The following is a 57,671-nucleotide window of genomic DNA, read 5'->3' as shown; positions in this document are numbered from 1 at the left end:
ACTAATAAATACTTAGTTGAAATCCTAGGGGGAGTAATAATTATTTTTTTAGGGATATTTTATATGGGATATCTTAAAATACCATTTTTGTATAGAGAAAAAAGATTTAATATAAACCATAAAACTATGAATTTCTATACTGCTTTTCTGCTAGGATTCTTTTTTAGTTTTGGATGGACACCATGTATAGGTCCAATGCTTGCATCGGTGTTATTTTTAACTGCGCAATCAGATAGTGCCTTATTTAGTGGTATTGTAATATTAATATACTCTTTAGGATTTACTTTACCATTTTTATTAATAGCTATTTTCTATAATAAGTTATTTGTATATATTGATAAAGTAAAACTAAGAATAAATGATATAAAAAAGCTTGGAGGGGTAATACTTTTAATAGTCGGATTTATCATGTTCTTTAGAGGTAGTAACAGTTTGCTTGAAGAACAGAAGGGTAAGATTAATAACTCTACAAGTATCAATGAGAACATCACCAAAGATACGGAAGATGAAGAAGTTCAAGCTCCTAATTTTACTTTGATTGATCAATATGGAAAGATTCATGATTTGAAATCTTATAAGGGAAAAACAGTTTTCTTGAATTTTTGGGCCACTTGGTGTCCACCTTGTAGAGAAGAGATGCCGAATATAGAATCTATATATAAAGAATATGGAGAAAACAAAAATGAAGTAGTAATATTAGGGGTAGCTGCGCCTAGTTTAGGAAATGAGGGTTCTACAGAAGATATTATAAAGTTTTTAAAGGATAATGGTTATAGTTTCCCAGTGCTTTTTGATAATGGAGGAAAGGTAATGAATAGCTATAATATTAGTGCCCTACCTACAACCTTCATTATAGATAAGGATGGAAATATAAAAGGGTATGTTCCTGGTGCAATGGATAAAGAAACAATGAAAAAGATAATAGGGCTTGAATAAAAGTTTAGGTTTGAAATTAGCATTTATTTTGATAATATATAAATAGGGTTTACCTAAATTCCGCAGAAAGATAACTAACTTTAACAAAAGTAATATATCAAAGAATTTAATTTGTATTCAAATGTTTATAAGTTAAGTTTAAGATAGCTCAAGAAGATTAAGGAGTGATTTTATGGCAAACAATAGAACAGAATTAATACAAAGCGCCCTAGGTTCAGTTTTTACAGTTTTTAGTGAAGATCAGTTAAAAGAATTAAGAGGAAAAAATAGAAAGATAGCTATCTGTGGAAAAATAAATAACCCAGGAATTATAGATATTCCAGAAGGAGCTACTCTTCAAGATATAATAGAATTATGTGGTGGAATAATAAACAAAAGCAATTTTAAAGCTGCCCAAATTGGACTTCCTTTTGGAGGATTTTTAACAGAATCAAGTTTAGATAAAGAATTTGATTTTGATTTATTTTATGAGAATATTGATAAGACTATAATAGTTTTATCAGAAGAAGATTGTATAATTCAATATCAAATGTTCTATATTGAATATTTGTTAGCTAAGGTGAAAGAAGGATCCTATAAAAACTATGAGATAGTAGTAGATGAAATAACTAATATGCTTAAGACTTTAGATAGAATAAGTAAAGGCGTATCTAATATGAGAGACGTTTATCATCTAAGAAACTTAGCACAAATAGTAAAAGGCAAAATGAAACAAAAACATAATTCAATGGAAGATATAATTACTACTTTCTACCATGAAATAGAAGAGCATATAGAAGAAAACAAATGTTATACAGCTCAATGTAACCATTTAATAAAACTAACAATAACTTCAAAATGTATTGGGTGTGGAGCATGTAAAAGAGCATGTCCAGTTGATTGTATAAATGGAGAGGTAAGAAAGCAACATTACATAGACTATAATAGATGTACACACTGTGGAGCTTGTGTATCAGCTTGCCCTGTAGATGCTATAAAAACAGGAGACAACACATTAAAGTTTATAAGAGATTTAGCTACACCAAATAAGGTAGTGATTACACAAATGGCTCCAGCTATTAGAGTTGCGATAGGAGAAGCATTTGATTTTGAGTCAGGAGAAAATGTTGAAAAGAAACTAGCAGCAGGTTTAAGAAAACTTGGTGTTGATTATGTATTTGATACAACTTGGGGAGCTGACTTAACAATAATGGAAGAAGCTGCTGAGTTCCAAGAAAGATTAGAAGGACATTTAGCTGGGGATACTAATGTCAAACTTCCTATACTTACTTCATGTTGCCCTTCATGGATTAAATTTATAGAGGAAAACTATGCAGATATGCTTGAAGTACCATCATCGGCTAAATCTCCAATGCAGATGTTTGCTACAATTGCAAAAGAGGTTTGGGCAAAAGAAAAGGGTCTTTCAAGAGAAGAAGTAACATCGGTTGCAATTATGCCATGTATTGCAAAAAAATATGAAGCATCAAGAGCAGAATTTTCTGTAGATGGTAATTATGACGTTGATTATGTTATAACTACTAGAGAGCTTATAAGAATATTTGAGAACTCAGGAATAAACTTAAAGGAACTTGAGGATGAAGAAATAGACTCAGTTATGGGAGAATATACAGGTGGTGGAATAATCTTCGGTAGAACAGGTGGAGTTATTGAGTCAACTGTAAGAACTGCTGTTGAGAATATAACTGGAAATAAACTTGAGAATGTAGAGTTTGAAAAGCTTAGAGGCTGGGATGGATTTAGAATATGTGAGTTAGATGTTGAGGGTATAAAACTAAGAATTGGTGTTGCCCATGGACTTAGAGAAGCCGCTAAGATGTTAGATAAGATAAGATCAGGTGAAGAATTCTTCCATGCCATAGAAATAATGGCTTGTATAGGTGGATGCGTAGGTGGAGGCGGTCAGCCTAAGATAAAGAAAAATAGACAACAAGGCTTAGAGTTAAGAGCTGAAGGATTAAATAATATAGATAGACAAAAAACTCTAAGAGTATCAAAAGAGAATCCAGAAGTAAAAGCACTTTATGAAAAATATCTAGATCACCCATTAAGTGCAAAAGCTCATGAATTACTTCACACTACTTATTTCCCAAAAATAAAAAGATAAAATGACTAATCATTAAAATTTAAGCTATTATTTCAAGTGTTAATTTGAAATAATAGCTTCTTTTATTTTTCTAAAGTTACTACCACTAATTCAGGAGAATTATTAATTCTAAAGGGGAAAATACTATTTCCAAGCCCTCTACTCACAATCATAGAAGTATTATCCTCTTTATAAATACCACTTGTATATTTAGGGAAAAATCCTTGGCTTGGAGCAAGTAATCCACCTACAAAAGGAATTCTAAACTGTCCACCATGAGCATGACCGGAGAAAACTAAATCCACTTTTGCATCTTTATAATCTACTATTTTTTCTGGACGATGAGATAACAGCATCTTAAAATCTGAATCTATATCCTTTGATAAGTCAACTAATAATTTTTTAAATAATTCATCTTGATTTGATGTTTGAATAAATGCGGGATCATCAAGTCCAATCAGACCAATAGAAGAACTATCTTTTTGAATAAAAACATTTTTGTTATTTAATATGTTAACTCCAGATGAAGTAAGTCTATCACACAACTCATTGTAAGACTCAATACGGCTCTCATGGTTACCTGAAATAAAATATATTGGAGCTATGTCTGTTATGCCATCAATGTATTTCATTGAAATATCTATGTTAGTATTATAGGAATCTATTAAATCACCTGTAATAAATATTATATCAGGATCAATTTCTTTTGTTTTTTCTATTAAAGTTTTTTGATTCTTACCAAACTCTGCGTTGTGTAAATCAGAGATTTGAAGTATTTTATACCCATCAAAGGATGCAGGAATTTTACTGTTTTTATAAGTAATATTAGATATAACAATTTTTTTACTGTAAACAATAACTAGAAGTACTATTAAAACTAAAATTATTATAGAAAAGAGTAATTTATTTTGTGCAAATTTCACCGATTACCTCCTAAGTATTATTAAATTTGAACTTCATTATAGAAGTAAGTATTAAGAAATAATACTTTTATAGATATATTTTATACTAAAGCTGTTGATTTTAGAAACTATAAAATTTATATTTTATAGGTGAATTGAAAATGAGAACTATTTTCTCTATAATATATTAGAGGTAATGGAGGTAGATTTAATGGATTTTAAAAAACTAGTTGAAAGATTTACTGAGGTGTCTTTTTCTATAACCGATGTTCATTGGTTTGTAAGGGAACCAGGAAGTTGCGCTAGAGGCATATATACAGATTGGTGTTCTTTTGTATTTCCAATAACAGGCAAGGCTAATTTTGCTATAGGAGGAGTGGAATATGAATTAAAAGCAGGAAAAGTGATGCATTGTGGATCAAATGAAGTTTTAGATAAATGTGTTCTTGGGAATTTGCCCTGGGGGTATTATGAGATATATTATAAACTTAATAATCCAACTCAAGAAGATTCGAAAACAATAGATAAAACTTATATTCTTGATATAGGGGATATTTCACAAATAAAAGAGCTATTACATGAGATGCTAAAAACTTATAGAACTCCGGGAATAATACCAGAATTTAAGGTGAAAAAACTTTTTTATTCTATTATATATGAAGTTCTAGTAAGTAACAGGGATGTCCTTAATTCAGAAAATCAATGGGTAGTAGAGGATGCTGTTGATTATATACATAATAACTATATTCATAGTATTACTTTAGAGGACCTGTCTAACAGATATAAGTTAAAGGAAGATAAATTTTCATATATTTTTAATAAATATACAGGTATTAGACCGATTAATTATTTGATTGAACACAGAATGAAAATTGCAGAAAAATTATTAGCTACAAACAAATATAGTGTTAATGCTGTTTCTGAGAAAGTTGGATATTCAGATCCATATTATTTTAGCCGATTATTTAAAAAACATAAGAATATTTCTCCAAGTGAATTAAAGAAGAGATTTAAGAATAATCCATTATAATTTTAATATTTATCTATTTTTTATATTCTGGCCTGCTGATATAATTTACACAGAATGATAATTATTATCAATTACAGAGGGGAGAAATAAAATGAAAAAGAAATTACTAGCATTAACTTTAGCAACATTAACAGTTTTGGGGGTGACAGGTTGTAGTAACAAGGGAGCAGCTCAAGAAACTCCCAAAGAATCTGAAAATAAAGAGATAAAGTTAACATATAAAGACAAGGAATATACAGTTCCAGGATCTGATGCGAAATTAGTTATAACAGGAAGTTTAGAATCTCTTGAAGATGCACTTTTACTTGGGGTTAAGCCTATGGGGGCAATGACTGTAGGAGGAAGTTTCCCAGATATGTTTAAAACAATCACTGGAGATTCCAAAGCTATAGGAGAGAAAACTCAACCTAATGTTGAAACTATATTATCATTAAAACCTGATTTAATATTAGGTTCAAGTAAGTTCCCAGAAGAAACATTAGAAAAACTTAATAAAATTGCTCCAACTGTACCAGTATCACATATAGCGACTGATTGGGAAGCAAATCTTATTTTAATGGGACAACTAAGTGGAAAAGAAGATAAGGCGAAGGAAATTATAGCTAACTATAAAAAAGATGCAAGCGAATCAAAGGAAAAGTTGGCTAATAGTTTAAAAGGAAAAAAGGTATTAGCAGCTAGAATAAGAGCAGGCAACATAGCTATTTATCCAGCAAACATATTCTTTAATACAGTACTTTATAGTGATTTAGGATTAGAAGTACCAGAACCAGTTGCAGCAGCAAAAGCTCAAGAAAATATTTCTTTAGAAAAGCTTTCAGAACTTAACCCAGATTATATTTTCCTTCAATTTTCTGAAGATGAAAATGCGGACAAACCTAAAGCTTTAGAAGAATTAGAAAGTAATCCTATTTGGAAAAATCTTAACGCTGTAAAAAATGGTAAGGTATTTGTAAATGTAGTTGATCCTTTAGCACAAGGAGGAACTGCTTGGAGTAAAACTGAGTTCCTAAAGGCAGCAGTTTCAAAGTTATCTAAATAAACAGGAGTGAGAGCACATTATGGCAAAAAATAGGCCGATTCCAATTATAATTTTGTTATTATCACCAATAGTAATAATATTGGCTATAGTATTATCAGTTATTTATGGAGCAAAAGATATTAATATAAATGTAATAAGAGATGCTTTTTTAAACTTTGATGGGGAGAATGTAAATCATCAAATCATAATGTACTCTCGAATACCTAGGGTTATAGGTGCACTACTAATTGGAGCTTTTTTAGCTATATCAGGTGCAATAATGCAGGGGATGACAAGGAATTATCTTGCATCCCCTTCTATTATGGGAGTATCAGATGGGTCAGTTTTTGCAATTACAATATGTATGATATTTTTTCCAGATACATCATCTCTTAATATGATTTTTTACTCTTTTGTAGGATCTGCAATAGGAGCAGGTTTAGTATTTGGACTAGCATCTTTAACACCAAATGGAATGTCTCCTGTTAGGCTAGCTATAATAGGAACAATAACAGGAAGTTTTTTAAGTAGTATTTCTGCTGCTTTATCTACATACTTTCAGGTATCACAAAACATAAGCTTTTGGTATAATGCTAAGCTTCATCAAATAACCCCAGATAAAATAAAAATAATAATTCCCTTTGCTATTATAGGAATAATAACCTCATTAATTATTTCAAAATCAATAACTATTTTATCTTTAGGAGAAGAAATATCTATAAGTCTTGGACAAAATACAAAATTGATCAAAATAGTAGCAATGGGGACAGTAGTTATATTAACTGGAATATCTGTAGCATTAGCTGGTAAGATTGCTTTTGTGGGGCTTATTATTCCTCATATCGTAAGATTTTTTGTTGGCAGTGATTATAGATGGATAGTACCTTGTTCAGGTGTAATGGGATCTATATTATTAGCTTTTTCAGACATAATAAGTAGATTTATAAATTATCCTTTTGAAACGCCAATAGGCGTTGTTACATCATTTATAGGAGTGCCTTTCTTTTTATATTTGGCTAGGACAAAAGGAGGCAAAAAATGAACAAGGATTCGTTAAGAAGATATAGTACAGTTTTAATAGTAAGTATTATTTTAATTTTATTAGCAGTATATGTAAGTCTTACTAATGGAACGTATGATATTTCTGTGAGAGATATATTAGAAACTTTATTTAGGATAAATCCAACTCCAGATAAAGATTTAGTAATATTTGAATTTAGGTTACCAAGAATAATAGTTGCGGCTCTAGTGGGATTTGGGCTAGGTATTGCAGGAACTGTAATTCAAGGAATTACTAAAAATGGACTTGCTGATCCTGGAATATTAGGTATTAACTCAGGAGCCAGTTTAACAATAGTATTATTTATATTCTTATTTAATGGAAAACTTAAGGGAGCAGGATTGATTTCTATATTATCTATGCCCTTATTTGGACTTATAGGTGGATTAGGCTCTGCACTATTAATTTATCTTTTTGCATGGAAAAATGGAAGGTTAGATACTCAAAGATTGATTTTAGTAGGGATAGCAATAAGTTCAGGCTTGGGAGCATTATCGTTGTTTATATCTTTAAAAATGGATGCAGCAGATTTTGAAATGGCCGCAGTGTGGATTAACGGAAGTATATGGGGAGCTAACTGGAAATACATAGTATCCATAATTCCTTGGCTTTTAGTTCTTGTACCTATTATTATAAGTAAATCTTTTGTATTAGATCTTTTTCAATTAGAAGAGGACTCTGTTAAAAGTTTAGGAGTTTCAACTGAAAAAGAAAAAGGGGTTCTTCTATTAGCAGCTATAGGTATAGTAAGTGCTTGCGTATCTGTATCTGGAAGCATTGGATTTGTTGGGCTTTTGGCACCTCATATAGCTAAAACCTTAGTTGGAATTCATCATAATAGAGTAATTTTTGTATCGGGATTGGTAGGAATGCTTTTACTTATTGTTTCAGACTTTATAGGTAAAACAATATTTTCTCCAGTTGAATTACCTGTAGGGATTGTCATTTCCATAATAGGGATTCCTTATTTTGTATATCTATTAATAAAGTCAAAAGCTTAATGGAGGGTGTTATATGAGTATATTGAAAGTTAAAGATCTAGAATCTTGCTATGAGAATTTTAGGGTATTTAAAGATATTGATTTAGAAATAGAGGAAGGTAAGATAACTACTATAATAGGTCCTAATGGTTGTGGAAAATCAACGTTACTGAAAACAATGGGACGTATCATAAAACCAAGTTCAGGGAATGTATATTTAAAGAATGAAAATATATCTAAAATGCACACAAAGCAGATTGCAAAAAGTTTAGCACTTCTTCCACAAAATCCTATAGCACCATCAGAACTAAAAGTTGAGGAATTAGTTTCTTATGGGAGATTTCCTCATTGTAAAAAGATGAGTAAGTTAACGAATAAAGATAGGGAAGTTATTGATTGGGCAATTAATATAACTAAAATTAGTGAGTTTAAGGAACGTGAAATAGGAGCATTATCAGGTGGTCAAAGACAGAAGGTGTGGCTTGCAATGGCTCTAGCTCAAGAAACAGAAATTTTATTGTTAGATGAACCTACAACTTATTTAGACATGTCCCATCAACTTGAAGTACTAAAAATCGTAGAAGAGTTAAATAGAGAAAAGAAATGCACTATAGTTATGGTTTTACATGATATTAACCATGCATCTAGATTTTCTCATAATATTGTTGCTATGAAAAAAGGGGAGATTATTGCTACAGGTGAACCTAAAGAAATAATAACCAAGCATATTCTAAAAAATGTATTTAATATTGATGCTAGGGTTATGATAGATGAGGAAATAAATTCCCCAGTTTGCTTTGGGTATGATAGTATAGATTTAGAAGGAGCATAGATATGAATGGAGAAATAATTGAAGAATTTTTTAAAGAAAGAAAATTATTTATATACCTACCACCATCTTATTCTAATGGAGAGCAGAGGTTTCCAGTAGTTTACATTCAAGATGGAGATTATTTATTTGGCCCTAAAAAAGCAATAAAAGAGCTTGAAGTCATGTTTAAAAATGGAGAACTTAAAGAGATTATACTTGTTGGAGTTACTAGCAATAAAAGAAATGACGAGTATACACCATGGTATGGTAAGCCACTTGCTGAAAAATTTGATGATTTTGGTGGGAAAGGAAAAGAGTATTTAGATTTTCTTGTTAATGAATTGAAGGTTTATATTGATAATAAGTATAGTACTTTAATAGAAAATACAGCAATAGCAGGAGCTTCTTTAGGAGCATTAATTTCTCTATATGGGGCGTATATATATCCAGAAGTTTTTAATAAATTTGGATGTATATCTCCATCTTTATGGTATGAGGGGTTTTTGGAATTTATGAGTAGAGAAAACTTAGAAGTTTCCACTCAAAGAATATATATGGATGTGGGAAGTAAAGAAGGAAGCGGTAAAAAAAGTATACAATTATTTATGCCAGAAAATGTTGAGGAAGGATATAGACTGATATCCTCCAAGGCTTTAAATCCTCAAAATGTAAAGTTTATAAAAGAAGAAGGTGCAAGTCATACCGAAGAAGCTTTTGTTAGGAGATTTCCTAACGCAATAAAATGGCTTTTTTCTTAAATGAAATGCAACTTTAAACTTTCAGATTAATAATAAAAATTAAAACCATGAATTTAGCCTTAAGTTAAATTCATGGTCTTTTGCTATTGGGGAGGTTTATTTTTGAAGTTGAGCATTATATATGATATTGGATAGGGTAGCTATTTTTTCAGTTGCGTTAGTTAATTCATTTGTATAAATTACTAATATGTAGGGTTTATCTGTAAAAATAATTCCAACATCGTTTATATAAGAATCATAGCTGCCAATTTTATGAGCTACTAAGTTGTAGGGTAAATATTTATCAATCCTATCATGAAATTCTGTGGTTTTCATAACTTCAATTAAGTGAGCATAGTATTCATCAAATCTATTTGAATATAAGTTTTTTAGTAATCTAAATTCTGTTTCTGGAGTTATTACGTTGCCTGAGACAGTAGGTTCACTAACTCCAGTAAAGTAGCTTACTGCCTGTCTAACTGAATTGAATCCACCAAGCTTTTCATTAACCATATTTGTAGCGATATTATCTGAATATATTATGGCGTAGTCTAATAACTTTTGAATTGAAATGGGAAAGTTAAGAGTAGTATCTATTTGACTTTGAAGTATGCCAGTTCCTTCCTCATAGTATCCACTAGAATATTTTATACTATCATTTAATGATAAAGATCCTTCTTTAACCATGTTATAAGCAACAATATTCATTCCAACCTTATATGTACTTGCAGCAGTAAAAAGTTCATCTCCATTTATAGATATTTTTTTGTTAGTAGTTAAATCATAGTATATAAGTCCAACATTATTAAGTTCATTTCCTAGATAGTCTTTAATTTTGTTCTCTAAATTTTCTAATGACGAAGTTTCTTCTTGTACACTTACTTTTTTTATGTAAGACATTTCTTCTTGTATATTAATATTGTTCTCATTTTTTCTAGAAGATAGTAAATTTTCTTCATTTTCTTCAGATATTTGTAGGGATTCAATGGCTTGTACATTTTCATCAAAATAACTATAGGAATTAAAAATTCCCAGTGAGATAAAAATGATTGCAGTTAATGAAAACCCAATAAAAGCTCTTCTTTCCATCCATAAAACTCCTTAAAATACTATTTTAAATAGATTATAATAAATAGTATTTTATTTGAGTATAATTATGGGTAAAGTCACATTATTATGTGAGAAATCACATAATTACAAAATTACCTAGGTCTTAAATACCATAAGAGTATTGAATAGAATAGGGAAAAACTCTATTATACTTTAAGAGGAGGGGATAAAATGAAAGATAAAAGTTTAAAAGCACATAGTGATTGGGGTGGGAAAATAGAAGTTATAAGTAGATGTACTATTAATAATAATGAAGATTTAGCCTTAGCGTATACTCCAGGGGTATCCTATCCATGCTTAGAGATAGAAAAAGATGAAAATAACTCTTATAAATATACACGAAGAGGAAATTTAGTGGGAGTAATTACTGATGGAAGCGCTGTATTAGGTTTGGGAGATATAGGCTCTTTGGCAGCTATGCCTGTTATGGAGGGAAAATGTATTTTATTTAAAGAATTTGCTGGTGTAGATGCCTTCCCAATATGTATACAAAATAAAGATGTTGATGTTTTGGTAAATACAATAAAATTAATAGAAGGAAGCTTTGGTGCTATTAACTTGGAAGATATTAGTGCACCAAGATGTTTTGAAATAGAAGAGAGACTAAATGATATATGTGACATTCCAGTTTTTCATGATGATCAGCATGGAACAGCAATTGCAGTTTTAGCTGCACTTCTAAATGCTATGAAAGTTGTCAAAAAAGATTTTAGTATGAAAATTGTTATAAATGGAGCTGGTGCAGCAGGAATAGCCATTGCAAATCTAATATGGGAGTCTGGTTTTCATAACATTGTAATTTGTGATAAATATGGTATAATCACTAGTGATAATGCAACTAATAAGTATCAAAAGAGGTGTGCAATCAAATTTAATGATAATAAAAAAGGTTTTCTAAAAGAAGCTTTAATTAAGGGGGATGTATTTATAGGAGTTAGTGCTGGTAATATATTAACAGAGGAAATGATTTTCTCGATGAGAAATGACCCTATAATATTTGCTTTAGCAAATCCTACTCCAGAAATAATGCCTGAAATAGCTAAAAAGCTTAATGTTAAAGTTATGGCAACGGGTAGAAGTGATTATCCTAACCAGATAAATAACTTACTAGTTTTTCCTGGCATAATTAAAGGAGCCTTAAAAGCACGAATAAATAAGATTAATACAGAAATTCAAATAGCTGTTGCTAAAGGAATTTCTAATTGTATAGATGAGAGCAGTTTAAATAATGAAAATATAATTCCAAGCGTATTTGACAAACAAATTGTAGATTTAGTTTGCGATATAGTTTGTAGTTTTAAAAAGTAAGGAGTTTTTATGGAGAGTTTGGCCAAGTTATTTAATAAATTAACTAATAGTGAACAAAAAGTGTTTACATATATTTATGCAAATCAACAAAGGGTTATGAAAATGAAAATAAGTGATTTGGCTAAGGAAACCTTTACCTCTAAAACAGTAATAATTAATTTATCTCAAAAGTTAGGATTTGATGGTTTTTCAGATTTAAAATATTTTCTTAAATCCTCAATGAATTTAGAAGAGGATAACAAGGTTTTAGAAGATTTACAATATAACTTAAAGCAGAACATAGAAAAAACTTTTGTAGTCATAGAGCCAGAACTATACAGAAAGATTACGAAAGAAATAATAAATGCAAAGACAATATATGTTTTTGCACGAGGAACAAGTAAATCAGCAGGATATTATTTAAATCATCTTCTCCTTACTTTAGGAATTAAATGTATATTTGTTAAGGATTATAATCTTTTGACTTTAGTGGGAAATACTTTAGAGCCAGATGAGTTAGTAATATTAATTTCTTTATCTGGTAATACCCAAAAGATATTAGAAGTTGCTAATATTGCAAAAGTCAAAGGATGTAGAACAATTGGTATAACCTCATTTGGGACAAATGAGTTATCTAAAATTAGTGATTATACGCTACACTGTGTATCAAGTGATACAGAAACTAAATTTAATGACAGTATATCTAGAATAGGAATGTTTATAGTAATTGAAATGCTGGTAAATTCAATTAAAGAATTCAATAAAAAATAGTACCTTTAATCAAGGGTACTATTTTTTTATGACCTAGTTCATTTTTAGTGACCTAAGATTTTATAAAGGAAAAGAGTATCATCAGGAAACATTGTAATGGATTTTAAAACCGTATACAATGAGGATAAAGAAGAGCGCTCTTTTATTTAAAAGTATTTATTAATATGTTTTAAAATAATTAATGGGGGAAGACGAAATGTTTAAAAATTTTAGCCAAAAGATACAACAATTTGGTAGAACCTTATTATTACCAATTGCAGTTATGGCTCCTGTTGGAATGATATTAGGTATAACAGGAGCACTTGTACAATCATACATGATAGCAAGATTTCCTTTCTTAGGAAATCCTGTAGTTAACACGATTTTAGTAAATTTAAGGACAATAGCAGGAGCTGTTTTCGATAATATACCATTAATGTTTGCAATGGGTGTTGCATATGGAATGTCTAAAAAGGATAAAGGAATATCTGTATTTGCATCAGTTATAGGATATATTATTTTAATAATTTCTATGAATGTGTGGTTAGTAGTAAGCGGAAAGTTAGCGGCGCCAGAAGTTATGAGTCAATTTGGACAAATAAAGGTGTTAGGAATACAAACAATGAATGTAAACGCTTTGGGAGGTATTATAACAGGATTAATTGCAGCTTGGGCAACCGATAGATTCTATAAACTAGAACTACCAATTGCATTTGCATTCTTCTCTGGTAAAAAATCAGTACCTATTATAACTATGGGAATAATGATGATAATTGGTTTAACAATACCATTTATATGGGAAGTATTTGTAGCTATATTAACTAAATTATCTTTAGTTTTCTTAAGCCCAGTAGGACCATTTTTTACAGCAGCAGGTGAAAGGTTGTTTATTCCGTTTGGATTACACCATGTTTGGAATGCATTGTTTAGATTTACAGAAGCTGGAGGATCCTATGTTATAAATGGAGAAACTTATGTTGGAGTAGTACCAACATTAAATGAGATATTATTTAATCAAGGACCTAATAGTGAATATTGGAGTATGATGCCTAAACTTACTAGATTTATGGCTCAACAACAAATGTTATGTACATTATTTGCTTTTCCTGCTATAGGACTTGCAATGTATAACACAGCTTATAAAGAAAATAAAAAATTAGTTAAATCTTTGATGGTTACTTGTATATTAACGGCACTTTTAGGTAATGTAACTGAGCCACTTGAATTTTCGTTTGTATTTATTGCACCTCTATTATATGTGATTTATGCATGCATCATAGGAGTAGGAGCAGTAGCACTATCATTTGCAAGCGTAGGAATAGGCTATATAAGAGGAACTATTTTTGATTTCGCAATCTTTGGTTTGCTTTATGAAAATACTAATTGGATAAGCTTTGTGATTATAGGTTTAATATTATCTGTAGTAACCTACTTTGTATTTAAGTGGACAATATTAAAGTTTAATCTTAAAACCCCAGGTAGAGAAGATTCCCCATCTGTAGATAACGTTCTTATAAGAGAAAAAAGATATGATGAAATAGCAAAAATAGTAATACAAGCATTAGGGGGGAAATCCAATATTAAATCTGTAGATAATTGTATAACTCGTTTAAGAATAGATTTGGGAGAAGTTAATCTAGTCGATCATAAGCTTTTAGAGACATCAGGTTGTACAGGAATATTTATACCAGCAGCTAAACATATTCATATAGTTTATGGGCCTTTAGTAGAGTTTGTTAGAAATGCAGTGGACGAACAGTTAGAAAATATGTAGATAAAATTAATGGAGGACAGATATGAGAAGTAGTAATATAATAACAATAACAGGAGCAGGAAGTGCTAGAACTCCAGCATTAGTAGGAAGTTTAGTTAAATTAAGAGATAGATTTCCACTTAAGAAGATAATTTTCTATGATATAGATAATGAAAGAACATCAAAAATGGAAGATTATATAAGACTAGTACTTAAGAGCTATTCTAGCAACACAGAGGTAGTCTTTACTACAGATTCAGATACAGCTTATGAAGACACTGATTTTGTATTTTGTCAAATGCGTGCAGGAAAAAATGAAATGAGAAGCCTAGATGAAAAAATTCCTTTAAAATATGGTTTGGTGGGACAAGAAACTTGTGGTCCTGGAGGGTTTGCCTATGGTATGAGATCTATTGATGCCATGATAGAAATGGTTAATCAAGTGCGTAAACATTCAAAGGAGACTTGGATACTTAATTATACAAATCCAGCGGCAATAGTTGCCCTTGCTTTGGATAAAGTATTCCCAAACGACAAAAGAATATTGAATCTATGTGATCAACCTTATTCACTTATGAGATCTTATGCTAAGATACTAGGAGTTAAACAGAAAAATTTAAGAGCAACTTATTTTGGACTAAATCATTTTGGGTGGTTTACAGAACTTAAAGATGTAGATGGAAAAGACTATTTTGACTATCTGAGAAGTTATTTAAGAGACTATGATTTTAAACCATATAATGCAGAACAACGTTCTAAGTCTTGGTTAGATACCTATCTTAGGGTAAATAAATATATGAATTTTTTTGATGAGTATATTCCAACTACTTATTTACAATATTACTTTTTCCCAGAAGAAATAGTTAAAGAAAGCGATCCAAATTATACAAGGGCAGATGAAGCAAAAGATTCTAGAGAAAAGGAAGTATGGGAAATATGTTCTAAAGCAATTGGAGCAGAATCAATAGAAGAGGTAGAAATTATAACTAACAGTGTTTTTGGGGACTTAATGGTTGAATTAGCAGAATCAATAGCTTATGATTTGCACAATGAGTTTATACTTATGAGCAGAAACCATGATATTATTACAAATTTCAGTAAAGACGCCATAGTGGAAGTTGCTGGAACTGTTGGAAAAGAGGGAGCGAATCCTTATAAGTATGGAGAAATAAAGCCATTTTATAAGGGCCTAATGGAAGGACAACATGCCTACGAACTTTTGACAGTAGAGTCATGTTTAGAAAAAAATTATACCAAAGCTCTTCAAGCTTTAACTTTAAATAGAACTGTTGTAGATCCTCAAAAAGCAAAATCTGTTTTAGATGATTTAATGGAACACAATAGAGAATATTGGTATTTAGGTTAGATTAAAAAAAGCATTCTAAAAATTAAGTTTTTAGAATGCTTTTTATATATCTATAAAAGCAATAATTTAAATTATATTTAAGTTATTTATTTTTTCAAGAACAACCTCTTCTCCAGATTCAAATTCTATCAGATTATAAATTTTTAGAGCATTTTCATAGTATTTGCTGGCTTCTAAACAATTAGATTTATTATAAAGAAGATCTCCTATACTTATAAGAATATTGGCCTTTAACTTTTGGCTTCCAGTACTTTCTTGAAGATTAAGTGCTTCATTATAATAATTTAAAGCTGTATCTAAATAATTTGTGCTTTGATATAGTTGTCCTATGTTATAAAGAGTATCTGCTTCAACTTGTTTATAGTCACTATCTCTACAAACATATAGAGCTTCGTTATAATAGTTTAATGCTTCACTTACATTATTTTGATTCTTAAATACAGATGCAATATTATTAAGTTGAACAGCTATACCACGTTTATATTCTGTTTCTTTGTATATTTCAAGTGCATCGTTGTAATATTTTAAAGCATCGCTAAAATTATTATATGAACATAGTATGTTTCCTATATTTCCAAGAGCATTAGCTTGACCTTGTTTATAAGAAATTTGTATATGTATTTTTAAAGATTCATTTGAAAATTTAAGTGCTTTTTCTAAATCTCCTTTTAGCTTATAAGTTGCTCCTAAGTTTAGAAGCTGATTAGCTTCCCCCTGCCTACTACCAATTTCATTATTAAGCTGAACAGCTTGAGTAAAGTAATTGATAGCTTCATCATAGTTTTCTTTTGAGCTATATATATAGCCTATATTAGCTAAAGTGTTAGCTTCTCCTTGACTATTGCCATTTTCACGATTCATTTGAAGGGTATCCATCTGATATTTTAGTTCTTCATTTTGTTTAACATTTAAATAACTTTCATACAAACTAGGGTTAAGTTCTCTAATTCTGTCCATAATCTGATCAACGATTGAGCGAGTTTTGGTATTTGAATTAATTCCAACAAGAAACTCTTTTAGATATTCTGGTTTGTTAAAATTAGAAGATTTTAAACAATTAAATAATAAATCTACACGTCCTAAAACAATTTCTCTTTGAGTTTCTTCGCTGACAGATCCTAATTGGTTGTAGAGAAACATAGCAAGTTCATAATGATTATTAAATTCCTTCCCAGCTTCACTTACTCTTGTTCTTACTGCTTTTTGAAGACGTTCAAGAGCAATTTCACCAGCTAGAACAAGGCCATTAAGTTCATCTAGAATTTGATATTCTTCATAAGATAATTTCCCGCTAAAAGGCTTATAGATTAAATCATGTTCAACTTCAGCCCAAGCAAGCATAAGTGCAGAAGCGATTTGAATTTCTATAAGAGCATTGGAATACTTTTTTAAATCACCAGTTAAATCTTTGCTTTTTAAATAAACTCTGTAGTGAGTAGCCCAATAACCAGAGAAACGCTTTTTATAGTCACGTTTTTGAGGATCTGGATTTTCAATATCTTCAGGAAAAGATTTGAATTCCTTAATTTCAAAGTTTGATTCTATAAATTGTTGAACTTTATTTAAGTCTCCAGGGAAGTAAAGCGCGATACGAACCCCAGAAAAATCTACAATATCTTCATTAATATCTTCGAAGGAAGAATAGTTTTTATGAAAGTTTCTCTTTTCTAGTTTATCTCTAAGTCTTTCTATTTTTTTTGCACGATTAGTAACAATAGCCCTGATACCCATCTGCTCCATATTAGTTTCACATATTTGAGAGCAAAGTCTAGATGCTTCTCTATAAAAATCAAACTCTTCTGTGTAATGCTTCATAAAATTCTCAACTATGTTCATAATATTGCCCCCTATTTTAGCCTTTGATTAGCCCTGCATAATTTACCTTTAATATATCATATGAAATATAATACATGCAATGTAAGGTTTATATAAATTCTTTTATTTAGACAAGGTTACTGTTAAAATTATAGTAATATTACTATTGGAGGTATTTGCATTTGGGTAAGTATGGTCAAACAGCTATTAAGGCCGTAAATTTAATACAAAAAAATCCTGAAATTTCTCCTGATGATGCTTGGGAAAAAGCAGTTGTTGAAATCTTTGGCAATAAAACAGTAAATCAAACTAAAAAATGTCCAAAAGGAATTTTTTTAGGGTTATGTGAAGAAGGTTTGATTAAAGGAATAAAAAAGGGTAAATATACAAAGTCCAAAATGAATAAGCAGTATGCTATTAAAGGACTAAAATTAATTAATGAGGATCCAGTTCTTTGTGAAAATGAAAGTTTATTATGGATAAAGGTTATGGGGGGATATGGAAAAAAGTATAACTTCCAAATGGATGTAATTATTTCTTTAAGGGAAGAAAAGCTAATATAATAAAGAGCTCTTGATTCTATCTAAAGAATAAGTATATAATTATTGTAAACAAACTAAGTTTACAATAATTTATGATAAGAGGTAATAAATTTGAAGCTATCTAGAAAAGGTGAATATGCGTGTTTGGCATTAATTCACTTAGGAAGAAACTACAATATTAAACTTGTAAATGCGTCTGAAATATCAGAAGAAAATGATATACCTAAAAGATATTTGGAACAGATATTGTCTTTACTTAAAGGTACTGGGTACGTAAGAGCAGTTAGAGGAATAAGTGGAGGATATAAACTTTCAAAAGCACCAGAAGAAATAACATTAGCTGAAATTATAAGACTTATGGATGGGGCCTTAGCTCCAGTAGAATCAGTAAGTGAATATTTTTATGAAAATTCACCAATTGAGCAAAATCAAAATCTAATTAAGGTTTTTAGAGATATTAGAGATTACATATCTGAAAAGTTAGAAAATACAACAATTAAAGATTTAATTTAACAAATGAGTATCCGTAAAGGGTACTCATTTTATTTTTTAAAAGTTTTAGGAATTACTTGACAACTTGACCATTTTGATGAATAATATTATTCATATATTAAAAGTAGGAATAATATGAATTAATAATATGAGGAGTAATATTATGGCTAAAAAAGTATATTTAATTAGTTATTCTATGTATTGCTGTTGATAGTAAAAATCAAATAAATATTACAATCTAGGTACAAGTAAAGTGTACTATTTATTTTACTCAATACTCTATTAATTATATAGGGATTATAGAAAAAGGGTGAAATAGATACGTTACTTTTTTATTTATAGCAATTCATAGAAAATCAATAGGGAAAATATAAAATAATAAAAGGGGCGATTAATGATGTTAAGAAAAAAAATAGGTGTTGTATTTTTAGCTGGAATTTTGACTTTGGGGGTTTTATCAGGTTGCAGTAGTAAAAATAATTCAGCTGGAGAGAGTTCAAATGGAAGCGTAGAATTATTAAATGTGTCCTATGATCCAACAAGAGAATTGTATACACAGTTTAATGAAGCTTTTGCGAAGTATTGGAAAGAAAAGAAAGGGCAAGAAGTAACTATAAAGCAATCACATGGAGGATCTGGAGCTCAGGCTAAATCGGTATTAGACGGGTTAGATGCTGATGTAGTAACTTTAGCGCTAGCAGCAGATATTGACTCTATTAATGGAAAAGGAGAACAAATAGATCCAAAGTGGCAAACAAAATTGCCAAATAATTCTACTCCATATACATCAACAATAGTTTTTTTAGTTAGAAAAGGAAATCCTAAAAATATTAAGGATTGGGATGATTTAATTAAACCTGGTGTAGAAGTAATAACTCCAAATCCTAAAACTTCAGGTGGAGCTCGTTGGAATTACCTTGCAGCTTGGGGATATGCTCTAGAGAAAAATAGCGGAAGTCAAGAGAAAGCTAAAGATTTTGTAAAACAGTTATTTGCAAATGTTCCTGTTTTAGACTCAGGGGCTAGAGGAGCAACAACTACATTTGTTGAACGTGGAATAGGTGATGTATTAGTAGCCTGGGAGAATGAAGCTTTTTTATCTGTTGAAGAACTTGGTGAAGGAAAATTCGATATAGTAGTTCCTTCAGTAAGTATATTAGCTGAACCACCAGTTGCTGTAGTTGATAAAAATGTTGATAAAAAAGGAACTAGAGAAGTTGCTGAAGCTTATTTAGAATATCTATATTCTGATGATGGACAAGAAATTGCAGCAAAAAACTTCTATCGTCCAAGAAATGAAGCTGTAGCAAAAAAATATGCTCAGAAGTTTCCAACTATAAATTTATTTACTATAGACGATGTTTTTGGTGGATGGAATAAGGCACAAAAAGAGCATTTTGATGATGGTGGAACTTTTGATCAAATATATACTAAAAAATAGAGGTTAGATAAATAAGAAGTAGTGAAAATCACTACTTCTTGAATTAATAATAGCAAAGAGGTGCTTTTTATGAGTCTAAAAGCAAAATCAATAAAATTGAAGCAACAAAGTATTTTACCAGGATTTAATTTAACATTAGGATTTACAGTTTTGTATATAAGTTTGTTGGTTTTAATTCCAGTCTCAATGATTTTTTTTGATTCTTCATCTTTAGGATTAAAAGGTTTCATAGAATCTGCCACTTCCGAAAGAGTATTGGCTGCATATAAACTTTCTTTTGGAACATCCTTAGCAGCTGGGATTATAAATACAATTTTTGGTGTTATAATAGCCTGGGTTCTTGTAAGATATGATTTTCCAGGTAGAAAGCTTATAGATGGGATTGTAGATCTTCCATTTGCACTTCCAACTGCAGTTGCAGGTATTGCATTAACTACTTTATATGCTGAAAATGGATGGATAGGAAAATTCTTAACTCCATTAGGAATAAAAGTTTCATTTACACCTTTAGGAATAATAGTTGCATTAACCTTCATAGGGTTACCTTTTGTTGTTCGTACTGTACAACCTGTATTAATAAATCTGGAAAGAGAAGTTGAAGAAGCTGCTGCTAGTTTAGGTGCAAATAGATTAATAACATTTATAAAGATAATACTTCCAGAGATAACACCAGCTTTAATTACAGGATTTTCTCTAGCATTCTCAAGAGCCTTAGGAGAGTATGGATCAGTAGTATTTATATCAGGGAATATGCCTATGAGAACTGAAATAGCTCCTCTACTTATAAGGACTAAGCTAGAGCAATATGATTATGCTGGAGGAAGTGCAATTGCGGCAGTTCTTCTGATAACTTCTTTTTTTATTCTACTATTAATTAATATATTTCAATGGTGGAATTCAAAGAGATATTCAAGAGTATAGGAGGTTAACATGGCAGGGAATGTATCATTAAGAATTAATAATAAATCCAAGCAAAAAAACAACTCATCTACAGATGAAAGTAAATTAACAAAAATAATTCTTATTTCAATAGCACTTATATATTTAACGCTACTACTCATAATACCTTTAATTGCTGTATTTGCAAAAGCCTTCGAGAAAGGTTTCGATTTATATATCAAAGCTATAACAGATCCAGTGGCATTAGATGCATTAAGACTAACTTTATTAACTGTGTTAGTTGCTGTACCAATAAACACAATATTTGGCTTAGCAGCATCTTGGGCATTAGGTAAATTTGAATTTAAGGGAAAAAGTATTTTGCTTACTCTTTTAGATATTCCTTTTGCTATTTCTCCAGTTATAGCTGGATTAATATTTGTATTACTTTTTAGTACTAACCATGGTCTTTTTGCAGATTTTCTAAATGCCAATAATATAAAGATTATATTTGCACCACCAGGAATAATTATAGCAACTACATTTGTAACCATGCCGTTTGTTGCTAGGGAGTTAATACCTCTTATGCAATCTTTAGGAACGGCAGAAGAAGAAGCTGCTTTAACTTTAGGAGCAAATGGATGGCAAACATTTTTTAAAGTGACATTACCCAATATAAAATGGGCATTATTTTATGGAGTAATTTTAACAACAGCACGAGCAGCAGGAGAATTTGGCGCAGTTTCAGTTGTTTCAGGACATATACGTGGTCTTACAAACACACTCCCTCTGCATGTAGAGATTTTATATAATGAATATCAATATTCAGCATCATTTGCTGTAGCATCTCTACTTACAATAATTGCTTTGATTAATTTAATAATAAAGAATATATCGGAGTGGAAGGTTAGTCAGTTAAACATTAATGAAGAAGGGGTTGTAAAAAGTGAGCATTGATGTAAAAGGTATATCAAAAGAATTTGGTTCTTATAAGGCACTTAATAATATAGATTTAAAGATTAATACAGGAGAACTTATAGCACTTCTTGGACCATCAGGCTCAGGAAAAACTACACTTTTAAGGATTATAGCTGGTTTAGAAACGGCAGATATTGGACAAATATATTTTGATGGAGAAGATAATACAAATAAAGACACCCAAGATAGGAATATAGGTTTTGTATTTCAACATTATGCGTTATTTAGAAATATGACGGTATTTGAAAATATAGCGTTTGGCCTTAGAATTAAGCCAAGAAAAGAAAGATTAAGTAAAAAAGAAATTAATGACAAAGTACTTGAGTTACTATCTTTGGTTAAGATGGAAGGTATGGCAAATAGATACCCAAGTCAATTATCTGGGGGGCAAAGGCAGAGAATTGCCTTAGCAAGAGCATTAGCTGTTGAGCCTAAGGTATTATTATTAGATGAACCGTTTGGAGCGCTAGATGCTAAAGTTAGAAAAGATTTAAGACGATGGCTTAGAAGACTTCATGATGAATATCATATAACTAGTGTGTTTGTAACTCATGATCAAGAAGAAGCTTTAGATGTAGCTGATAGGATTGTGGTTCTAAATGAAGGGAAAATTGAACAGATAGGAACTCCAGAAGAAGTATACGACAATCCAGTTAATCCATTTGTGTACAACTTCTTAGGAAACGTTAATCTGTTTCATGGCAGGGTAAACAATGGTAAGGTTAAAATAGGAGATATAGAATTGGAAACTCCAGAATATGAGGATAAAAAAGATGGAAAGGCATTAAGTTACGCTAGACCTCACAATATCGAAATAATAAAAGATGGTGGGCGAGAAGGGTTTATAAAGGCAAAAGTATTGTTTGTAAGAGCCGTTGGATCTATAGTAAATGTAGAGTTAAAGAGTGAAGAAAGTGAGGAATACTTAGAGGCTGAATTAAGTAAGGAAGTATATACACAACTGAAGATACAGATTGGCGAAGAGGTATATATAAGACCTAAAGAAATCAAAGTATTTATTCAAGAGGATTATGTTATATAATATATCAAAAGAGTATTGCTGAAAAGTGATACTTTTTTGATTTTATAGAAAACCTATGAGAATAGTTGAATTGTAATTAAAAAGCAGTTAAAATTAAAGAGAAAATATAAAGATATAAGGGGTGATAGAAATATGAAGGTTGTTAAAAAACTAAATGTTTCTAGCCAAGGCTCTGAGCAAAGTCCTACAGAGATATAAAGAACATACTCTATGTTCAGGGCCTTTCTAGAATTTACAGGCTGTAATATTTTTGTGTGAACTTTGCTCTATTATTTACAACTAAAAATGTAGATAGGAGCAAAAGGTTATGAAATATGAAAAAGCACAAAATATATTACCAGAAGAATTAGTTGAAATCATTCAACAATATATTGATGGTAGTTATTTATATATACCTAGAAAAGTTGAAAATAAAAAAGCTTGGGGAGAAAATAGTGGAGTTAAAAGAGACTTAAGAGACAGAAATAAAGAAATATTTAGTTTCTATAATAGAGGTATGTCCGTAAGATCTTTAACAGAAAAGTATTATCTATCTGAGCAGACTATAAGAAGAATAATAAGAGAAGAAAAAAGTAATATATAATTTAAGTATAAGGAGTGATATATATGGCAGTAAAGATGCTTCATACATGTATAAGAGTAATGGACTTAGAAAAGTCATTAGATTTTTATAAAAATGCTTTTGGACTAGTTGAGACTAAAAGAAAGGATCATCCAGATCACAAATTTACAATAGTATATTTAGGAAATGGTGAAGAAGATTATGAAATAGAGTTAACTTATAATTACAATCCAGAAAAACCATATGTAATAGGTAATGGATTTAGTCATATTGCACTTGGAATGAAAGACATAGAAGGCGAAAGAGAAAGACATATAGCTTTAGGGTATGAGGTTACTCCATTAAAAGGGCTTCCAGGAAATCCTCCTAACTACTATTTTGTAACTGATCCAGATGGATATAAGATAGAAGTTATAAGACAAAAATAGCGACTATTAAATGAGGTGTAATAGATGAAGAAATTGACCTTATTTGGAGATATGGATATAAATTGTTATATAATTGAGTATGATAACAAATGTTATATAGTTGATCCAGGATATGAAAAAGATAAAATAAGAGAATATATACAAGAACACAATTTAAATGTATTAGGAATACTACTAACGCATGGACATATAGATCATATAAGTGCAATGGATTGTTTTGATGTGCCAGTGTATGTACATGAAAATGAATATGATAATTTAGTGCAAAACTATAATAACGTATTTAATCGCTATGGAAGAGATATGGAGTATTTTTTAGAAGATATTAATCTTATTAAAATCGATGAATCTAATAAGTTTTCTATTGGTGACAAAGAAATAACGGTTATTTATACACCCGGACACACTATTGGTGGAGTTTGCTATAAGTTTGAAGATGATTTATTTACAGGAGATACTCTCTTTAAGGGCGTAGTGGGGAAATGGGTATTTCCAACAGGAGATTTAGAGTCCATGAAGAAATCTGTTATAAATTTGATAGAAACTCAAATAGAGGATGTGAGAGTTCATCCAGGACATGGAGAAAGTAGCACTATTGGAGAAGAAAAAAATAGTAACAAATTTTATTTGGAATGGAAGTAGAGGTAAGGATGTCTATTATTTTATTATAGTAGGCATCTTTATTTTAATTATTAATATTTATTAAATAGAATAATTAAATAAAATATCTTAATTTTATAGAAAAATAATGGTAAAATGAGATATGAAATTTAATAGGTTATTTTATAGAAAAAATTTTGGGGAGATTGATTACTATGAATGAAAAAATACTTATCGTAGATGATACTCTGCTTAATGTAAGAATTTTAACGGATATATTAGAAGCTGAAAATTATAAAGTGTTTTCTGTGGATAATGGATTCCCGGTATTGGACATGGCTAGAAGTATAAGGCCAGATGTTATTTTGCTTGATATAATGATGCCAGGAATGGATGGATTTGAAGTTTGCAGTATATTAAAGAGTAATCATGATGTAAAAGATATCCCGGTGATTATGGTGACAGCAAGAACTCAGGGAAATGACTTGAAAAAGGCATTAGAGATGGGAGCCTTCGACTATATTAAAAAGCCTATTGATGAGGTTGAAGTAATAGCTAGAATTCAATCTGCACTAAGGCTTAAAGATGTTCAAGACAAACTTAAAGAACTTGCTATGAAAGATAGTTTAACAGGTCTATATAACCATGCTGTACTCATAGAATTACTTGAAAAGGAATTATCTAAACAGAAGAGAAATAAGGGTCATATATCCTTCATAATGTTAGATATAGATTATTTTAAAAGGATAAATGATACATATGGACATATGTCTGGGGATATGATATTGAAGGAGCTTTCAAATATCTTGATGAGTTCTCTACGTAAAGGAGATATTGTAGGAAGATATGGTGGAGAAGAATTTGGTATAGTTTTAGTTGGAACTAATAAACATGATGCTTTTCATCTATGTGAGAGAATAAGAAAAAAAATAGAAGATTATAATTTCTTTTTTGATAATAGAGTAATAAAAATTACAGTAAGTATGGGAATTTTCTCTAACGATTATAATAGTAGTATTACTGGAAATGAAATAATACAAAAAGCAGATGAACAGCTTTATAAGGTGAAAACGGGCGGTAGAAACCAAGTTGGCTATGTTGAATAAATTATATTGCAATTACTTGTTTAGATTAAAAACATCACGTATAATATAAAAAACAGCTAATTAAGTATATAGAAAAGGGATGAAGATAATGAATAGGGAATGTGAAGAAAATATAGTTCAACTAGTTTCAGAAATAGCAAATAATTATAAACAAAACTCTGTTTTTTCAGTATATGAATCTTCTAATTTGCCAGACAAGTATGAAGTTATAGAAATATTGCAAGAGTTAAGACAACTTATTTTTCCAGGGTATTTTCAAACCAAAAAGTTATCAAATAGTGTAATGGAATATTATATAGGCGATCTTTTAATGAGTATACAAGAAAAACTTCATAGACAAATAAAATTAGCACTTAAATATAAACATCAAATAAGTGATATTCAAATAATAGAAGAAAAAACCTGCAAGACATGCAGAACTTTCTTAAAAACATTACCTAAAATACAAGAATATGTTTCGACAGATGTACAAGCAGCCTACGACGGAGATCCAGCTGCTGGCGATGTAGAGCAAGTAATTTTCTCATATCCAGGAGTATTTGCGGTAAGCATTTATAGAATAGCGCATGAATTAGATATTTTAAATGTACCATATATCCCAAGAATTATGACTGAATATGCTCATAGTTTAACTGGGATTGATATAAATGCTGGAGCGGAGATTGGAAAATACTTTTTTATAGACCATGGTACAGGAGTTGTTATAGGACAAACTTGTGTTATAGGTGAATATGTAAAGATTTATCAAGGAGTAACCTTAGGGGCCTTATCAACAAGAGGCGGGCAAGGACTTAAAGGCGTAAGAAGACATCCAACAATTGAAGATAATGTAACTATTTATTCTGGTGCATCTATATTAGGTGGAGATACTGTAATAGGTAAAAACTCAGTTATAGGAGGTAATGCATTTATTACTCAGTCAGTTCCAGCTGACACTAGAGTAAGTGTTAAAAATCCTGAACTTAGTTTTAAAAATAGTAAACCAGAAGAATTAAAACAAGAATTTATTTTTGATTGGGTTATATAAATTCTAGGGCTGTTATTAATTAAAAATTAGTGACAGCCCTAGGAACTTTAGCTATTTTGTTATATCTTCTTTTATTCTTTGTTCAGCATAGCGTTCTATTTTAGGGTTATTTAAACCTAAATTTACAGGTCCTAAAGCTAACATGGCATCTATCATATTAGATACTTGATCATGTTGTTCATGTATACCAAGTTCTCTATTTAGTTCTTTTTCTTTATTTCTCATATTAACACCTCCATAACTAGACTTCCCGTAAAAGTGAGATTTTAAACTTTAAAGCATCAAAAATGTTTGACAGAAAATATCAAAGTTATTATAATCAAATTATAAAATAAAACCTATGATTAAGAGAAGTAGACCTAGTACAAGACTTAAAGAGAGTTGTAGACGGTGAGATTACAACAGTACAAGCTAAGTTGAATGGACTTATAAGGGCGGGAGGAAAAGCAGAATTGCTTAGTAATACCCGACGAGATTTCCACTCGTTATAAAGGAAGATGTATGAATGTACATTAGTAAGTGGGTTATTTTGACCAATTTAGGTGGTACCGCAGAAGTTATAGACTTTTGTCCTAGTTATTTAGGATGAAGGTCTTTTTTATTTTTCTAAAATACATTTATATAGGGGCATAAGTTTTAAATATTTTATAAAATAAAATATTAATATAAATCAAAGGGGGCTATTAAAATGAAAAAAATACCACATAGAATTTATTTAACTGAAGATCAAATGCCGAAACAATGGTATAACTTAAGAGCAGATATGAAGGGAATTCCAGATCCAATGCTGAATCCACAAACCTTTAAACCTGCGACTGCAGAGGAATTATATCCAGTATTTTGTGAAGAGTTAGCTAAACAAGAAATGGATGACTCAACTAGGTATATAGATATTCCAGAAGAGATACAGGAATTTTATAAAATGTTTAGACCATCTCCTTTAATAAGAGCTTATAACCTTGAAAAAGCTTTGGGAACTCCTGCAAAAATCTATTATAAATTTGAGGGAAACAACACATCTGGAAGTCACAAATTAAATTCAGCTGTTGCGCAAGCTTATTATGCTAAAGAGCAGGGACTGAAGAGTTTAACTACTGAAACTGGAGCTGGTCAATGGGGAACTGCACTAGCTGAAGCATGTAGTTATTATAATATTCCACTTACAGTTTATATGGTTAAATGCTCATATGAACAAAAACCATTTCGTAAAGCAATCATAGAAACTTTTGATGGAAACATAATCCCAAGTCCAAGCACCACAACTAATGCTGGTAGAGCTATCTTAGAGAAAGACCCAGATACTACTGGAAGTCTTGGATGCGCTATTTCAGAGGCAGTAGAAAAAGCAGTTACAACAGAAGGGTGTAAATATGTACTTGGTTCGGTACTAAATCAGGTACTTCTGCATCAATCAATTATAGGATTAGAATCTAAAATTGCCATGGAAAGTATTGATGAATATCCTGATATAGTAATAGGATGTGCAGGAGGAGGATCAAATCTTGGAGGGTTAATTGCTCCTTTTATGCAAGATAAATTAACAGGGAAAGCTAATCCAAGGATAATGGCTGTAGAGCCAGCTTCATGTCCATCATTAACAAGAGGTCGTTATGCTTATGACTTCTGTGATGTTGGAAAGATTACTCCATTAGCAAGGATGTACACCCTTGGTTCAAGTTTTGTACCATCAGCAAATCACGCTGGAGGGCTTAGATATCATGGTATGTCTCCTATAGTATCGAAGCTTTATCATGATGGATATATGGAAGCTATATCAGTGGAACAAACAAAGGTTTTTGAAGCAGCAACTTTATTTGCAAAACATGAAACCATACTTCCAGCACCAGAATCAGCACATGCTATATATGGAGCTATTGAAGAGGCTCTTAAATGTAAGGAATCTGGAGAAGAAAAGACAATTTTATTTGGATTAACAGGAACGGGTTATTTTGATATGATGGCATATGAATCCTATTTGAAGGGAACAATGACAGATTATATTCCAACAGATGAAGATTTAGAAAAAGGATTTTCTGAATTACCTAAAGTTCCTGGAATACAAGAATAAATAATAAAAATAAGCTATGGATTTTTAGAAATCTGTGGCTTATTTTTATTATTTATATCCCTACAATATTTCTATTTTTGCAAGATATAAATATACCATATTATAAGCATATCTAACATACTATAGATAAATAAAATGAAACTATATGGTTAAATCTTCAAATATCTAATGGATATTCCTAAAAGATACCACAGCCAATAATTGTAAATTAAGCCTTTGAGGAGTAATATCATAATATTATTTTAATACTATAATTATTGATGGGGTAAAATTGAAATGGAAGAGAAAGTACAGATTGCTAAAGAGAACATGGATGAAAAGATATTTAAATTGACGGCAAAAGATGTTTACAAAAAACTTAACACTAGAGAAGAAGGGTTAACAATACAAGAAGTACAAGCAAATCGAGAGAAGTATGGAAAAAATGCTATTACTGAAAAGAAGGGTAAACCTGCCATATTAGTTTTAATGTCCAATTTTGTTAGTTTAATGGCTCTTCTATTATGGGCTGGAGGTATTATTGCCATAATTGCAGATATGGTTGAACTTGGGGTTGCTATATTTTTGGTTAATATTATAAATGGAGTTTTTAGCTTTTGGCAGGAGCATAGAGCAGGCAAAGCTACTGAAGCTTTAAAAAAGATGCTTCCTTCTTACGCTAGGGTTATTAGGGATAATAAAGAGCAGCAGATATTAGCAGAGGATTTAGTTCCTGGAGATATTATGTTAGTAGAAGAAGGGGATAAAATATCAGCCGATGCTCGTGTAATTGAAAGTAGCGATCTTCAAGTAAACCAATCAACTCTAACAGGAGAATCTAATCCAGTAAGAAAAACACATGATCCAATAATGAGAGATGGACTATCGAAGTCAGAAACACCAAATCTTATTTTTACAGGTTCTAGTGTAGCAAGTGGAACAGCAAAAGCTGTAGTTGTTTCAATTGGTATGGAAACTGAATTTGGGAAAATTGCTAATCTAACTCAAACTATGAAAGAAGAACTGAGTCCACTGCAAAAAGAGTTGAATTTATTGACTAAACAAATCTCAATGATTGCGTTAAGCATGGGGGTAGTATTTTTTATAACGGCTATATTTTTTGTAAAAGAACCTATAGCAGAAGCATTTATATTCTCGTTAGGAATGGTGGTAGCATTTATTCCAGAAGGATTACTTCCTACGGTTACTTTGTCTTTAGCAATGGCGGTGCAGAGGATGGCAAAAGAAAATGCTTTAGTAAAGAGATTGTCGGCAGTTGAAACTTTAGGATGCACTACTGTTATTTGTTCTGATAAAACTGGAACTTTGACTCAAAATGAAATGACAGTTAATAATTTATGGCTCCCAGGAAAAGAATTGAAGGTTACAGGATTAGGTTATGCTCCGGTAGGTAAGATTCTTTATGAAAATAAAGAACTTTATGCTGAGAATGACGAAGATTTAAAAATACTTTTAACTGCAGCTTCACTATGCAGTAATGCGCGTATAGTACCTCCAAATGATGAATCAGATAGATATACTGTGCTAGGAGATCCAACAGAAGCATGTTTGGGAGTAGTTGCACAAAAGGCTGGAATAGATACAATTAACCAGATTAATTTTATGCCAAGAATCAGAGAGTTACCTTTTGATTCAAGAAGAAAAAGAATGAGTACTATTCATAATTTGAGTACTCCGATAGGAGGATATGAAAGAATAGCATATATCAAAGGAGCTCCAAAAGAAGTGTTGGAACTTTGTACAAGTATAAATAAAAATGGTGACAAACAAGAGCTAAGCGATTCGCAACGTAATGAAATTATGGAAGCAAATGATAAATATGCACGAAATGGATTGAGAGTTTTAGCAGTTGCATATAGACATTTAACTAAAGAATGTAATCTCCCAAAATCTTTGAGTTCTTATACACCAGAACTTATTGAACAAGACATGACGTTTGTTGGACTAGTTGTTATGGCAGACCCTCCAAGACCAGAGGTTAAAGATGCTGTAGAGTTATGTCATAGAGCTAAAATAAGAATTATTATGATAACAGGGGACTATGGATTGACAGCAGAGAGCATAGCAAAGAGGATTGGTATTGTAGAGAGTAACCATCCTAGGATTGTATCTGGAGTTGATCTTGAAAAGATGAGTGACGATGATCTTAAAAAAGTTTTAAAAGATGAAGTTATTTTTGCTAGGGTAGCACCAGAACAAAAATATAGAATAGTATGTAATTTACAAGAACTAGGTCATATAGTAGCTGTGACAGGAGATGGAGTTAATGACTCTCCAGCTCTAAAAAAAGCTGATATTGGTGTAGCTATGGGGATATCTGGTACAGATGTTGCAAAAGAAGCGGCAGATATGATATTAACCGATGATAATTTTGCGTCTATTGTAAAAGCTATAGAAGAAGGTAGAGCAGTTTATAGTAATATAAGAAAGTTTTTACTCTATATTCTTAACAGCAATACACCTGAGGCAGTACCATCAGCAGCATTTTTACTATCTAAGGGAAACATTCCGCTTCCTCTTACTGTAATGCAGATACTAGCTATTGATTTAGGAACAGATATGTTGCCTGCTCTTGGACTAGGTGCAGAACTACCTGAGAAAGGCGTAATGGAAAAACCTCCACGTTCAAGAACAGAGATATTAATGAATAAGAAAACAGTCATTAAAGCATTTTTATGGTATGGATTATTAGAATCAGTTGTAGCTATGGGTGCATATTTCTTTGTAAATATACTAAATGGATGGCCAAATGTTCCATTAGCTAGTTCTGGTGTAGTTTATAAACAAGCTACTACCATGACTTTAGCATCTATAGTATTTTGCCAAATTGGTGCAGTATTGAATTGTAGAACGGAAAATGAGTCGGTATTTAAGATCGGAATATTTGCTAATAAAAAAATAGTAACTGGTATTATTTTTGAAGTCTTATTGATTTTAGCAATAATTTATATACCATTCTTGCAGAATATATTTAATACAGTAGCGATAGGCTTCAAAGAGTGGATATATTTGATTGTATTACCTTTCCCTATATTACTACTAGAAGAAGGTAGAAAGGCAATTTCAAGAAAACTTAGTAGAGTTAAAAAAGTTAATGATAAGAGGTTAGTGATATGAAAGATATTATAATAGGTTGTGGGGTTATGGGCTCAGGATTAGCTCAAAACCTAATAAAAAAGGGTCATAGTGTAACAATCATTGACAATAACCCAGATTCATTTAAACTACTTGGTGAAAACTTTAAAGGAAAAATGATTGTGGGAATAGGATTTGACAAAGATGTATTAACTGAAGCAGGTATTTCATTTGTAGATGCAGTCATTGCCTGTAGCAATAGTGATGAGGCTAATGCACTTATAGGAAGAATATCTAAAAATATTTATAAAGTACCTCGTGTTATAGCAAGGTTGCATGATCCTAGAAAGGCAGAAATATATCGTACTCTTGGTATTCAAACTATATCATCTGCAGCATGGGGAATACAAAGAGCAACTGATTTATTAAGTTACAATCAATTAGATAGCGTATTAACAATAGGTAATTCAAGTGTTGAATTAGTAAGAATTGAGACTCCAGCACTTTTGGTTGGTAGAACTGTTAGCGAGGTAACTTCAATAGGAGAGTTCCAAGTTGTTGCTATAAGTCGTGCAAATAAAACTTTTTTGCCAACTTGGGGAACAGTATTTGAGAAACATGATGTAATATTTATATCGGTTGTAGCAAGTTCTGCAAGCAGATTAAAAACATTGCTTGGTCTAGATCAAAAATGGAGGAAAAATATATGAAAGTTGTTATTATAGGTGGAGGTCAAGTAGGTGAGCATATTGCAAGTTTACTTTTAAATAATGACTACTCTGTAAAAGTAATAGATAATAGAGAACACATAGTAGATAAGCTAAAAAAGGAACTTCCTTCAGAGACAGTAATATTAGGAAATGGTACAGATCCTAATATATTGGAAGCTGCAGGTATAAACTCAGCGGATGTTGTGGTTTCAGTAACTGGAGCTGATGAGGTGAATTTAGTAGCTTCAACTATAGCTAAGTTTGAGTTTGGAGTTTCACGGGTTGTTGCTCGTGTAAATAATCCTAAAAATTCTTGGTTATATAATATAGGCATGGGGGTAGATGTTGCTGTTAATCAGGCCGATTTAATGGCTCATATTGTTATAGAGGAAATGGATTTAAAAAATATGTTTACACTTATGAAACTATCTTTAGGTGGATACTCTATAGTTCAAATAAAAGTTGATGAAGCTTCTAAAGCTGTTCATAAAGAGGTAAAGGCACTAAATATACCCTCTAACTCAAAACTTATCACAATCTATAGAGGAGAGGAAGTTATACTTCCAGGTGGAGATACTGTTATAAATGCAGGAGACTCCATACTAGCTTTAGCTAATTCAGAAACTCAAGCAGAGGTAAATAAAATTTTTTCACCTAGGTAAATGATAAAACTATATATAATAATTTAGAGGAGTTGCTATTTGATTAATTGATTATAGCAATTCCTTAATACTATAAATGCTTAATGTTATTGTTGAAATTATTGCAAATAAACATTATAATATTGGGAGTTTGAAAAATATAAAAATTAGATAAATACTACTATAAAGAATAAAAAATATCCTCATACGAGTTTATTTATATTATAATAAGATGTGAGAATGTTTGTTAACTGAAAAAAAGGAGGAACAATTAGTGTATTGTGTTAGAGAAATAACTGAAGATATTTATTGGGTTGGAGGAAATGATCGTAGACTTGCTTTATTTGAAAATATTCATCCAATTCCAAGAGGGGTTTCCTACAATTCTTACTTACTTTTAGATGAAAAGACTGTACTTTTTGACACTGTTGATTGGTCGATTTGCAGACAATTCCTTGATAACATTGAAGGTGTTTTAGGAGATAGAACTTTAGATTACTTAGTAATAAATCATGTGGAACCAGATCATGCAGCTTCCATTGAAGAAATACTTCTTCGTCATCCTGAAGTTAAGATTATATGTACGGGAAAAGCTGTTACATTTATGCGTCAATTTGGATTCCATGTGGATGGTAAGGTGATAGAAGTTAAAGATAAAGACACAATGTCTTTTGGAAAACATACTTTAATGTTCATAACTGCACCAATGGTACATTGGCCAGAAGTTATGGTTACATATGATACAAGCAATGGAGTATTATTTTCAGCTGATGCCTTTGGAACATTTGGGGCTTTAGATGGAAAAATGTTTAATGATGAAGTTAATTTTGATAGAGATTGGCTTGAAGATGCAAGAAGATACTACACAAATATTGTAGGGAAATATGGACAAAACGTTCAAAATCTTCTTAAGAAAGCAAATTCTTTAGATATAAAAATGATATGCCCACTTCACGGTCCAGTATGGCGTAGCAATTTAGAATATTTTATAGACAAGCATGATAAGTGGAGTAAGTATGAGCCAGAAGAAAAAGGTGTACTTATAGTTTACGGAACAATGTATGGAAATACAGAAGCTGCTGCTAATGAATTAGCAACAACATTAGTAAAAAAAGGCATGACAAATGTTGTTATGTATGATGTTTCAAAAACTCATGTTTCCTATTTGATATCAGAGACATTTAAATATAGCCATGTGGTACTAGCTTGCGTAACTTATAACTTAAATATTTATCCGCCAATGCTTAATTACTTGCATGATATGAAGGCTTTAAACCTTCAAAAACGTACTGTAGGAATCATAGAAAATGGTTCATGGGCTATTCAATCTGGAAAATTAATGACTGAATTTTTACAAGGAATGAAAGACATGACTATATTAGAAAATAAAATGACTTTAACTTCTGCAATGAAAAAAGAAGACATAAATTCTATGGATTCACTAGCAGACAATATTATAGAATCAATGAAATAAAAATGTAGATAAGGACTTTCTTATAAATAATATTTATGAGGAGGTCCTTATAATTTTATACTGAAGAGAGTATGTAGGGAGATTTACTTGTAGAGATGGGTATATGTTTATTAAATGCATATAAGATTGTTGGAATAAAGTGTTGATAAGAGAAACAAATAACTTAAGGACAAGCATGCTCTAAGTTGGCTAAGAACCATCCAAATAAGGGAATAAAATAGTTCGATAACCGAAAAAAATACTTATTATAAAAAACCGTATTTAAATTTATATAATATGTCAATAATTTAGAAAAAGAGAGGAGGAGAATCCTTTGAATGAAGAATTATTGACGCTAATTCATAAGATGAATGATACTTTTAAAAGAGAAAATAAAAGTTGCGAGATATTTGATTCTGAAAATATAATGGTGGAAAAAAAGAGTCTTTGCCATTGTGATAGAAAAGAGTGCCATTATTGTGGTGGAGATAATATAAATAAAAATGGTAAAACAAAACAAGGAAGGCAAAGATATATTTGCAAGGAGTGTGGAAAAAGTTTTTCAGATATGACAGGATCACCATTAAGTTATACGAAAAAACCTGTAGATAAGTGGATTAAATATACATTATGTATAAAAGAGGGGTTCTCTCTTAGAAAAATAGCAGAAATATTAGAGATTAATTTAACCACAAGTTTTCATTGGAGGCATAAAATATTAAGTGTAGCAGGTACAAAAATAATGAATAAAAAACTTAGTGGAACTATAGAGATAGATGAAGTTGGAATTAAAGAATCATTTAAGGGAAATCACAGTTTAAATAAGAAATTTTCTATTGTTAAATCCGATAAAGATAAATATAATCAAAATAATGAAGTTTTTGAAAGAGAAAAAATAATGATATTAAACTGTAAAGATACTAGTGATAATAAATTTATAAAGCCAGTAGCTAAAAGAAATATTAATTTAGAGAGTTTGGAAAAATTTTTAAAACCAATTATTAAAGAGGATTGTAATTATCTTGCAACACCGAGTAATTATAAGTACTATTACTTCACAAAAGCTCATGGATTAAAGTTAAGTATGCATGGAGCAATAAATTTATTTAAAGGAATAACTACAAATATACCAGGAATTGATAATAAAATAGCTGCTCAAAGGGGAAAAGCTTTTAAGTTATTTCTTAGAAGTTTTCATAATGTTGCGAGTAAGTATTTAGGCTTTTATATAAATTGGTTTATAATGTTTATAGTGGAAGATAATCAAGGATTAAGCTTATTTAGAAAATTTGTTACAGGTAAAAAACAGCTGAGAGTAGAGGATTTTAAGAAAGTGAATTTTAGAGGAGAAATATTAAGAAACAAAAGAGCAGATGAGAGGCTTGTTTTTAAAATATCATAGTCTTAAGTCTCCATCAACACTTATTTCAAACAAAGTCGTATGCAGTTGAAAAAGTTAATTATACTTATTATTAAAAGTCGACAAAAATTTTATTATAGCTAGATAGATATTTTTTAGTCTAAGCAAAATATGCTATTTAAAAAAGGATCTCTGAATAAATAAAAGGTTACTACTATCATAAAAATAGCAATAACCTCCAGTAGTATTAAAACATAATTTTAACTTTAAAATCTTTACGACATGCAGGACAATTTACAGTATGATTTCCTGTCTTTCTTGGCAGACGAAGTACCTTTTTGCAGTGAGGACAAGTACGATAACGATGGGTTTTTATATCCTTTAATCTACGGAATGCTAAAGAAAACTTTGATTTAATAGGATTCCAAAATTTCAAAAACATTTGATTTTCTCTTTGTCTTTTATAGATGTTTTTAGAAAAGGTTCTATAAAAGGTTAAGATAAGAACGACCCATGATAAACCTCTAATTATAGGTGAAGGGATAAAAAAATTAGCAATTACTAGAATAAAAGACAGAGCAATTGTTGCAATATATAGCTGGTCTGTACCATATCTACCATACATAAAACGTACTAACTTATTTTTAAAATCTTTCATATCTTATCACTCCTCTATTAATATGGACCAAAGAAAAAACTACAGAAAAATCTGAACAAGTAATATCCTAAACATATTTTCCAAAAACTGAATACGGGTATACCAAAACCTCTACTTTGATTTTGATAAAAAGCACCACTACCTTGTATTCTGTTTAATAGTAGATGGTATTCGAAATTATTTGGGTCCATTCTTACAGCTGTTCTAGCGTGTTCAAGTGCAGTAATCTGATTATGTATACCTAAGTTTGCAACTGCACTATAATAGTACCATTTAGCACTTCTACTAGGTATATTATTTAAAACATTTAAAGCTTCATTATAATAACCAGAATTCATATAATGAATTGCGGAATTATAATCATTAACATAAGAAGCATCATTACCATATGTATTTTGCCCACCATAACCAGCATTATAACTTCCTTGAGAAGTATAACCTTGCTTAATTTGATTATAAGCACTATTAATTTCGCTCATTTTTCTTGCAGCTTCTTCATTTCCTTGATTTAGATCAGGATGATATTTTTTAGCTAATTTTCTATAGGACTTTGCAATTTCTTCGTCACTAGCATCTGGAGAAACCCCCAGTACTTTATAAGGGTCCGATATCATATTTGGGCACTTCCTTTCTTATTAGTAGCAGCTACATATCTTGTCCACACTCCAGAATAAAGAATATTATCAATAATATTTTTATCTCTTTCAATTGGCAGAGTTTTATACTTTTCGGTACAATCAGCCATAAGTATATTTAGTATAGAAGAAAAGTTGTCAGAGGAAGTGGTAACTAATGGATTATAGCGTTCCTTTTTTATATCTTCTTTCAAATCAAGACATGCATCCATAATATAAATAAATTTTCCAAGAGACTTTCCAAATGCATATAATCTTTCTGAATATTCATCTTCATTTACAACAAAAATTTCACCCATAAGTTCTCCAAAACAATTTGAAGGAATATCAGGGTTAAGCTCTCCAGATTTCTCAATAAAAGAAAGTTCCTTTAAATACTGAGAAATTTTAGCTGATTTATTTGGATATCTTTTTTCAATAAGCTTACACTTTTTCTCAAATAATTTGGCCCCAAATAAAGAGAAAATATTTTTATCATCCTGCCAATCATCAAGAAATTTATAATATGTAAGAAGAATATTCATATCTGATGCATATTCTGTGATTTTATTTCTCCAAAATTCATGTTCCTTAAAAGGGTGAGAAATACATTTTTCAGTTTTAATAGAAGTATTTTCATTATATAATGAAGTCAGAAAAAGAACAAGAAAAGTCATATCATAAGTTAGGGTTAATCGGCTCATTGCGCCATGTCTATCATTAAGAGTAGAACACAAACCACAATAACAAGATCTATACTGTTGTTTTTCAGAAACATTTAATTTATCTACATTGGCAATTACATAGCCAAACATTTACCCACCTGCCTTATATATTAAAATTACATTTAATTATACAATATTTTTATGTCTATTTAGTGACAAAATGTAAAATTTAAAACAATTTAATAAGGTATAAATTACTCTAAAACTTTAAATGAAAAAACATTGACAAATAAACTACAATCTCATAATATATGTATATGCATACAAAATAGATCTAATAAAAGTGGAGTTAAATAACAAAAAAATATGAAATGTACATGTTTATAGAAATTTAGAATGCCTTGACAATAAGAAATATTATGGATTAAGATAGGTTTATTCAAGGATTTGGAGGTCAATAAAACTATCTATGGAAAAATCAAATGAAACTAAAAGATTAAAAAATTGTGTTTGTAGAAATTTACGCATGACAACAAGAGTTACTACTCAATATTATGATCAAATGTTTCAATCTGTTGAACTGCCAGCAGCTCAGTTTTCATTATTAGTAGATATATCCTATCGTGAAAATGCTACTATAAGTGAACTTGCAGAAGCTTTGTTAATGGATCAAACTACAGTAACTAGAAATATTGAAATTTTAAGAAAAAAGGGATATGTTAGAGTGAATACTGATGGCAATGATTCAAGAAGAAAATGTGTTTCTATAAGTGAAGAGGGAGCAAAAAAACTAAATGAAGCTGTTCCGTTATGGAATGAGGTTCAATCCATGATTGAAAATGAAATTGGTGATGAAAGATTTGAAGAATTTTTAAAAACCTTGGGGCAGATACAAAGTTTTATTAGTAAAGTTTCTAAAACTTAATTTAAAACTTACTTATTTTTTAAGTAAGATTTTTTATAAAGCAAAACATGTATATACATGTTTCTTTTGTAAGTAAAACATTTATGAAAGGAATGTTAAGAGGATGGATGATTTAGCAATAAAAATAAGAGATGAGGCTTTGAAATTAGGTTATGAAAAGTGTGGAATTATAAAAGTTGATGAAATGTATGATTATGAGGATAGATTAAATGAGAGAATAGAGAAAGTGCCAATAACAAAGGGCTTTTATAGTAGATATTATAATTTTTCTCATTTACAGGATACCTATCCATGGGCAAAATCTATAGTTGTTTGCATAAAAAGATATGATAACTATCACGTTCCAGAGCATTTACAAGGTATGATTGGAAAGACATATATGTTTGATAGCAGGGTAGATGAAAAATCTAAAGAATTTCAAGATGGACTAAAGTTTGAGAAGTATATGCAGGGATTAGGAATTAAGACTCATACAGAAAGAAAATTTGGAGTTACAGGTATGAGATGGGCGGCACTTAAAGCTGGACTTGGAATAATACGTAGAAACAATTTTTTCTATACAGAAAAAGGCTCATGGCTTACTATTGAAGCTTGGGTTATAGATGAAGAACTAGAATATAAGGAAACTCCTAATATTAAGCCATGCTCTGAAAAATGTAATTTATGCATTAAAGCGTGTCCTTCCAAATCTCTATCTGAACCATATACCATGAATCCTTTAGCGTGTGTATCTTGCCTTACAACTTTTGCAGGAAGAGATATGCCGAATGAAATATTTAAAGAAGCCATGGGTGATTGGGTTTATGGATGTGATGTTTGCCAGGATTCATGTCCTATGAATAAAAATAAATGGATAGGAAATGAAGAGTTCCTAAACTTAGAAGAGCTAAGTAGTAAGATATCTTTAGAGAAAATAATCAAAATGGATTATGATTTTTTAGAAAATGTGTTGCAGAAGAAGTTTTGGTATATACCTAAAGACGATGTTTGGAAATGGAAGGTTAATGCAATAAATGCCATGATAAATAATTATAAAGAAGAATATAAAGCAAGTATATATGAAGCATTAGAAGATTCACATGAAAAGGTAAGAGAGATGGCAGACTTTGCAATCAAAAAACTAAGCATATAAGTATTGTCATTATAGGTTTATATTTAATATTATAACTTAAGAGAACTTAGTAAAGAGATGATGTTTTAAATGAACATAGAAAGTAAAAATGAATACAAAAACAGAGGATTAATATTGGCTATTGTAGTACTTCTACCCTTTATGGGAACTTTGGATAGTACAATAATAAATGTTGCATTACCTGCAATGGTAAAAATATTTGAAGTAAACATGACATCTATTCAATTAATAGTAATTTCTTATTTAGTTACAATAGTTAGTACGATTTTGTTCTTTGGACGCTTAGGAGATATAAAAGGAAAATCAAAAATATTTAATTTAGGATTGCTGGTTTTTACTATAGGGTCATTGTTATGCGGATTATCAAAAAGCTTCAGTTCTTTAGTTTTTTTTAGAATAATTCAAGCGTTAGGAGCCTCAGCAGCTATGGCAAACAATCAAGGGATAATAACTCAGGTATTTCCAGCTAATGAAAGAGGGAAGGCACTTGGTATAAATGCAACCTTTTTAGCTCTTGGAACAATGCTTGGTCCTGCACTTGGAGGATTTATAATTTCATACTTAAGTTGGCACTATATATTTTTCATTAATATACCAATAGGAATAATTGCGGTGATAATGGGAATTAAAATTCTACCTAAAAAGATAGAAGACAAAAAAGAAAAAATTGACTTCTTGGGAGTTGGAATATTTGGAGCAAGCGTTATATGTTTATTCTGTTCATTATTAGTAGGACAAAGAGTAGGATATGATAACTATTTGATAATTTTAGGTTTTATAGTAGCAATATGCTTATTCTGTGTATTTATATATATAGAAAAAAAGCTTAAATATCCTCTTATAGACCTTTCGCTATTTAAAAATTCACTTTTTTCAGTGGGGATATTGTGTACCTTTATATGTTATGTTGCATTTAACAGCAATAATATGGTTCAACCCTTTTATCTTCAAGATGTATTAAAAATGAGTCCAAGTTATGCTGGAATGATTATGATGATTTCACCAATAATAATTACAGTACTTGCACCTTTTAGTGGACATTTATCCGATAAAATTGGCTCTGAGTCATTAACTTTAGTGGGATTAGCGTTAATGGGTTTAGGGTTAGGATTGATGGCAACCTTAAATGAAAATTCAAGCTTGTATTCTTTGATTATATTTATAGCCTTATTAGCAGTTGGAAACGCACTGTTTTTGTCACCTAATAACTCTCTTGTTATGTCTTCAGCTCCGAGCAATAAACTAGGAATTGCAGGAAGCATTAATGCTTTTGTGAGAAACTTAGCTCAAACATCAGGAGTTGCCATGGCTACATTGCTTTTATACTCTTTTATGAGTATTAAGATGGGAGAAAAAGTTTATGGATATGTTGAGGGTAGAAGTGATGTATTTATATATGGAATGAGATATGTATATATAGTAGCAGCAATTATCTGCTTAGTTGGGGTTTTAGTTACTGGATTAAGGTTAAAAAAGAAGAGTTAAATACTATTGACATTCCAGTAGCAGGAATATTTACACTTATTATATAATTAAGGAGGGATATAATGAGTGTAAATGTATTAGAATTATGTTGGACAGAAATTGAGAAGCTCCACAAAGAAAAAACTGTTATGGTGATTGGAATTGCACCAATTGAACAACATGGTAGACATCTTCCTGTTGGGGTAGATGTTTATGAAACAGAACACTGGATTAAAAAAAGTATAATAAAACTTCAGGAGAGATTTTCAGATTATACATTTCTAACAATGCCTATTATCCCATTTGGAAACGCAAATATGAAGGGATTTCCAGGAAATATACACATTTCCCAAAAGCTTCTCTATAATTTAGTGATTGAAACATTGAGTTCTATATCAGAGTGGGATATAAAGAATATAATTGTAATCAGTGGGCATGCAGAGCCAAAGCATTTAATAGCAATTGAAGAGGCATGTGCATGTATTAATAAGAAGTTTAAAGATATAGCTTTTTCTCCTATGGGAGCTATATTTAGTGAAAAGGTAAAAGTTAAAGAAAAGAACACTTTAATGGATAAATTAAAAGAGTATTGCAATGATTTTCATGCGGGGTGGGTAGAAACTTCATGCATGTTGTCAATCAACAAAGATTTAGTGAATGAAAATTATAAATCTCAGCCAGATATAGAACTTCAAGAAAAAGAAATGATTTTTCCTAAAAAAGTAGCTGAAAAAATTAAAAAATATGGTCATAGTGGATATCCAAAAGAGGGAAGTAAAGACTTAGGGGATGCTTTAAATGATGATATGGCAGAAAAAATTAAAACTGCTATAGAAGCATTTATTTTAAGAGAAAATTATAAACAGTATGAACATCATGAACTGTATAAAATACCTTTTTTAAGAGTTAAAATATGGAGTTGATTGATATGTATAGTATAGGGCAGTTTTCAATTATGTGTAATATAAATAAAAAAACATTGAGATATTATGATGAGATAAATTTATTTAAACCAGCGTATATTCATAATATGAATCAATATAGATATTACGAAGAGTCTCAGATTCCGATTATAAAAGAAGTTTTGAGATTAAAGGAAATAGGGATTCCACTTGAGAATATTAAAAAGGTTATTTCAGAAGATAATTTTACTATAAAAAAGAAAGTTTATTCAGAAAGGCTACAAGAGATAAATATTTTAATAGATAAACTCCAAAAGCAGAAAAAGCTAATAGAAACACATTTATCAGATAATAAGCCTATTAATGAATTTAATAAATCTATTATAGAAAAAGGAAGTTTTCTTCAAGAAGGAAAAGTTTATTATAACAATATAGATTCAGATTATGAAGGTATTAATAATACAATAGGTGTTTTTTATTCAAAGACCAAGGGCATAGAATTAACTTCTGGACATATTTTTAAAAGGTCTTTAGAGGAAAACTCAGAGGGATTTAGTGAGATATTTGCTTATACTTTAGAAAATATAGATTCACCTAATGTAAGATTTCAAAATAAAATCACAGGCTTAAAATGTTTATGTCAAGGTATAAGTAAAAGAGAATCTGCTTATAAAAGCTTATTTGATTACTCAAGAGATAATGGGTATTCAATAAATGATGTCTATGAAAGATATATAATGAATGGTGGTAAAATGAATATAGAGATAATTGGTAGTATAGAATAGAAATAAACTAAGCCCGCTGATTTTGAAAACAGTGGGCTTAAATATTTTAAATTACATTATAGCGTTTTAATAAATCTTCTATTACAGTTCCAGAGATTTTTTTAAGTCCTATTTTTTCAACAATACCTACAAAAAACGGAACCTTCATATCAGTAAGTTTTTTACCATCCATCATTTTTGAAGTAGCATCTAATAATGCTCTCACATCATAACAAGAATTAAAAACTTCAGGAACTCCGCGGTCAACATCAAGAAGGGTATAAACAGCTTCCATAGCAGTTCTTACAGAGTATTCTGTAGTAAATACTGTGTCACGAACAGTGTCTGAGAATTGTCCAATAAATGCAAAGTTTACACTTCCTTCTGGAACAACTTTAGGTCTATCTCCTTCTGTTCTTGGCATAAAGAAAGCCGTTATATATGGCATCATACATGGAATACAGCGAGCTGAATTTAGAGCCATGTCATGAATTTGAGCTTCTGGAACACCTAAGTGATATAACCATTCCTCAGTGATTTCAAGACCTGTACATTCTCTCATAGGTTTTTTAATATAGTTTCCAGGAACATCTAAAAATAATCCATATATCCAAACTACAAGCTGATTTTTAGGTTGTTCTTTAAAATGTGGCTGACGGTTTAAAGTATAGCTCATAAGCCAGTTTGAGTCCTTTACTGATATTATTCCACCTGTAACAACCTTACCGCTAAAAGGATCTCTTTTGCAGACTTTTTCTATATATGGAGGTATTTTATCATCAAGAGTAGTTACTGTTGCAGATTCCCAAGAAGTTGCCTTAGTATCAGTACAGAACTTATCAGGATGACCAAATGATGGATCTTGTTTAGCTATGTTTCTCCAAAGTTCCCAACAGCCACCAGGAGAATCATTAAATGTAGGAGCATGATCATTGTCTCCTAAAGTAGAGTTTTCTGTACAGCTACCATTTGTAACAAATACTAAATCATCCTCTATTAAATCAATAGATTCTTCCTTTCCTCCTCTTAAACATACAATTTTAGTAGCAACCTTTTTACCTTTATTTATATCAAAAACAACATTAGTTACTTTAGTATCATATTGAAAGTTAACACCATGAGCTTCAAGGTATTTTATCATTGGAAGTATTAAAGATTCATATTGATTGTACTTAGTGAACTTCAATGCAGAGAAATCAGGAAGCCCACCAATATGATGAATAAACCTTTGAAGATATAACTTCATTTCTAAAGCGCTGTGCCAATCTTCAAAAGCGAACATGGTTCTCCAATATAACCAAAAGTTAGAAACAAAAAAGTCTTCAGTAAATACATCAGTAATTTTCTTGTCATATAAAGCTTCATCAGTAGTCATAAATAGTTTCATTATTTCCATAGAAGCTTTTTCAGATAAAGTAAACTTATTATCTGTATGAGCATCTTCACCTCTATTTATAGTTGCTCTCATAAGAGAATAGTTAGGATCTTTTTTATTAAGCCAATAAAATTCATCCAAAACAGAAGCATCTTCAGTTTCAAGTGAAGGGATGGATCTAAATAAATCCCATAAACATTCAAAATGATTTTCCATTTCACGTCCGCCTCTTATAACGAAGCCTTTTTGCACATCATTTATACCATCGCAGGCACCACCTGCAATATTAAGTTCTTCTAAGATATGAATATGTTCACCCTTCATTTGACCATCACGAACTAAAAAACAAGCAGCAGCTAAAGAGGCTAAACCTGACCCTACTAGATAAGCTGATTTTCTATCAACATCTTTAGGTTTTTGAGGACGAGCAAAGGCCTCATAATTTCCATTACTATAATACATTTTAAATACCTCCCAAATAATTATCTTTACCTTACAAGTAAATGATAGAAAAATTAGGGAAAGGTAACAATAGACAATAAAGAAGGGATGACTAAAATTTATACATTTACATAGGATTGTCTAAATATGTTTATCTGTCCTAAACTTCTCTAAGGCTTTAACGATATCACCGTGAATCAAAGTGTTAACTTTTTCTATAATGGAAGAGGGATTTTCTCTCATACCTTTAGAAATCCATTCAAGCATAAGCCCTACAAAAGCATATTTATAGAAGTTTGCAATAAAAGCTTTATCATCCTCCCTTACAGGTATGCCAGAAGCTTTTTCTTCAATGACACCAATTAAAAGAGTGTAAGTTTCATTATAAAGAAAATTTTCTAGATGTTCTCTGTTTAAAGAATGATAAGTATTTATAACAAAGTTATTATTTTCATATACATACTTAAAAATTTCATTAAAACCTTGCTGCCAAGTATCATAGGTTTTTTTGTTGCCTAAAGCTCTTGAAGCTTCACTAGTATAAATCCATTCAACAAGATCATATATGTCTTTAAAGTGATAATAGAAGGTTTGTCTATTAACTTCACAATCGTTTGTGATATCTATAACAGTAATCTTATCTAAAGTTTTTTCAGCTAAAAGTTTCTTAAGAGATGAGGCAAGAGCCTTTTTAGTGGTTTGTGCCATAAATCTTCCTCCAAATACAAATTTCCTAATATAATAATAACCTAAGATTTTAAACTTAGGGCATAATAATGTTAGTATAAGTTTAAAGTTAACAAAAATTTGAAAAGTATAGTTTTTATCTAACTGAGTATTTAACATAAATGAGTAAATAGAAATGCTACAATGATATTATTGTAAATAAACCACTATAGGAACTATTAATTTAGATGTTATTTTTATATAGATATGTTAAAATACAATATATTATAGAAATTCTAGAATATCACATAGAAGGATTTAATAAAACTTGGAGGCGAACCAATTTAATGGGGGAAAATAATAAAAATCTTAATGAAATGTTAGTAGAATTAAAAAAGAATAAATATAAATTTGAGGAAGATACTATTGAGTTCGCCCATGAAGTATATTCCTTATGTGTAAAGGAAAAACATGAAAAGGGCATGGCTTTTGTACTAAATTTTTTAGGAAGAGCTTACTCTGATATGAGTAAATATGAAAAAGCTATGGAATATTTATTTACTTCTATTAGAATTGCACGAAAACATGGGATAAATGATATACAAGTAAGATCACATATAAATATAGGCAATGTTTATTTTGATATGGGGGAATATGAAAAAAGCTTTGAACACTATAATTCAGCGAAGAATCTTGCGCCAAATCTCAAAGAAGGAAACAATTATTATGAAGATTCTAGTTTTGAGTTATACGCAGCAAAAATTTATAACAATATGGGGGAAGTATACAGAGAAGTTAAATGTTATGAAGAAGCTTTAATGAACTATAATAAAGCATTAGATTTTTATAATAATATGGAGTATAAGGATACATTAGGAATAGGGATAGTGTATACCAATTTAGGAAATATAGAATATCAGATTGGTAACTATAACAAAGCCCTTGAATATTTAAATAAATCCTACAAGTATTTAACTAATAATGAATACAAAATTTCTATTGTTGAAGCTTGTGGCTTATTAGCATTAGTTTATGAAAAGCTTCGAGATTACGAAAAGTGTGAGGAATATTTTTCAGAAGCTTTTTCTATAGCAGATGAAATTGACTATGCCTATATTAAAATAGAAGTTCTTATGGATTATAGTAATTTTCTTGAAAATATAGGTAAATGTGATTTGGCAATTGAAACCTTAGTTGAATTATATAAAATCTCAATAGAAAATAGACTTTATGCAAAAACCATGGAAATATGCAAAAGAGTTATAAGACTATATGAAAAAATAGAAGATATTCATAATGCAAATAAATATTATAAACTATATTTTGAAAATGAAAAAATGCTAGAGCCAATAGAGTTAGAAAATAGAGCAAAAAATTTAAGAATAAAGATTAAGGTAGATAATCTTGAAAATGAAAATAAAAGTATAACAGAAAAAAATGAAAACTTTAAAAGAAGAGCAGATGAACTAGTAGAAATTATAAAAAATATTTCAATTATAAGTGAATTAGGAGAAAAGATTACAACAACATTAGATTTAGATAAAATATTCGAAATGATTTATGATACAATCAAGGTTTTTATGAAAGCTAATACCTTTGGGATTGGTATATATAATGAGGAAAAAAGAAAAATCAAATATCACTATTATATAGAAAATAAAGCTAAAATAAAAGTTAGTGAAACTGATTTTAATAATAGTTCAAGCATGGCTGTAAAATGTTTAAAAGAAAATAAAATTATAGTAATTAACGACATGGTAAATGAGTATTTAAACTATATAGAAGATGTAAATTATATTAATAATAAAGATAATGAAGAACTTAATTCAGCTATATTTTGTCCATTAATAATAGATAATGACATAATAGGAGTACTTACAGTACAGGCAAATGAAAAAGACTCCTTTACAATGCTTAAAGTTGAGATGATAAAAGCACTTTCTTCATATGCAGCAATAGCAATAAATAATGCAATTAAATCAAAAAGTTTATTCATTGAAGTTGAAGAAAGAAGAAAGGTTCAAAAGCAGCTAGAAGCTACAAATAATAAACTAAAGTACTTATCGGAATATGATGGATTAAGCAATATACCAAACAGACGTAAGTTTGACTTTGTAATTGGTGATGAATGGGAGAGAGCTAAAAAGAAGGGGAATAGTATATCTATAATAGTTTTTGATATAGACTGTTTTAAGCAGTACAATGACAATTATGGACATACAGAAGGGGATAAGTGTATTATAACCATAAGCAATGAACTTAGAAAGTCTTTAATTAAGGATTATTTTGCTGCAAGATATGGTGGAGATGAGTTTGTTATTATACTTCCAAACACAGAATTAGAAGAAGCAATAAACTTTGCTGAAGGTTTTAGAAAAAATGTAGAGAATTTAGGACTAGTTCACGAATTTTCTAGGGCGTCTAACTTTGTAACTGTGACTTTAGGGGTATCCTCTGTAGTACCAAATGATTATTTAGCGTATATTGAGCTTATAAAAAAATCAGATGAAGCACTATATGAAGCAAAGGAAAAAGGACGAAATAAAGTAGTTGGATTACTTTTAGAAAATAAATAAGTTTTTAGATAACTATGGTAATATTAAAAACACGTCTTGGGCGTGTTTTTAACATTTATCAATCTACATAGCTAAAGTCAAAAAAACTATGTAGATTGATAAATAATAACAGGAAAAATTATTACATATTATTACACAATTCTACCAATTATTGTTGTTTTTTAACTTGAACTTTGGTAGAATTTTATTTAGTCAATAATTTAACTTAATTTTTTATAAAAAGACCTGCTTTATGTAGGTCTATTTTTAAGAGATAAAATAATATATTAGAGGTGGTTTTTTGTTAAAATTATTTGATAGATTTGTCAAATATTTAAGGAAAAATACAGAGGATAAAATTAATAAATACCTAGATAAACACATGATAAACCCTATTAGCGAGTCACTAAAAATAGCACTTTTTTATGGAATTGTTAGTAGCTTATGGATTTTGACTTCTGATGAGATTTTAATTAGAATTTCAGGAAGTATTGAGAGATATAAAATCCTGCAAACCTATAAAGGTTTAATATTTATATTTATTACTACGCTAGTAATATTTCATTTAGTATTCATTAGAATGAAGGTATTAGGTAAGGTTTTAAATAAAATTGGAACTAGTTATGATGAATTGAGCACTGCACATGAAGAACTAATAGCACTTGAAGAAGAACTTAGAGAACAATTTATTAAGTTACAAGAAAATAAAGATGCCCTTTATAAAAGCGAGCAAAGATATGGACTTGCCGTTGAAGGGGCAGATTGCGGTATATGGGATTGGGATTTAATAGAAAATCAAGTGTATTTTTCAGCTTTGTGGAAAAGTTATCTTGGATATGAAGATCATGAGATAAAAAATACATATACTGAATGGGTAAATCTTCTTCACCCTGAGGAAAGAGATGAAGTAACACTTAAAATCACTAACTATACTTTATCAAAAGAAGGCTCCTATGAAAATACATACAGAATGAGATGCAAAAATGGTGAATATAAATGGATATTTAGTAAGGGGAAAGCTATAAGAAATGAAGAAGGAAAAGTAATAAGAATTGCAGGATCTCATACAGATATTACTGAAAAGAAGTTATTAGAGGACAAAATTAGCTCTATGGCATATATTGATAAGCTGACAGAACTTCCTAATAGACTTTTATTTGAGGAAAAAGTAAGTGAATTAATTGAAGTAAAAAAACTTACAGATGAAGGTTTTGCATTAATATATATGGATATAGATAACTTTAAACATATAAACGACATGTTAGGACATGAATTTGGAGACTTACTTTTAAAATCTATAGCTAATATTTTAAAAGATTTTATTAAATACCCTAACTTTGTAGCAAGATCTGGTGGAGATGAATTTGCTATAATTTTTGATAACATTAAAGATAGAAAAAGTGTAGTAAATGAAGTTGAGAGGTTATTAAAAGAGCTTAGAAGAAGCTGGAGTATAAATAGTCAAGATTTTTATGTTTCTTACAGCGTAGGTATATCTGTTTATCCAGAGCACGGAATAAATCTCTCTTCGCTATTTAAAAGTGCAGATATTGCAATGTATTATGTTAAAAAAGGAATGAAAGATAACTACTGCTTCTATTCATTAGAAATAGAAAATAAAAACTTGAACTTGATTAAAAAAGTCAACTATTTAAGACAGGCAATAAAGAAAAAAGAGTTTTATCTTCTGTATCAGCCAATAATAGATTTAAATAGTGGGGAAGTAATTGGGGGAGAGGCATTAATAAGGTGGAATCATCCGATTATTGGGAATATACCACCTATGGAATTTATACCTTTAGCTGAGGAAAGTGGCTTAATAAATGATATTGATAAATGGGTATTAGAAACTGTTTTAATACATAAAAAAGAATGGAAAGAAAAATTAAATTCTAATATAAAAATATCTATAAATATGTCAGGAAAAAAGGTTACAAGTGATAAGGTAATAAACGAAATAAGAAATTTACTAAATGAAAGGAATATAAATCCTAAAGAGATACAATTTGAAGTTACAGAAACCTCTATAATGGATGATTTAGAGCATTCAACTTATATTTTAAGGAAAATAAAAGAGCTTGGAATAGGTATAGCCCTTGACGATTTTGGTACAGGATACTCTTCATTAACCTATCTAAAAAAACTACCTATAGATATAGTGAAATTAGATAGAGAGTTTATAAAAAACGTTATAAACAAAGAAAGTGATTTAGTAATAGTTGAGCATATTATTAATCTTATACATGATTTAAATTTAGAGATTGTGGCAGAAGGAATTGAAATAGAAGAACAACGTTTGATTTTAAGAGAGAGAAAATGTAACTATGGGCAAGGTTATCTATTTAGTAAACCAATAGCCAAGGAAGAATTTGAGAAACTGATAGCTTCAAAAGAAAATAACTAGAATATTCGGAGGAGGACTCTATGCTCCAAATAGATAAGCGTAATATGGATTTTATAAAAGATAATCCTAATATTGTAGAAAACTTATATGATACTTTAAGAATAGTTGACCCTATTAAGAAAAAAGTTCTTCAATATAATGAAGGGATTTTTATAGAAAAAGGAGAATCTTGTTTTAGTGAACGAAATAAAAAAACGGTATGTGATAATTGTATTTCTATGAGAGCATTGATTAGCAATAGCACTTGTATGAAGATAGAAAATATTGAAGATAAAACTTACATAATTTCTGCAATTCCTACTAATATGAATGGGAAAAAGGTTGTAGTTGAACTGATTAAGGATGTAACTAATAGCCTTTTTTATTCAAGTAGTGTTAAAGAAGAGGATTGTACAGTTAATAATATACTTGAAGATATGAAAAAAATAGCTATAGAAGATAAACTAACAGGATTACATAACAGAAGATTTATAGATGAAAGACTTCCTAATGATTTAAATTATTGTATTAGTAGTGGAAAACCTATATCTATGATGATGATTGACTTAGATTATTTTAAAAATATAAATGATAACTTTGGTCATATTAATGGAGATATTGTACTTAAGAAAATCTCAAAAATATTAAAAGGATGCTTAAGGAATGATACAGATTGGATAGCAAGATACGGTGGAGAAGAATTCCTAGTATGTTTTCCAGGGGTGGAAAATTATGCGGCTATAAAAATAGCTCAGAGAATGAGAGGGAAAATAAACAAAACAAAAATTAAACTTAGTGATAATGAAATCATAAAAATTACTGCATCCATAGGGATATGTACAGTTAAGAATGAAAACACTACAGTAGAGGAAATCTTAAAATGTGCTGATAATAAGTTATACGAAGCCAAAAATAGTGGAAGAGATAAAATTGTTTATTAAGGTTAATAAATTTAAATTTTAAGAAAGGGATGAATTAGATAAAGATTCATCCCTTTTAATTTATTTGTTTTTTTAATCAGCTTAAATATTAAATATCATAGTGGTATAATATGGTTAAAGACTACTATTATATTAATACAATATAGGAGATGAATAAAATGTGGATTGTGGTAGCTTTATTTTCTCTTCTTACAATAGTTCTTTTTTCTGGTAAAGGAGGATTTTTAATAGCTGGTTATAATACAGCAAGTAAAGAAGAGAGAGCAAAATATAATGAAAAGAAATTAGGATATGTTATGGGATCTGGTATGGGTGTTATTACTATTATATTAGCTATTCCTGCAATTTTTAAAGAAAATACTCCAAGGATTTTATATTGGCTTATGCCAATTGCCATTATTGCAGTAACTGTAGTTATAATGATACTCTCTAACACCATTTGTAAAGAAAAAATTCCAAGACCTATTGAGGAAGTTAAAGATATAAATACAGGTAAGACTATAAAGTATACACTTATTTTTCTTGTTATCTTATTTGCCTCTATAGGATTTCTTTTAACTACTGGAGATATAAAATTCCATTTAAATGAGGAAAATATTCAGATTGAAGCCTCAGATTGGCCAGATAAGTCTGTTAATTATAAAGAAATTAAATCTATAAAGATAATGGATAATATTGATATAGGGCGAAGAACAAACGGGATGGGAAGCATTAAACTAAACGAAGGACATTTTAGGAACTATCAGTTTGGGGATTATATTCTTTATTCCTACACTAAATGTAAAACTTATATAGTAATGGAAACAGATTCTGGTACTTTAGTAATAAATACTGAAAATAAAAGTGATACTGAGAAGCTCTATGAGGATATTGTTGAGAGAACTGAAATTAATAAATAGGAGGTGCAAGATGATTGATGGGCAAGAACCTATAGCAGTAGAATTCCCTTTAAGGGGAGAATGGCTCTCGCCTAATACTCCTGGGACAAAAATTCCAAGCCATGGAACAGATAAATTAGGAGCAAGATATGCTTGTGACTTTATACAAGTAGATTGGGAAAGAAAAGGGCTGCCTGCTTATAGAGCAAGCTTTTTGAAATACCTTCTTTTAGGTGTTCCATTAAATGAATACTATTGTTGGGGTCAAGAAGTATATGCTCCTTGTGACGGAGTAGTTATTAAAATAGAGGATGGTTATAAAGAAAGAGGGAGAACCAATTTATTTTTTGATATTTTAAGAGCCTATAAAAATGCTCACTACTTCGACCCTATAAAAAATGACATACAATCAGTTGCTGGAAACTATATAATTATAGAAGTTAAAAGTAAGGTATATGCTGCACTAGTACATCTTCAGACTGGATCAATTAGGGTTTCAGCTGGCGAGAGAGTCAAAAAAGGTGAAGTTATTGGTAGAGTTGGTCATTCAGGTAATTCTTTTGCACCTCATCTTCACTTTCAACTTATGGATAGCAGTGACATATCTGCTGCAAATGGCTTGCCTTTTGTGTTTGAAAAATACGAAGTGTTTAAAGAGGGAATATGGAAAAATACAGTTAATTCTATTCCAACAGATAAAGATAGGATAAGGTTTAACTCTTAAATATCACTAATGTTACAATTAGTCTATATTGATATTTTAATTAGTATTACTCATATAAATTTTAATATATGGAGGGTAAATATGATATTTAAGGAGTTTGGAAATAAAGATAAGCCAGTTATCATTTTTCTTCATGGTGGTGGATTGTCCTGGTGGTCATTGAACCCACAAATTGAAGCACTAAAAAATGAGTATTTTATTGTTACACCTATTATTGATGGACATGGTGATGATTGGAATAATACTTTTATAAGCATAAAAAAATCAGCAGAAAGAGTTATTAACTATATAAAAGATAACTGTAATGGAAAAGTTTTTGCAATCTGTGGTCTTTCCATTGGTGCTCAAATTGTTGTAGAAATACTATGGCAAGAAGCTGATATTACAGAGCATGCAGTTATAGAAAGTGCCTTAGTTTATCCTATGAAAATGACAACAAGACTAACTGTACCAATATATAATCTGTGTTATGGGCTAATTAAAAAAAGATGGTATGCAAAATTACAGGCTAAGACATTAAATGTACCAGAAGAATTATTTGAATCCTATTATATAGACAGCTCACGAATGACAAAAGAATCTCTAATCAATATTACGAAAAGTAATGGTGACTATTCAATATCTCCGACATTATGCAATACAAAAGCAAAAACATTAATACTGGTTGGAGAAAAAGAATTATCTATTATGAAAAAGTCTGCTAAACTACTTCATGACACTATAAAAGGTAGTTCTTTAAAAGTTATTGAGAAAAGTGGTCATGGGGAAATTAGTTTAATTCATGCAGATAGGTACATTGACTTAATAAAATGTTTTTTTGAGAATACTACAAATTAATGGAACTCCTTTGGGGTTCCATTAAAATTATCTAATTATTTTGAATCTCTTTGAGAAAAATAATTATACTATATTGACATCATTACTACTGAGTGATACTATATAGTGGTAGTAAGTAATACTTAATACAAGTGATACTATATAGTGAAGAGGTGATTTATCTGGATAACATTACGGAAATGTTAAAAGGTGTATTGGAAGGCTGTGTTCTTGAAATCATCAGTCATGAGGAGACATATGGGTATGAGATTACTAGAAGTCTCAATGCTCTTGGATTTTCAGATGTTGTAGACGGCACAGTTTATACAATATTAGTGAGACTTGAGAAAAATAAATTAGTGGAAATCACAAAAAAAACATCAGATATGGGACCACCTAGAAAGTTTTTCACCCTAAATGATGCAGGACGTGAGGAGTTAAAGAAGTTCTGGGAAAAATGGGAGTTCGTATCATCAAGAATTAATGAGTTAAAGGAGAGAAGGTAATGAATCTTTGGGATAAAATCACAGGAAATGATATGACTAAAGAATTGAAAACTTTTGAAGCAAAAGTAAAAAAGATGCCAAATGATTATCAAGAGGTTTGGGAAAAAATTAATGAAAATCTTTGGGAGTATTCAGATTTTACAGGAAGAAATCTAATGCCAATTCTTGATGGGGTGATTGGTATGCTTGAAGAAGCTGCAGCAGAGGGCCAGAGTGTAGAGGAAGTTTTGGGTGACGATATTAAAGGTTTCTGTTCAGCGTTAGTTGGAGAAGAAGGGGCAAAGTCCTTTCGTGATAAATGGCGCAAGCAACTCAATAATAATATAGCCAAAAAGTTAGGTAAATAGGAGGGTAAAATGAGAATACAAGATATTATAGAAGGCAAAAAAGAATGGCGTGCACATGTAGCTTGTGTCAAAGGGCTACCCAAAGATTATCAGATTGTTTATAAAGAAATTGAAAAATATCTATTTAAAGTAGGGCCAGTTGAACTAACAGATGGGATAAGTTTACTCTCTGGAATTGTAGATCTTTTTGAAGAGGGAGCAACTCTAGGAAAAGGTGTATTAGAAGTGACTGGAAGTGATGTAGCTGCCTTTTGCGATGAGCTAATTAAAGATTCAAAAACATACTTTGACATATATCAAGAATCTACCAACCAACAAGTTAACAAGGCCATAAAAAAGGCTACTGATAAAACAAAATAAAAGGATGATATTAGATTGAACAAATATGAATGGATACTATGTCCGGTATGTAGCAGTAAAACACGGGTCAAGATAGGTGTTGATACGATACTTGAAAACTTCCCCCTATTTTGTCCCAAATGTAAGCAGGAAACGATAATCAATGCAAAACTATTGAATATATCAGTTATCAAAGAGCCAGACGCTAAGACGTAGAGCCGATAACCGTGAGTGAAATCACCGTTGTTGGTTCTTTTTTTATTACACAGACTAAAAGGAGGAAAAAGAAAATGAAGAAAAATATCATACAAATTAAAGGGTTAAAGAAATCTTACAAAGATGTAGAAGTGCTTAAAGGAGTAGATTTTGAAGTAGAAACGGGAGGTATATTTGCATTGTTAGGTTCCAATGGAGCTGGAAAAACAACAATGATTAGAATCATGGCTACTTTACTTAAAGCTGATGAAGGAAGTATTGTAATAAATGGTTTTGATATTGAAAAAAATCCAGCAGAGATTAGAGCATCTATCAGTCTTACTGGTCAATTTGCTGCTATTGATGAAATTTTGACTGGACGTGAAAATCTTCAAATGATAGCAAAGCTTAGACATCTTAAAAATCCAAATCAAGTAGCAGATGAGCTAATTAATCGATTTGGTATGAAAGAGGCAGCAGACAGAAGAGTGGGTACTTACTCTGGAGGGATGAAAAGAAGAATTGATATCTCAATGAGTTTAGTTGGAAATCCAAAGATTATTTTCCTAGATGAGCCAACCACAGGCCTTGATCCAGAAGCACGCTTAGAAGTTTGGAAGATTATAAAAGAGTTATCAGCTGCAGGAACTACAGTATTCTTAACCACTCAATATTTAGAAGAAGCAGAACAACTTGCAGACAAAATAGCTATTCTTCATTGGGGAAAAATCATAGCTCTAGATACACTAGAAGGATTGAAAAAATTATTTCCACCTGCAAAAGTAGAATATGTTGAAAAACAGCCTACATTAGAAGAAATATTCCTAACAATAATTGGCAAAAAGGAGGGGAAATAAATGGAATCTTCAAATAAATATTTTTTAAAAGATATGGGTGTTATGTTTGGACGTTCTATGCGTCACATTTTTAGAAGTATGGACACAATTATTACAGTTTGTATTACACCAATCGCCATGATGCTATTATTCGTTTATGTATTTGGTGGTGCCATCCAAAAAGGTACAGAAAAATATGTTAATTACTTATTACCAGGTATAATGTTAATGACTATTGGAAGCGGAATTGCATATGTAGCCTATCGCTTATTTATGGATAAACAACGTGGCATTTTTGAACGCTTTCACTCTATGCCTATCTCTCGTTCTACAGTACTATGGGGACATGTATTGACCTCATTAATTTCTAATGGAATATCTGTAGTAGTAATTATACTTGTTGCATTATTAATAGGGTTCCGTTCCTCAGCAGGAATCTTAGAATGGTTATCTGTATTTGGAATACTTGGGATCTTTACACTTGCTTTAACTTGGATAGCTGTAATTGCAGGACTTGCTGCTAAAACCCCAGATGGCGCAGGAGCATTCTCTTACCCAATTATATTTTTACCATTTATAAGTTCTGCATTTGTACCAACAGAGACTATGCCGAAAGTAGTGCGTGCCTTTGCAGAAAATCAGCCTGTAACACCTATAGTAGAAGCTATTCGTGATTTGTTAGCAAACCAACCAGTAGGAAATGATATATGGATTGCCCTTACTTGGTGTGTAGCAATAATAGTTGTTGGTTACATCTTTGCAATGAGGCGTTACTCTGCCCTGTAGAAGCTTTGGTTTCATTAAAATCATTATGTCCTATTCAATTATAATATGATAAAAAGGTAAAAAAGGAGTATAATTGACATATGGTAAAAATAGTTTAATAGACCTTTTTAGTAATATAGTAAAAGCAGGTGATTATTATAGAGAAAATGAGAAAAATAGTAAAATCAAAAATGTTTTCCGCCATATATTTTTTGTGTGCAGCAAGTACTCTTATTTATTTTAGAGACTATGATTCTAAATTCACGTCTAAGTTACTTTTTTATTGGCTTATGTTTTCTTTAGCAATTAGAGTGATTGCAGATAAGAAGTGGTTTCAACTAGGTATTTTAGCGCTAATATTATTGCTAGTTAATGTTTATTTATTTTAAAGTAGTACAAGGTATGAAGCTAATTAAAATTATTGAAACTATCTAAAAATCATAAAAGCAAACATTACTGTAATTATAATTAGGGCTATAATTCCAGCAGTACGATTATATTTAATAATATCCTCACTTGGTTCAAGATTGTCTTGCTTAAATTGCCATCGAGAAATATCGAACTCTATTAGTAGAAATACTAGGAAGAATCTCCAAACACTATAAAAATACTGGCGGCTCATACTTGAGACGCCGTATTTTTATAGAGAAAAACCATAAAGTAGAAAAACCATAAAGTAGAAAAACCATAAAGTAGAAAAACCATAAAGTAGAAAAACCATAAAGTAGAAAA

55 protein-coding genes and 1 other annotated feature (1 of these 56 only partly in view) are annotated in these 57,671 nt (G+C 30.4%); of the genes, 46 read left to right on the top strand and 9 right to left on the bottom strand.

Going from position 1 to position 57,671, the window contains the following annotated elements:
* On the top strand, nucleotides 1-936 hold the 3' portion of the coding sequence (locus BUA92_RS11430) for a cytochrome c biogenesis protein/redoxin (RefSeq protein WP_073019649.1). Its footprint begins 246 nt before the window's first position; the window shows 936 of its 1,182 coding nt (coding positions 247-1,182); the start codon falls outside the window, past its left edge; the stop codon is at nucleotides 934-936.
* 172 nt (nucleotides 937-1,108) lie between these two features.
* Complete coding sequence (locus tag BUA92_RS11425; RefSeq protein WP_073019646.1) at nucleotides 1,109-3,043, top strand: [FeFe] hydrogenase, group A; 1,935 nt, start codon at nucleotides 1,109-1,111, stop codon at nucleotides 3,041-3,043.
* A gap of 62 nt (nucleotides 3,044-3,105) precedes the next feature.
* On the opposite strand, the gene BUA92_RS11420 is transcribed toward BUA92_RS11425, so the two are convergent.
* Nucleotides 3,106-3,945, bottom strand: a complete 840-nt coding sequence (locus BUA92_RS11420; protein ID WP_073019644.1) for a metallophosphoesterase — start codon at nucleotides 3,943-3,945, stop codon at nucleotides 3,106-3,108.
* A gap of 190 nt (nucleotides 3,946-4,135) precedes the next feature.
* Between BUA92_RS11420 and BUA92_RS11415 the strand changes: the two genes are divergently transcribed.
* From BUA92_RS11415 to BUA92_RS11390, 6 genes are all read left to right on the top strand, one after another.
* On the top strand, nucleotides 4,136-4,954 hold the full coding sequence (locus BUA92_RS11415) for a helix-turn-helix domain-containing protein (protein ID WP_073019642.1): 819 nt from the start codon (nucleotides 4,136-4,138) through the stop codon (nucleotides 4,952-4,954).
* 91 nt (nucleotides 4,955-5,045) lie between these two features.
* Nucleotides 5,046-5,996, top strand: coding sequence for an iron-hydroxamate ABC transporter substrate-binding protein (locus BUA92_RS11410; protein WP_073019640.1), 951 nt, complete (start codon nucleotides 5,046-5,048; stop codon nucleotides 5,994-5,996).
* Between the two features lie 19 nt (nucleotides 5,997-6,015).
* Nucleotides 6,016-7,017: a FecCD family ABC transporter permease gene (locus BUA92_RS11405; protein WP_073019637.1), complete on the top strand. Its 1,002-nt coding sequence runs from the start codon at nucleotides 6,016-6,018 to the stop codon at nucleotides 7,015-7,017.
* A complete protein-coding gene (locus BUA92_RS11400; protein ID WP_073019635.1) occupies nucleotides 7,014-8,036 on the top strand; it encodes a FecCD family ABC transporter permease in 1,023 nt (340 codons plus the stop codon). Before BUA92_RS11405 ends, BUA92_RS11400 begins: the two co-directional genes overlap by 4 nt.
* Before the next feature lie 13 nt (nucleotides 8,037-8,049).
* A complete protein-coding gene (locus BUA92_RS11395; RefSeq protein ID WP_073019633.1) occupies nucleotides 8,050-8,847 on the top strand; it encodes an ABC transporter ATP-binding protein in 798 nt (265 codons plus the stop codon).
* A gap of 2 nt (nucleotides 8,848-8,849) precedes the next feature.
* Nucleotides 8,850-9,584, top strand: coding sequence for an alpha/beta hydrolase (locus tag BUA92_RS11390; protein WP_073019631.1), 735 nt, complete (start codon nucleotides 8,850-8,852; stop codon nucleotides 9,582-9,584).
* Nucleotides 9,585-9,680: 96 nt separating this feature from the next.
* On the opposite strand, the gene BUA92_RS11385 is transcribed toward BUA92_RS11390, so the two are convergent.
* Nucleotides 9,681-10,652: a serine hydrolase gene (locus tag BUA92_RS11385; RefSeq protein WP_073019629.1), complete on the bottom strand. Its 972-nt coding sequence runs from the start codon at nucleotides 10,650-10,652 to the stop codon at nucleotides 9,681-9,683.
* 192 nt (nucleotides 10,653-10,844) lie between these two features.
* Here BUA92_RS11385 and BUA92_RS11380 point away from each other — a divergent pair, with 192 nt between their 5' ends.
* From BUA92_RS11380 to BUA92_RS11365, 4 genes are all read left to right on the top strand, one after another.
* A complete protein-coding gene (locus tag BUA92_RS11380) occupies nucleotides 10,845-11,981 on the top strand; it encodes an NAD(P)-dependent malic enzyme (RefSeq protein WP_073019627.1) in 1,137 nt (378 codons plus the stop codon).
* Between the two features lie 9 nt (nucleotides 11,982-11,990).
* Nucleotides 11,991-12,731, top strand: coding sequence for a MurR/RpiR family transcriptional regulator (locus BUA92_RS11375; RefSeq protein ID WP_073019626.1), 741 nt, complete (start codon nucleotides 11,991-11,993; stop codon nucleotides 12,729-12,731).
* Nucleotides 12,732-12,927: 196 nt separating this feature from the next.
* Entirely contained in the window at nucleotides 12,928-14,484 is a 1,557-nt protein-coding gene (locus tag BUA92_RS11370) for a PTS transporter subunit EIIC (RefSeq protein WP_073019625.1), read from the top strand.
* A gap of 22 nt (nucleotides 14,485-14,506) precedes the next feature.
* Nucleotides 14,507-15,829 (top strand): family 4 glycosyl hydrolase, encoded by a 1,323-nt coding sequence (locus BUA92_RS11365; protein WP_073019624.1) that lies wholly within the window; start codon nucleotides 14,507-14,509, stop codon nucleotides 15,827-15,829.
* Between the two features lie 66 nt (nucleotides 15,830-15,895).
* Here BUA92_RS11365 and BUA92_RS11360 read toward each other — a convergent pair whose 3' ends face one another.
* Complete coding sequence (locus BUA92_RS11360) at nucleotides 15,896-17,665, bottom strand: tetratricopeptide repeat protein (protein WP_073019623.1); 1,770 nt, start codon at nucleotides 17,663-17,665, stop codon at nucleotides 15,896-15,898.
* A gap of 161 nt (nucleotides 17,666-17,826) precedes the next feature.
* On the opposite strand from BUA92_RS11360, the gene BUA92_RS11355 reads away from it, so the two are divergent.
* The 11 genes from BUA92_RS11355 (at nucleotide 17,827) to BUA92_RS11305 (ending at nucleotide 26,741) form a co-directional block, all read left to right on the top strand.
* On the top strand, nucleotides 17,827-18,207 hold the full coding sequence (locus BUA92_RS11355) for a DUF6979 family protein (protein WP_073019622.1): 381 nt from the start codon (nucleotides 17,827-17,829) through the stop codon (nucleotides 18,205-18,207).
* A 90-nt stretch (nucleotides 18,208-18,297) separates the two neighbouring features.
* Complete coding sequence (locus tag BUA92_RS11350; protein ID WP_073019621.1) at nucleotides 18,298-18,699, top strand: RrF2 family transcriptional regulator; 402 nt, start codon at nucleotides 18,298-18,300, stop codon at nucleotides 18,697-18,699.
* Nucleotides 18,700-19,072: 373 nt separating this feature from the next.
* Nucleotides 19,073-20,119 (top strand): sulfate ABC transporter substrate-binding protein, encoded by a 1,047-nt coding sequence (locus tag BUA92_RS11345; RefSeq protein WP_423236808.1) that lies wholly within the window; start codon nucleotides 19,073-19,075, stop codon nucleotides 20,117-20,119.
* 69 nt (nucleotides 20,120-20,188) lie between these two features.
* Nucleotides 20,189-21,040 (top strand): sulfate ABC transporter permease subunit CysT, encoded by an 852-nt coding sequence (cysT, locus tag BUA92_RS11340; protein WP_073019620.1) that lies wholly within the window; start codon nucleotides 20,189-20,191, stop codon nucleotides 21,038-21,040.
* 9 nt (nucleotides 21,041-21,049) lie between these two features.
* Complete coding sequence (cysW, locus tag BUA92_RS11335; RefSeq protein WP_073019619.1) at nucleotides 21,050-21,955, top strand: sulfate ABC transporter permease subunit CysW; 906 nt, start codon at nucleotides 21,050-21,052, stop codon at nucleotides 21,953-21,955.
* Nucleotides 21,945-23,018: a sulfate/molybdate ABC transporter ATP-binding protein gene (locus BUA92_RS11330; protein ID WP_073019618.1), complete on the top strand. Its 1,074-nt coding sequence runs from the start codon at nucleotides 21,945-21,947 to the stop codon at nucleotides 23,016-23,018. Before cysW ends, BUA92_RS11330 begins: the two co-directional genes overlap by 11 nt.
* Before the next feature lie 307 nt (nucleotides 23,019-23,325).
* Entirely contained in the window at nucleotides 23,326-23,601 is a 276-nt protein-coding gene (locus tag BUA92_RS11325) for a CD3324 family protein (RefSeq protein WP_021801512.1), read from the top strand.
* Nucleotides 23,602-23,624: 23 nt separating this feature from the next.
* The gene (gene gloA, locus BUA92_RS11320; RefSeq protein WP_073019617.1) at nucleotides 23,625-24,008 is read left to right on the top strand and encodes a lactoylglutathione lyase; all 384 of its coding nucleotides are present in this window, start codon (nucleotides 23,625-23,627) and stop codon (nucleotides 24,006-24,008) included.
* A 24-nt stretch (nucleotides 24,009-24,032) separates the two neighbouring features.
* Nucleotides 24,033-24,650: an MBL fold metallo-hydrolase gene (locus BUA92_RS11315; protein WP_073019615.1), complete on the top strand. Its 618-nt coding sequence runs from the start codon at nucleotides 24,033-24,035 to the stop codon at nucleotides 24,648-24,650.
* 173 nt (nucleotides 24,651-24,823) lie between these two features.
* On the top strand, nucleotides 24,824-25,714 hold the full coding sequence (locus BUA92_RS11310) for a diguanylate cyclase (RefSeq protein ID WP_073019613.1): 891 nt from the start codon (nucleotides 24,824-24,826) through the stop codon (nucleotides 25,712-25,714).
* Between the two features lie 88 nt (nucleotides 25,715-25,802).
* Nucleotides 25,803-26,741, top strand: coding sequence for a serine O-acetyltransferase (locus BUA92_RS11305; protein WP_073019611.1), 939 nt, complete (start codon nucleotides 25,803-25,805; stop codon nucleotides 26,739-26,741).
* A 51-nt stretch (nucleotides 26,742-26,792) separates the two neighbouring features.
* Here BUA92_RS11305 and BUA92_RS23290 read toward each other — a convergent pair whose 3' ends face one another.
* Nucleotides 26,793-26,966 carry a hypothetical protein gene (locus BUA92_RS23290; RefSeq protein ID WP_175550897.1) on the bottom strand — a complete coding sequence of 58 codons (174 nt, stop codon included), beginning with the start codon at nucleotides 26,964-26,966 and terminating at the stop codon, nucleotides 26,793-26,795.
* A 106-nt stretch (nucleotides 26,967-27,072) separates the two neighbouring features.
* Nucleotides 27,073-27,319 (top strand) — a binding site (T-box leader).
* 110 nt (nucleotides 27,320-27,429) lie between these two features.
* On the opposite strand from BUA92_RS23290, the gene BUA92_RS11300 reads away from it, so the two are divergent.
* The 6 genes from BUA92_RS11300 (at nucleotide 27,430) to BUA92_RS11275 (ending at nucleotide 36,090) form a co-directional block, all read left to right on the top strand.
* On the top strand, nucleotides 27,430-28,809 hold the full coding sequence (locus BUA92_RS11300) for a TrpB-like pyridoxal phosphate-dependent enzyme (protein WP_073019609.1): 1,380 nt from the start codon (nucleotides 27,430-27,432) through the stop codon (nucleotides 28,807-28,809).
* A 276-nt stretch (nucleotides 28,810-29,085) separates the two neighbouring features.
* Complete coding sequence (locus tag BUA92_RS11295) at nucleotides 29,086-31,926, top strand: cation-translocating P-type ATPase (RefSeq protein WP_073019607.1); 2,841 nt, start codon at nucleotides 29,086-29,088, stop codon at nucleotides 31,924-31,926.
* Nucleotides 31,923-32,594 carry a potassium channel family protein gene (locus BUA92_RS11290; RefSeq protein WP_073019605.1) on the top strand — a complete coding sequence of 224 codons (672 nt, stop codon included), beginning with the start codon at nucleotides 31,923-31,925 and terminating at the stop codon, nucleotides 32,592-32,594. Before BUA92_RS11295 ends, BUA92_RS11290 begins: the two co-directional genes overlap by 4 nt.
* Nucleotides 32,591-33,256, top strand: coding sequence for a potassium channel family protein (locus BUA92_RS11285; RefSeq protein WP_073019602.1), 666 nt, complete (start codon nucleotides 32,591-32,593; stop codon nucleotides 33,254-33,256). Before BUA92_RS11290 ends, BUA92_RS11285 begins: the two co-directional genes overlap by 4 nt.
* Nucleotides 33,257-33,509: 253 nt before the next feature.
* The gene (locus tag BUA92_RS11280; protein WP_073019600.1) at nucleotides 33,510-34,709 is read left to right on the top strand and encodes an FprA family A-type flavoprotein; all 1,200 of its coding nucleotides are present in this window, start codon (nucleotides 33,510-33,512) and stop codon (nucleotides 34,707-34,709) included.
* 313 nt (nucleotides 34,710-35,022) lie between these two features.
* Nucleotides 35,023-36,090, top strand: a complete 1,068-nt coding sequence (locus BUA92_RS11275) for an IS1595 family transposase (RefSeq protein ID WP_073019598.1) — start codon at nucleotides 35,023-35,025, stop codon at nucleotides 36,088-36,090.
* Nucleotides 36,091-36,295: 205 nt separating this feature from the next.
* Here the strand turns inward: BUA92_RS11275 and BUA92_RS11270 are convergent, their stop codons facing one another.
* From BUA92_RS11270 to BUA92_RS11260, 3 genes are read right to left on the bottom strand one after another with little or no spacing between them, the layout of a single operon-like run.
* Nucleotides 36,296-36,706: a hypothetical protein gene (locus tag BUA92_RS11270; RefSeq protein WP_073019596.1), complete on the bottom strand. Its 411-nt coding sequence runs from the start codon at nucleotides 36,704-36,706 to the stop codon at nucleotides 36,296-36,298.
* Nucleotides 36,707-36,723: 17 nt separating this feature from the next.
* Nucleotides 36,724-37,320 (bottom strand): DnaJ domain-containing protein, encoded by a 597-nt coding sequence (locus BUA92_RS23745; RefSeq protein ID WP_073019594.1) that lies wholly within the window; start codon nucleotides 37,318-37,320, stop codon nucleotides 36,724-36,726.
* On the bottom strand, nucleotides 37,317-38,135 hold the full coding sequence (locus tag BUA92_RS11260) for a DUF5685 family protein (RefSeq protein ID WP_073019592.1): 819 nt from the start codon (nucleotides 38,133-38,135) through the stop codon (nucleotides 37,317-37,319). The genes BUA92_RS23745 and BUA92_RS11260 overlap by 4 nt, the downstream gene beginning before the upstream one ends.
* A 319-nt stretch (nucleotides 38,136-38,454) precedes the next feature.
* Here BUA92_RS11260 and BUA92_RS11255 point away from each other — a divergent pair, with 319 nt between their 5' ends.
* The 5 genes from BUA92_RS11255 (at nucleotide 38,455) to BUA92_RS11235 (ending at nucleotide 43,193) form a co-directional block, all read left to right on the top strand.
* Nucleotides 38,455-38,910 (top strand): MarR family winged helix-turn-helix transcriptional regulator, encoded by a 456-nt coding sequence (locus tag BUA92_RS11255; protein WP_073019590.1) that lies wholly within the window; start codon nucleotides 38,455-38,457, stop codon nucleotides 38,908-38,910.
* A 103-nt stretch (nucleotides 38,911-39,013) separates the two neighbouring features.
* On the top strand, nucleotides 39,014-40,042 hold the full coding sequence (locus BUA92_RS11250; protein ID WP_073019588.1) for an epoxyqueuosine reductase: 1,029 nt from the start codon (nucleotides 39,014-39,016) through the stop codon (nucleotides 40,040-40,042).
* A gap of 69 nt (nucleotides 40,043-40,111) precedes the next feature.
* A complete protein-coding gene (locus tag BUA92_RS11245; RefSeq protein WP_073019586.1) occupies nucleotides 40,112-41,527 on the top strand; it encodes an MFS transporter in 1,416 nt (471 codons plus the stop codon).
* A 62-nt stretch (nucleotides 41,528-41,589) separates the two neighbouring features.
* On the top strand, nucleotides 41,590-42,429 hold the full coding sequence (locus BUA92_RS11240; RefSeq protein WP_073019584.1) for a creatininase family protein: 840 nt from the start codon (nucleotides 41,590-41,592) through the stop codon (nucleotides 42,427-42,429).
* Entirely contained in the window at nucleotides 42,420-43,193 is a 774-nt protein-coding gene (locus BUA92_RS11235; RefSeq protein ID WP_073019582.1) for a MerR family transcriptional regulator, read from the top strand. Before BUA92_RS11240 ends, BUA92_RS11235 begins: the two co-directional genes overlap by 10 nt.
* A gap of 46 nt (nucleotides 43,194-43,239) precedes the next feature.
* Here the strand turns inward: BUA92_RS11235 and BUA92_RS11230 are convergent, their stop codons facing one another.
* Nucleotides 43,240-45,009 carry an oleate hydratase gene (locus BUA92_RS11230; RefSeq protein WP_073019580.1) on the bottom strand — a complete coding sequence of 590 codons (1,770 nt, stop codon included), beginning with the start codon at nucleotides 45,007-45,009 and terminating at the stop codon, nucleotides 43,240-43,242.
* A 120-nt stretch (nucleotides 45,010-45,129) separates the two neighbouring features.
* Complete coding sequence (locus tag BUA92_RS11225; protein ID WP_073019578.1) at nucleotides 45,130-45,696, bottom strand: TetR-like C-terminal domain-containing protein; 567 nt, start codon at nucleotides 45,694-45,696, stop codon at nucleotides 45,130-45,132.
* A 305-nt stretch (nucleotides 45,697-46,001) separates the two neighbouring features.
* Here BUA92_RS11225 and BUA92_RS11220 point away from each other — a divergent pair, with 305 nt between their 5' ends.
* From BUA92_RS11220 to BUA92_RS11165, 12 genes are all read left to right on the top strand, one after another.
* Nucleotides 46,002-48,230, top strand: a complete 2,229-nt coding sequence (locus tag BUA92_RS11220; RefSeq protein WP_073019576.1) for a sensor domain-containing diguanylate cyclase — start codon at nucleotides 46,002-46,004, stop codon at nucleotides 48,228-48,230.
* A 280-nt stretch (nucleotides 48,231-48,510) separates the two neighbouring features.
* A complete protein-coding gene (locus tag BUA92_RS11215) occupies nucleotides 48,511-50,613 on the top strand; it encodes a bifunctional diguanylate cyclase/phosphodiesterase (RefSeq protein WP_073019574.1) in 2,103 nt (700 codons plus the stop codon).
* Nucleotides 50,614-50,633: 20 nt separating this feature from the next.
* Nucleotides 50,634-51,533, top strand: coding sequence for a GGDEF domain-containing protein (locus BUA92_RS11210; RefSeq protein ID WP_083553494.1), 900 nt, complete (start codon nucleotides 50,634-50,636; stop codon nucleotides 51,531-51,533).
* Nucleotides 51,534-51,691: 158 nt separating this feature from the next.
* Entirely contained in the window at nucleotides 51,692-52,432 is a 741-nt protein-coding gene (locus BUA92_RS11205) for a DUF3784 domain-containing protein (protein ID WP_073019572.1), read from the top strand.
* Nucleotides 52,433-52,442: 10 nt separating this feature from the next.
* Complete coding sequence (locus tag BUA92_RS11200; RefSeq protein WP_073019570.1) at nucleotides 52,443-53,135, top strand: M23 family metallopeptidase; 693 nt, start codon at nucleotides 52,443-52,445, stop codon at nucleotides 53,133-53,135.
* Nucleotides 53,136-53,216: 81 nt separating this feature from the next.
* A complete protein-coding gene (locus BUA92_RS11195; RefSeq protein WP_073019568.1) occupies nucleotides 53,217-53,972 on the top strand; it encodes an alpha/beta fold hydrolase in 756 nt (251 codons plus the stop codon).
* A 161-nt stretch (nucleotides 53,973-54,133) separates the two neighbouring features.
* Nucleotides 54,134-54,457: a PadR family transcriptional regulator gene (locus tag BUA92_RS11190; protein WP_073020055.1), complete on the top strand. Its 324-nt coding sequence runs from the start codon at nucleotides 54,134-54,136 to the stop codon at nucleotides 54,455-54,457.
* Nucleotides 54,457-54,804 carry a DUF1048 domain-containing protein gene (locus BUA92_RS11185; protein WP_073019566.1) on the top strand — a complete coding sequence of 116 codons (348 nt, stop codon included), beginning with the start codon at nucleotides 54,457-54,459 and terminating at the stop codon, nucleotides 54,802-54,804. Before BUA92_RS11190 ends, BUA92_RS11185 begins: the two co-directional genes overlap by 1 nt.
* Before the next feature lie 9 nt (nucleotides 54,805-54,813).
* A complete protein-coding gene (locus tag BUA92_RS11180; RefSeq protein ID WP_073019564.1) occupies nucleotides 54,814-55,164 on the top strand; it encodes a DUF1048 domain-containing protein in 351 nt (116 codons plus the stop codon).
* A gap of 15 nt (nucleotides 55,165-55,179) precedes the next feature.
* On the top strand, nucleotides 55,180-55,359 hold the full coding sequence (locus BUA92_RS11175; protein WP_073019562.1) for a cysteine-rich KTR domain-containing protein: 180 nt from the start codon (nucleotides 55,180-55,182) through the stop codon (nucleotides 55,357-55,359).
* A gap of 74 nt (nucleotides 55,360-55,433) precedes the next feature.
* Nucleotides 55,434-56,195 (top strand): ABC transporter ATP-binding protein, encoded by a 762-nt coding sequence (locus BUA92_RS11170; protein ID WP_073019560.1) that lies wholly within the window; start codon nucleotides 55,434-55,436, stop codon nucleotides 56,193-56,195.
* Complete coding sequence (locus tag BUA92_RS11165; RefSeq protein ID WP_073019558.1) at nucleotides 56,196-56,960, top strand: ABC transporter permease; 765 nt, start codon at nucleotides 56,196-56,198, stop codon at nucleotides 56,958-56,960.
* Nucleotides 56,961-57,671: the final 711 nt, after the last annotated feature.

This window comes from Clostridium intestinale DSM 6191 (genome assembly GCF_900130055.1).
Taxonomy (GTDB): domain Bacteria; phylum Bacillota; class Clostridia; order Clostridiales; family Clostridiaceae; genus Clostridium_T; species Clostridium_T intestinale.
Note: the sequence above shows the minus strand (reverse complement) of the source record. Positions and strands in the feature narration are given on the sequence as shown.

Excerpts from the sequence above, each read along its gene's own strand:
- BUA92_RS11165 (WP_073019558.1), top strand. The coding sequence starts at position 56,196 with ATGGAATCTTCAAATAAATATTTTTTAAAAGATATGGGTGTTATGTTT.
- BUA92_RS11315 (WP_073019615.1), top strand. The coding sequence starts at position 24,033 with ATGAAGAAATTGACCTTATTTGGAGATATGGATATAAATTGTTATATA.
- BUA92_RS11425 (WP_073019646.1), top strand. The coding sequence starts at position 1,109 with ATGGCAAACAATAGAACAGAATTAATACAAAGCGCCCTAGGTTCAGTT.
- BUA92_RS11405 (WP_073019637.1), top strand. The coding sequence starts at position 6,016 with ATGGCAAAAAATAGGCCGATTCCAATTATAATTTTGTTATTATCACCA.
- BUA92_RS11250 (WP_073019588.1), top strand. The coding sequence starts at position 39,014 with ATGGATGATTTAGCAATAAAAATAAGAGATGAGGCTTTGAAATTAGGT.
- BUA92_RS11325 (WP_021801512.1), top strand. The coding sequence starts at position 23,326 with ATGAAATATGAAAAAGCACAAAATATATTACCAGAAGAATTAGTTGAA.
- BUA92_RS11270 (WP_073019596.1), bottom strand. The coding sequence starts at position 36,706 with ATGAAAGATTTTAAAAATAAGTTAGTACGTTTTATGTATGGTAGATAT.
- BUA92_RS11210 (WP_083553494.1), top strand. The coding sequence starts at position 50,634 with ATGCTCCAAATAGATAAGCGTAATATGGATTTTATAAAAGATAATCCT.
- BUA92_RS11290 (WP_073019605.1), top strand. The coding sequence starts at position 31,923 with ATGAAAGATATTATAATAGGTTGTGGGGTTATGGGCTCAGGATTAGCT.
- BUA92_RS11380 (WP_073019627.1), top strand. The coding sequence starts at position 10,845 with ATGAAAGATAAAAGTTTAAAAGCACATAGTGATTGGGGTGGGAAAATA.
- cysT (WP_073019620.1), top strand. The coding sequence starts at position 20,189 with ATGAGTCTAAAAGCAAAATCAATAAAATTGAAGCAACAAAGTATTTTA.
- BUA92_RS11255 (WP_073019590.1), top strand. The coding sequence starts at position 38,455 with ATGGAAAAATCAAATGAAACTAAAAGATTAAAAAATTGTGTTTGTAGA.
- BUA92_RS11230 (WP_073019580.1), bottom strand. The coding sequence starts at position 45,009 with ATGTATTATAGTAATGGAAATTATGAGGCCTTTGCTCGTCCTCAAAAA.
- BUA92_RS11235 (WP_073019582.1), top strand. The coding sequence starts at position 42,420 with ATGGAGTTGATTGATATGTATAGTATAGGGCAGTTTTCAATTATGTGT.
- BUA92_RS11400 (WP_073019635.1), top strand. The coding sequence starts at position 7,014 with ATGAACAAGGATTCGTTAAGAAGATATAGTACAGTTTTAATAGTAAGT.
- BUA92_RS11415 (WP_073019642.1), top strand. The coding sequence starts at position 4,136 with ATGGATTTTAAAAAACTAGTTGAAAGATTTACTGAGGTGTCTTTTTCT.
- BUA92_RS11205 (WP_073019572.1), top strand. The coding sequence starts at position 51,692 with ATGTGGATTGTGGTAGCTTTATTTTCTCTTCTTACAATAGTTCTTTTT.
- BUA92_RS11375 (WP_073019626.1), top strand. The coding sequence starts at position 11,991 with ATGGAGAGTTTGGCCAAGTTATTTAATAAATTAACTAATAGTGAACAA.
- BUA92_RS11220 (WP_073019576.1), top strand. The coding sequence starts at position 46,002 with ATGGGGGAAAATAATAAAAATCTTAATGAAATGTTAGTAGAATTAAAA.
- BUA92_RS11300 (WP_073019609.1), top strand. The coding sequence starts at position 27,430 with ATGAAAAAAATACCACATAGAATTTATTTAACTGAAGATCAAATGCCG.
- BUA92_RS11360 (WP_073019623.1), bottom strand. The coding sequence starts at position 17,665 with ATGAACATAGTTGAGAATTTTATGAAGCATTACACAGAAGAGTTTGAT.
- BUA92_RS23290 (WP_175550897.1), bottom strand. The coding sequence starts at position 26,966 with ATGAGAAATAAAGAAAAAGAACTAAATAGAGAACTTGGTATACATGAA.
- BUA92_RS11195 (WP_073019568.1), top strand. The coding sequence starts at position 53,217 with ATGATATTTAAGGAGTTTGGAAATAAAGATAAGCCAGTTATCATTTTT.
- BUA92_RS11170 (WP_073019560.1), top strand. The coding sequence starts at position 55,434 with ATGAAGAAAAATATCATACAAATTAAAGGGTTAAAGAAATCTTACAAA.
- BUA92_RS11240 (WP_073019584.1), top strand. The coding sequence starts at position 41,590 with ATGAGTGTAAATGTATTAGAATTATGTTGGACAGAAATTGAGAAGCTC.
- BUA92_RS11370 (WP_073019625.1), top strand. The coding sequence starts at position 12,928 with ATGTTTAAAAATTTTAGCCAAAAGATACAACAATTTGGTAGAACCTTA.
- BUA92_RS11395 (WP_073019633.1), top strand. The coding sequence starts at position 8,050 with ATGAGTATATTGAAAGTTAAAGATCTAGAATCTTGCTATGAGAATTTT.
- BUA92_RS11180 (WP_073019564.1), top strand. The coding sequence starts at position 54,814 with ATGAGAATACAAGATATTATAGAAGGCAAAAAAGAATGGCGTGCACAT.
- BUA92_RS23745 (WP_073019594.1), bottom strand. The coding sequence starts at position 37,320 with ATGATATCGGACCCTTATAAAGTACTGGGGGTTTCTCCAGATGCTAGT.
- BUA92_RS11185 (WP_073019566.1), top strand. The coding sequence starts at position 54,457 with ATGAATCTTTGGGATAAAATCACAGGAAATGATATGACTAAAGAATTG.
- BUA92_RS11390 (WP_073019631.1), top strand. The coding sequence starts at position 8,850 with ATGAATGGAGAAATAATTGAAGAATTTTTTAAAGAAAGAAAATTATTT.
- BUA92_RS11260 (WP_073019592.1), bottom strand. The coding sequence starts at position 38,135 with ATGTTTGGCTATGTAATTGCCAATGTAGATAAATTAAATGTTTCTGAA.
- BUA92_RS11385 (WP_073019629.1), bottom strand. The coding sequence starts at position 10,652 with ATGGAAAGAAGAGCTTTTATTGGGTTTTCATTAACTGCAATCATTTTT.
- BUA92_RS11345 (WP_423236808.1), top strand. The coding sequence starts at position 19,073 with ATGATGTTAAGAAAAAAAATAGGTGTTGTATTTTTAGCTGGAATTTTG.
- BUA92_RS11310 (WP_073019613.1), top strand. The coding sequence starts at position 24,824 with ATGAATGAAAAAATACTTATCGTAGATGATACTCTGCTTAATGTAAGA.
- BUA92_RS11225 (WP_073019578.1), bottom strand. The coding sequence starts at position 45,696 with ATGGCACAAACCACTAAAAAGGCTCTTGCCTCATCTCTTAAGAAACTT.
- BUA92_RS11295 (WP_073019607.1), top strand. The coding sequence starts at position 29,086 with ATGGAAGAGAAAGTACAGATTGCTAAAGAGAACATGGATGAAAAGATA.
- cysW (WP_073019619.1), top strand. The coding sequence starts at position 21,050 with ATGGCAGGGAATGTATCATTAAGAATTAATAATAAATCCAAGCAAAAA.
- BUA92_RS11200 (WP_073019570.1), top strand. The coding sequence starts at position 52,443 with ATGATTGATGGGCAAGAACCTATAGCAGTAGAATTCCCTTTAAGGGGA.
- BUA92_RS11285 (WP_073019602.1), top strand. The coding sequence starts at position 32,591 with ATGAAAGTTGTTATTATAGGTGGAGGTCAAGTAGGTGAGCATATTGCA.
- BUA92_RS11410 (WP_073019640.1), top strand. The coding sequence starts at position 5,046 with ATGAAAAAGAAATTACTAGCATTAACTTTAGCAACATTAACAGTTTTG.
- BUA92_RS11245 (WP_073019586.1), top strand. The coding sequence starts at position 40,112 with ATGAACATAGAAAGTAAAAATGAATACAAAAACAGAGGATTAATATTG.
- BUA92_RS11365 (WP_073019624.1), top strand. The coding sequence starts at position 14,507 with ATGAGAAGTAGTAATATAATAACAATAACAGGAGCAGGAAGTGCTAGA.
- gloA (WP_073019617.1), top strand. The coding sequence starts at position 23,625 with ATGGCAGTAAAGATGCTTCATACATGTATAAGAGTAATGGACTTAGAA.
- BUA92_RS11305 (WP_073019611.1), top strand. The coding sequence starts at position 25,803 with ATGAATAGGGAATGTGAAGAAAATATAGTTCAACTAGTTTCAGAAATA.